Origin of the sequence: Nocardia arizonensis, from assembly GCF_001310275.1 — a bacterium.
Taxonomy (GTDB): domain Bacteria; phylum Actinomycetota; class Actinomycetes; order Mycobacteriales; family Mycobacteriaceae; genus Nocardia; species Nocardia arizonensis.
The window spans coordinates 1-57,671 of record NZ_LGYZ01000092.1 but is presented as its reverse complement, the minus strand read 5'-3'; the positions used below and the strand labels follow the sequence as shown (position 1 = coordinate 57,671).

The 57,671-nt window shown below is 67.3% G+C and carries 49 protein-coding genes (1 of these 49 running past the window's edge); 25 read left to right on the top strand and 24 right to left on the bottom strand.

The window, feature by feature from the left end:
- From APZ21_RS22310 to APZ21_RS22285, 6 genes are all read left to right on the top strand, one after another.
- A protein-coding gene (locus tag APZ21_RS22310) for a DUF445 domain-containing protein (protein ID WP_054815251.1) crosses the window boundary here: on the top strand, nt 1-1,112 show its 3' portion. The gene continues 244 nt to the left of window position 1, outside the view; only the last 1,112 of its 1,356 coding nucleotides appear in the window; the start codon falls outside the window, past its left edge; it ends in the stop codon at nt 1,110-1,112.
- A gap of 117 nt (nt 1,113-1,229) precedes the next feature.
- Nucleotides 1,230-2,021: a TIGR03084 family metal-binding protein gene (locus APZ21_RS22305; protein ID WP_054815250.1), complete on the top strand. Its 792-nt coding sequence runs from the start codon at nt 1,230-1,232 to the stop codon at nt 2,019-2,021.
- Nucleotides 2,022-2,321: 300 nt separating this feature from the next.
- Entirely contained in the window at nt 2,322-3,014 is a 693-nt protein-coding gene (locus APZ21_RS22300) for a hypothetical protein (RefSeq protein ID WP_156371259.1), read from the top strand.
- An 83-nt stretch (nt 3,015-3,097) separates the two neighbouring features.
- Nucleotides 3,098-4,276, top strand: coding sequence for an L-2-hydroxyglutarate oxidase (lhgO, locus tag APZ21_RS22295; protein ID WP_054815248.1), 1,179 nt, complete (start codon nt 3,098-3,100; stop codon nt 4,274-4,276).
- A 161-nt stretch (nt 4,277-4,437) separates the two neighbouring features.
- Nucleotides 4,438-4,908, top strand: a complete 471-nt coding sequence (locus tag APZ21_RS22290) for an SRPBCC family protein (protein ID WP_054815247.1) — start codon at nt 4,438-4,440, stop codon at nt 4,906-4,908.
- Between the two features lie 9 nt (nt 4,909-4,917).
- On the top strand, nt 4,918-5,493 hold the full coding sequence (locus APZ21_RS22285; protein WP_054815246.1) for a ribonuclease H family protein: 576 nt from the start codon (nt 4,918-4,920) through the stop codon (nt 5,491-5,493).
- 88 nt (nt 5,494-5,581) lie between these two features.
- Here the strand turns inward: APZ21_RS22285 and APZ21_RS22280 are convergent, their stop codons facing one another.
- The 9 genes from APZ21_RS22280 to APZ21_RS22240 all read right to left on the bottom strand — a co-directional run bounded on the left by APZ21_RS22280 (nt 5,582) and on the right by APZ21_RS22240 (nt 15,161).
- Nucleotides 5,582-6,382, bottom strand: coding sequence for a hypothetical protein (locus tag APZ21_RS22280; protein WP_054815245.1), 801 nt, complete (start codon nt 6,380-6,382; stop codon nt 5,582-5,584).
- A gap of 131 nt (nt 6,383-6,513) precedes the next feature.
- Complete coding sequence (locus APZ21_RS22275; protein WP_054815244.1) at nt 6,514-7,692, bottom strand: MlaD family protein; 1,179 nt, start codon at nt 7,690-7,692, stop codon at nt 6,514-6,516.
- A complete protein-coding gene (locus APZ21_RS22270; protein WP_054815243.1) occupies nt 7,689-8,789 on the bottom strand; it encodes an MCE family protein in 1,101 nt (366 codons plus the stop codon). Before APZ21_RS22270 ends, APZ21_RS22275 begins: the two co-directional genes overlap by 4 nt.
- Complete coding sequence (locus APZ21_RS22265; protein WP_054815355.1) at nt 8,786-9,895, bottom strand: MlaD family protein; 1,110 nt, start codon at nt 9,893-9,895, stop codon at nt 8,786-8,788. The genes APZ21_RS22270 and APZ21_RS22265 overlap by 4 nt, the downstream gene beginning before the upstream one ends.
- A gap of 35 nt (nt 9,896-9,930) precedes the next feature.
- The gene (locus tag APZ21_RS22260; protein WP_054815354.1) at nt 9,931-10,926 is read right to left on the bottom strand and encodes an MCE family protein; all 996 of its coding nucleotides are present in this window, start codon (nt 10,924-10,926) and stop codon (nt 9,931-9,933) included.
- Nucleotides 10,926-11,951 carry an MCE family protein gene (locus APZ21_RS22255; protein WP_054815242.1) on the bottom strand — a complete coding sequence of 342 codons (1,026 nt, stop codon included), beginning with the start codon at nt 11,949-11,951 and terminating at the stop codon, nt 10,926-10,928. The genes APZ21_RS22260 and APZ21_RS22255 overlap by 1 nt, the downstream gene beginning before the upstream one ends.
- Nucleotides 11,948-13,432, bottom strand: coding sequence for an MlaD family protein (locus tag APZ21_RS22250; RefSeq protein ID WP_054815241.1), 1,485 nt, complete (start codon nt 13,430-13,432; stop codon nt 11,948-11,950). The genes APZ21_RS22255 and APZ21_RS22250 overlap by 4 nt, the downstream gene beginning before the upstream one ends.
- Before the next feature lie 7 nt (nt 13,433-13,439).
- Nucleotides 13,440-14,303, bottom strand: a complete 864-nt coding sequence (locus APZ21_RS22245; RefSeq protein WP_054815240.1) for an ABC transporter permease — start codon at nt 14,301-14,303, stop codon at nt 13,440-13,442.
- Nucleotides 14,304-14,306: 3 nt separating this feature from the next.
- Complete coding sequence (locus APZ21_RS22240) at nt 14,307-15,161, bottom strand: MlaE family ABC transporter permease (protein WP_054815239.1); 855 nt, start codon at nt 15,159-15,161, stop codon at nt 14,307-14,309.
- Nucleotides 15,162-15,637: 476 nt separating this feature from the next.
- Here APZ21_RS22240 and APZ21_RS22235 point away from each other — a divergent pair, with 476 nt between their 5' ends.
- Nucleotides 15,638-16,303: a chymotrypsin family serine protease gene (locus APZ21_RS22235; RefSeq protein ID WP_054815238.1), complete on the top strand. Its 666-nt coding sequence runs from the start codon at nt 15,638-15,640 to the stop codon at nt 16,301-16,303.
- 113 nt (nt 16,304-16,416) lie between these two features.
- Here APZ21_RS22235 and APZ21_RS22230 read toward each other — a convergent pair whose 3' ends face one another.
- Both APZ21_RS22230 and lppU read right to left on the bottom strand, forming a co-directional pair.
- Complete coding sequence (locus tag APZ21_RS22230; RefSeq protein ID WP_054815237.1) at nt 16,417-17,934, bottom strand: MFS transporter; 1,518 nt, start codon at nt 17,932-17,934, stop codon at nt 16,417-16,419.
- A 49-nt stretch (nt 17,935-17,983) separates the two neighbouring features.
- Complete coding sequence (lppU, locus tag APZ21_RS22225; RefSeq protein WP_054815236.1) at nt 17,984-18,616, bottom strand: LppU family putative lipoprotein; 633 nt, start codon at nt 18,614-18,616, stop codon at nt 17,984-17,986.
- Between the two features lie 156 nt (nt 18,617-18,772).
- Between lppU and APZ21_RS22220 the strand changes: the two genes are divergently transcribed.
- The 6 genes from APZ21_RS22220 (at nt 18,773) to APZ21_RS22195 (ending at nt 25,781) form a co-directional block, all read left to right on the top strand.
- Nucleotides 18,773-20,122 (top strand): cytochrome P450, encoded by a 1,350-nt coding sequence (locus APZ21_RS22220; protein WP_054815235.1) that lies wholly within the window; start codon nt 18,773-18,775, stop codon nt 20,120-20,122.
- Between the two features lie 377 nt (nt 20,123-20,499).
- Nucleotides 20,500-21,396 carry a L,D-transpeptidase gene (locus tag APZ21_RS22215; RefSeq protein WP_054815353.1) on the top strand — a complete coding sequence of 299 codons (897 nt, stop codon included), beginning with the start codon at nt 20,500-20,502 and terminating at the stop codon, nt 21,394-21,396.
- A 136-nt stretch (nt 21,397-21,532) separates the two neighbouring features.
- Nucleotides 21,533-22,459: a carbohydrate ABC transporter permease gene (locus tag APZ21_RS22210; RefSeq protein ID WP_054815234.1), complete on the top strand. Its 927-nt coding sequence runs from the start codon at nt 21,533-21,535 to the stop codon at nt 22,457-22,459.
- Nucleotides 22,460-22,462: 3 nt separating this feature from the next.
- Nucleotides 22,463-23,320, top strand: a complete 858-nt coding sequence (locus tag APZ21_RS22205) for a carbohydrate ABC transporter permease (RefSeq protein ID WP_054815233.1) — start codon at nt 22,463-22,465, stop codon at nt 23,318-23,320.
- Nucleotides 23,321-23,339: 19 nt separating this feature from the next.
- Nucleotides 23,340-24,668, top strand: coding sequence for an ABC transporter substrate-binding protein (locus tag APZ21_RS22200; protein WP_082393362.1), 1,329 nt, complete (start codon nt 23,340-23,342; stop codon nt 24,666-24,668).
- A gap of 27 nt (nt 24,669-24,695) precedes the next feature.
- Nucleotides 24,696-25,781 carry an ABC transporter ATP-binding protein gene (locus APZ21_RS22195; protein ID WP_054815232.1) on the top strand — a complete coding sequence of 362 codons (1,086 nt, stop codon included), beginning with the start codon at nt 24,696-24,698 and terminating at the stop codon, nt 25,779-25,781.
- Between the two features lie 28 nt (nt 25,782-25,809).
- On the opposite strand, the gene APZ21_RS22190 is transcribed toward APZ21_RS22195, so the two are convergent.
- From APZ21_RS22190 to APZ21_RS22180, 3 genes are all read right to left on the bottom strand, one after another.
- Nucleotides 25,810-27,837 (bottom strand): M13 family metallopeptidase, encoded by a 2,028-nt coding sequence (locus APZ21_RS22190; RefSeq protein WP_371852330.1) that lies wholly within the window; start codon nt 27,835-27,837, stop codon nt 25,810-25,812.
- 81 nt (nt 27,838-27,918) lie between these two features.
- On the bottom strand, nt 27,919-28,296 hold the full coding sequence (locus APZ21_RS22185; protein ID WP_054815230.1) for a DUF397 domain-containing protein: 378 nt from the start codon (nt 28,294-28,296) through the stop codon (nt 27,919-27,921).
- Nucleotides 28,293-29,159 carry a helix-turn-helix domain-containing protein gene (locus APZ21_RS22180; RefSeq protein WP_054815229.1) on the bottom strand — a complete coding sequence of 289 codons (867 nt, stop codon included), beginning with the start codon at nt 29,157-29,159 and terminating at the stop codon, nt 28,293-28,295. The genes APZ21_RS22185 and APZ21_RS22180 overlap by 4 nt, the downstream gene beginning before the upstream one ends.
- A 121-nt stretch (nt 29,160-29,280) precedes the next feature.
- On the opposite strand from APZ21_RS22180, the gene APZ21_RS22175 reads away from it, so the two are divergent.
- Entirely contained in the window at nt 29,281-29,823 is a 543-nt protein-coding gene (locus APZ21_RS22175) for a hypothetical protein (RefSeq protein WP_054815228.1), read from the top strand.
- Here APZ21_RS22175 and APZ21_RS22170 read toward each other — a convergent pair.
- Both APZ21_RS22170 and APZ21_RS22165 read right to left on the bottom strand, forming a co-directional pair.
- A complete protein-coding gene (locus tag APZ21_RS22170) occupies nt 29,801-30,277 on the bottom strand; it encodes a DUF4190 domain-containing protein (protein ID WP_054815227.1) in 477 nt (158 codons plus the stop codon). The genes APZ21_RS22175 and APZ21_RS22170 overlap by 23 nt on opposite strands.
- 160 nt (nt 30,278-30,437) lie before the next feature.
- Nucleotides 30,438-31,214, bottom strand: a complete 777-nt coding sequence (locus APZ21_RS22165) for a pirin family protein (protein WP_054815226.1) — start codon at nt 31,212-31,214, stop codon at nt 30,438-30,440.
- A gap of 259 nt (nt 31,215-31,473) precedes the next feature.
- On the opposite strand from APZ21_RS22165, the gene APZ21_RS22160 reads away from it, so the two are divergent.
- Both APZ21_RS22160 and APZ21_RS22155 read left to right on the top strand, forming a co-directional pair.
- Complete coding sequence (locus APZ21_RS22160) at nt 31,474-31,953, top strand: NUDIX hydrolase (RefSeq protein WP_054815351.1); 480 nt, start codon at nt 31,474-31,476, stop codon at nt 31,951-31,953.
- A gap of 89 nt (nt 31,954-32,042) precedes the next feature.
- On the top strand, nt 32,043-33,347 hold the full coding sequence (locus tag APZ21_RS22155; protein ID WP_054815350.1) for an MFS transporter: 1,305 nt from the start codon (nt 32,043-32,045) through the stop codon (nt 33,345-33,347).
- Here the strand turns inward: APZ21_RS22155 and APZ21_RS22150 are convergent.
- A complete protein-coding gene (locus APZ21_RS22150; protein WP_054815225.1) occupies nt 33,335-33,832 on the bottom strand; it encodes a hypothetical protein in 498 nt (165 codons plus the stop codon). The genes APZ21_RS22155 and APZ21_RS22150 overlap by 13 nt on opposite strands.
- Before the next feature lie 675 nt (nt 33,833-34,507).
- Here APZ21_RS22150 and APZ21_RS22145 point away from each other — a divergent pair.
- Nucleotides 34,508-36,139 carry a DUF4185 domain-containing protein gene (locus tag APZ21_RS22145; RefSeq protein ID WP_054815224.1) on the top strand — a complete coding sequence of 544 codons (1,632 nt, stop codon included), beginning with the start codon at nt 34,508-34,510 and terminating at the stop codon, nt 36,137-36,139.
- A gap of 10 nt (nt 36,140-36,149) precedes the next feature.
- On the opposite strand, the gene APZ21_RS22140 is transcribed toward APZ21_RS22145, so the two are convergent.
- The 4 genes from APZ21_RS22140 to APZ21_RS22125 all read right to left on the bottom strand — a co-directional run bounded on the left by APZ21_RS22140 (nt 36,150) and on the right by APZ21_RS22125 (nt 40,038).
- Complete coding sequence (locus tag APZ21_RS22140; protein ID WP_054815223.1) at nt 36,150-37,007, bottom strand: 5-oxoprolinase subunit C family protein; 858 nt, start codon at nt 37,005-37,007, stop codon at nt 36,150-36,152.
- Nucleotides 37,004-37,654 carry a 5-oxoprolinase subunit B family protein gene (locus APZ21_RS22135; RefSeq protein ID WP_054815222.1) on the bottom strand — a complete coding sequence of 217 codons (651 nt, stop codon included), beginning with the start codon at nt 37,652-37,654 and terminating at the stop codon, nt 37,004-37,006. Before APZ21_RS22135 ends, APZ21_RS22140 begins: the two co-directional genes overlap by 4 nt.
- A 16-nt stretch (nt 37,655-37,670) precedes the next feature.
- Complete coding sequence (locus APZ21_RS22130; protein ID WP_054815221.1) at nt 37,671-38,423, bottom strand: LamB/YcsF family protein; 753 nt, start codon at nt 38,421-38,423, stop codon at nt 37,671-37,673.
- Nucleotides 38,424-38,574: 151 nt separating this feature from the next.
- Nucleotides 38,575-40,038 (bottom strand): CCA tRNA nucleotidyltransferase, encoded by a 1,464-nt coding sequence (locus APZ21_RS22125; protein WP_054815220.1) that lies wholly within the window; start codon nt 40,036-40,038, stop codon nt 38,575-38,577.
- 81 nt (nt 40,039-40,119) lie between these two features.
- On the opposite strand from APZ21_RS22125, the gene APZ21_RS22120 reads away from it, so the two are divergent.
- The 8 genes from APZ21_RS22120 (at nt 40,120) to APZ21_RS22085 (ending at nt 52,582) form a co-directional block, all read left to right on the top strand.
- On the top strand, nt 40,120-40,656 hold the full coding sequence (locus APZ21_RS22120) for an NUDIX hydrolase (protein ID WP_063125140.1): 537 nt from the start codon (nt 40,120-40,122) through the stop codon (nt 40,654-40,656).
- Nucleotides 40,653-43,217, top strand: a complete 2,565-nt coding sequence (locus tag APZ21_RS22115) for a DUF6049 family protein (RefSeq protein WP_054815218.1) — start codon at nt 40,653-40,655, stop codon at nt 43,215-43,217. The genes APZ21_RS22120 and APZ21_RS22115 overlap by 4 nt, the downstream gene beginning before the upstream one ends.
- A gap of 459 nt (nt 43,218-43,676) precedes the next feature.
- On the top strand, nt 43,677-47,855 hold the full coding sequence (locus tag APZ21_RS22110; protein WP_239476758.1) for a murein biosynthesis integral membrane protein MurJ: 4,179 nt from the start codon (nt 43,677-43,679) through the stop codon (nt 47,853-47,855).
- Between the two features lie 307 nt (nt 47,856-48,162).
- Complete coding sequence (gene sigM, locus APZ21_RS22105; RefSeq protein ID WP_054815348.1) at nt 48,163-48,723, top strand: RNA polymerase sigma factor SigM; 561 nt, start codon at nt 48,163-48,165, stop codon at nt 48,721-48,723.
- Nucleotides 48,724-48,846: 123 nt separating this feature from the next.
- The gene (locus APZ21_RS22100; RefSeq protein ID WP_054815217.1) at nt 48,847-49,611 is read left to right on the top strand and encodes a hypothetical protein; all 765 of its coding nucleotides are present in this window, start codon (nt 48,847-48,849) and stop codon (nt 49,609-49,611) included.
- Between the two features lie 138 nt (nt 49,612-49,749).
- Nucleotides 49,750-50,730 (top strand): thioredoxin-disulfide reductase, encoded by a 981-nt coding sequence (gene trxB, locus APZ21_RS22095; RefSeq protein WP_054815216.1) that lies wholly within the window; start codon nt 49,750-49,752, stop codon nt 50,728-50,730.
- A gap of 47 nt (nt 50,731-50,777) precedes the next feature.
- Nucleotides 50,778-51,110 (top strand): thioredoxin, encoded by a 333-nt coding sequence (trxA, locus tag APZ21_RS22090; RefSeq protein ID WP_054815215.1) that lies wholly within the window; start codon nt 50,778-50,780, stop codon nt 51,108-51,110.
- 275 nt (nt 51,111-51,385) lie between these two features.
- Entirely contained in the window at nt 51,386-52,582 is a 1,197-nt protein-coding gene (locus APZ21_RS22085; protein WP_054815214.1) for an N-acetylmuramoyl-L-alanine amidase, read from the top strand.
- A gap of 66 nt (nt 52,583-52,648) precedes the next feature.
- Here APZ21_RS22085 and APZ21_RS22080 read toward each other — a convergent pair whose 3' ends face one another.
- From APZ21_RS22080 to APZ21_RS22070, 3 genes are all read right to left on the bottom strand, one after another.
- Entirely contained in the window at nt 52,649-53,365 is a 717-nt protein-coding gene (locus tag APZ21_RS22080; RefSeq protein WP_054815213.1) for a hypothetical protein, read from the bottom strand.
- Nucleotides 53,366-53,581: 216 nt separating this feature from the next.
- Nucleotides 53,582-54,607 (bottom strand): ParB/RepB/Spo0J family partition protein, encoded by a 1,026-nt coding sequence (locus APZ21_RS22075; protein WP_054815212.1) that lies wholly within the window; start codon nt 54,605-54,607, stop codon nt 53,582-53,584.
- Between the two features lie 53 nt (nt 54,608-54,660).
- Nucleotides 54,661-55,608 carry a ParA family protein gene (locus APZ21_RS22070; protein ID WP_371852327.1) on the bottom strand — a complete coding sequence of 316 codons (948 nt, stop codon included), beginning with the start codon at nt 55,606-55,608 and terminating at the stop codon, nt 54,661-54,663.
- Nucleotides 55,609-57,671 lie beyond the last annotated feature (2,063 nt).

The following is a 57,671-nucleotide window of genomic DNA, read 5'->3' as shown; positions in this document are numbered from 1 at the left end:
GGCGGCGACTCGGGTTCCAGGGATTCATTCCGGCGCGCGCGGAGAAGATGGCCAGCATCTGCGTGGACAAGGCGCTGCTGCGGATCGGCAGCCCGCGCGACTTCATCAACGAACTCGACCTGGACGGCGTCGCCGACTACATCGCCGAACTCGCTCGCGCACAGGTCAAGCCGATCGTGGACGAGATCATGGACCGGGAGAACCCCGACCTGTGGCGTACCGTGCCGCGGCAGGTGAGGCAGGTCGTCTACCAGCGGGTGGACCGGGAACTGCCGGGGTTGACCGGCCGCGCGTTCGACACTCTCGGCGACAATATCGACCAGCTCATCGACATCAAGAGCTTCGTCATCCGCTACCTGCGGGAGAATCCGGACATCCTGAAGGATCTGACCACGACCATCGCGGAACCGGAATTGAAGTTCATGGTGCGGATCGGTCTGCTCGGCGCGCCCTTCGGCCTCTTGATGGCGCTGTATCTGCACGTGCACCGCGACATTCCGGTGATCGGCTTGATTCCGGCCTGGGCGATCGTGGGAGCCAGCGCCGCCGCGATCGGCGTGATCGTCAATGTGATCGCGGTCAAGATGGTGTTCGAACCCGGCGATCCGCAACCCTGGTACCGGTACCTGTGGAAGCAGGCACTGCTGGCCAAGCGGCAACCACAGGCGGCGACCGACCTCGCGCACATCCTCGCCTACCAGGTACTGACCCTGCCGAACCTCTCACACGAACTGCTGGACGGCCCGAACGGCGACAAGACCAGGCAGCTCATCGAGCGGCTGGTCTCCGACGAGATCCACCGTCAGCTCGGGCCGACCACATCGGTGGTGCGCGCGGCCTTCGGCAGACGGCACTTCGACAATCTGAAGGCGGGCGCGGCGGGCGCCGCGGTCGGCCTCGCGCCGAGCATGGTGCAGGACGAGGAATTCGCCCGGCAGCAGGCGCGCAAGATCGACGAGTTCGCCGCCCGCAAACTCCAGCTGTTGAGTCCGGGGGAGTTCATGGAGATGTTCTACGCCTCGGTCGAACAGGACGCCTGGCTGCTCTACCTGCACGGAGCCATCCTCGGTCTGGTGGTGGGCGCGGTGCATCTGGTGCTGTTCGGCTGGTGACACGCGGACCGATCAGAAACAAGCACGTGTGCTTGCATTTCTCCGGCGCGGGGTGCCATGCTGAGTCCGCGAGGACGCGCACGTGGTGATGCGCGCCACGAACGGTTGAGGAAGCGGATGGCTGATCTCGAAGCGCTGCTGGACGATTTCGCCCGCGAATGCGGGGATCTGGACGAGTTGGTCGCCCCGCTCGAGCCCGGGCGATGGCAGTTGCCCACACCCGCCGATGGCTGGGATATCGCCCATCAGATCGGTCATCTGACCTGGACCGACGAGGTCGCGACCCTCGCCGCGAGCGATGCCGACGGCTTCGCCGCGCTGCTCACCGAGGCCGCTCCCAAGGCGTCCACCTTCGTCGACGAGGCCGCCGCCGAAGCGGCCCGTATGCCCGCGCCGGAGCTGCTGACACGCTGGCGGCACGGGCGCGAGACCCTCACCGCGGCGCTGCGCGCGGTGCCCACGGGCGCGAAACTGCCCTGGTTCGGCCCGCCGATGAGCGCGGCGTCCATGATCACCGCGCGCATCATGGAGACCTGGGCGCACGGCCAGGACGTCGCCGACGCGCTTGGCGTGGTCCGCCGACCCACCGCGCGGCTGCGCAATATCGCCCATATCGGCGTTCGCACCAGGGATTTCGCGTACACGGTGCGGGGGCTCACCCCGCCCGCCGAGGAGTTCCGGGTCGAACTCGACGCGCCGGACGGCGGAATCTGGGCCTGGGGCGTGGAAGGGGCGGCCGCGCGGGTCACCGGACCGGCGCTGGATTTCTGCCTGCTGGTCACCCAGCGCCGCCACCTCGACGACCTCGCGATACGCGCGGTCGGGCCGGACGCCGAGCAGTGGCTGAAGATCGCACAGGCATTCGCGGGACCGACCGGACAGGGCCGAAAGGCGGGCCAGTTCGCCTGACCGATTCGGGAAGGGAGCGGGCGAGCGCCATACTTGGGTGCGCCGTACGTGTCGACGGCCGGACGCCGTTGGCCGGGTGTCTGGTTGGCAGTCGAGAATGACGCTCGCCAGCTATCGGAGTATTTACCCATTCGTCAGGCGCAGGAAACATCGCCCCGGCCAGGGCCTGTGATCCTGCTCCCACCGGGTGGGTGCCCGCTCGGCACGACCCGTAGCCTCGACAGGTGTACGGCTTTCAATGATGTGGGCCGCCTTTACGTCAGGGGAGAGGACAGAAGGCACAGGGGAAGGAAACGCATCATGATCGCAGACAGACCTGCCCAGATCGCAAGACACGTCACCATCGTTTTGGCCGGTGCGGCGAGTTTGACCCTCACGGTCGCGGCGGGCGCCTATATCGTCGACCAAATGGCGGGTACCCAGCGTTCGGTGCCCGCGATCGGCGAACCGGACACCGCACCCGCCGTATCGGCGCCCGCACCGCGCACCGAACAGACAGATCCGGTCGACGCCTCGTCCGCGCAGGCGATATTCCACGGGTACCGCATCGGTCGACTCGCACCACCGCCACCCGCGGAACCGGCCGCACCGCCGCCCGCGGCAGACCAGTCCTCGCAGGCCATCCCACCGGCTCCGACGCCAGCCGCGGGCAGCGGTGCGGCAGCGGCGGGTGTCGGCGGCATGGTCGGGATCGGAGACGCCTATGTCGGCGCGCGGATCGCCCCTGCCGTCGGCGACACGGTGACCGTGACCGTCGACACCAATCTGTTCGCCGGCCTGTCGGGCTCCGAGCGAGTCGACCCGCGCGCCACCGCAACCGCCCCGAGCCGGCTGCGCACCGATATCGACACCCGCCGCGGCGGCATGTCGATCGCGGTCTCCGATCCGGCCATCGGCGAACACGACCTGCGCCTCGGTCGCACCGAGGCGCCTGCCGCGGTCACCGACACGACCGCGCCGGTGGCCTCGGCCCCCGGTCCGGCGCTCGTCTGAGCGGCGTTCGGGCACACGGTTTTCCGAGGTCCGGGCGGTTCCCGGGGCCGGCCCCCTCCGAGGGCCGTCTACTGTGGTTGCGCGTGTACGACTTCTGTGTGATCGGCGGCGGGATCGTCGGCGTCGCGACGGCGCGCACGCTGTTGCGACGCCATCCCGGCGCGAGTCTGGTGCTGGTGGAGAAGGCCGCGGCGCTGGCGACCCATCAGACCGGGCACAACAGCGGTGTCATCCATTCGGGCATCTACTACGCGCCGGGCAGCCTCAAGGCGCGGCTGTGCGCGCGCGGCGCGCAGTGGACCAAGGATTTCGCCGCCGCACATGGCATTCCGTTCGAAGTATGCGGAAAGCTGCTGGTGGCGACGGACGCCGAGGAACATCGGCGGATGCTGGACCTGTACGAGCGCTCGGTCGCCAATGGGGTCGAGGTGGAGTTGCTCGACACGGCGCGATTGCGCCGCCGCGAGCCGCGGGTGGCCGGTGTCGGAGCGCTGTACGTGCCGGGGACGGGGATCATCGACTACGGCCGGGTGACGGCGACGCTGGCCGATCAGGTGCGCGCCGGCGGCGGGGAGATCGTGCTCGGCGCCGAGATCGCCGCGCTGCGCGAATCCACGGACGCGGTGACCGTTTCGGGTTCGGCGGGGAGTTGGACGGCGCGGACCCTGGTGGTGTGCGCGGGGTTGCAGGCCGATCGGCTGGCCGCGGCCGCGGGTCTGCGCACCGATTTCCGCATCGTGCCGTTCCGCGGCGAGTACTACCAGCTGCCGCCGGAGCGGGCCGACCTGGTGCGCACGCTGATCTATCCGGTGCCCGACCCGAGTCTGCCCTTTCTCGGCGTGCACCTGAGTCCGACCATCGACGGCGCGCTGACCGTGGGCCCCAACGCGGTGCTCGCCCTGTCCAGGGAGGGCTACCGCAAGGGCAGCGTGGACCTGCGCGACGCCCGCGACGCCCTCGGGTATCCCGGGGTGCGCCGGGTGGCGCGCGCCCACTTCCGAACGGGGGTGCGGGAACTGCGCAATTCCCTGTTCAAGCGGGGCTATCTGGCCGAATGCCGTCGCTACTGCCCGGAGCTGAGCGCGGCCGATCTGTTGCCGCGGCCCGCTGGTATCCGCGCCCAAGCGGTACTGCGCGACGGCACCCTTGTCCACGATTTCCTCATCGAACGCACCCCGCGGTCGGTTCATGTGCTCAATGCGCCGTCACCGGCGGCGACCTCGGCGATGCCGATCGCGGAATACATCGTCGACCAGCTCTGACCGGTATTCGGTTCCGACCGCGACCAAGCAACCGTCCGGTCGAAATGTGAAAGTCCATTCCGCCGAATTCGGACCGAGACCTCGAATAAAGAGGAGTGCTGTAGTACTTTTGTTCCCAGCCGTGGAACCCAGCGAAGGGCCCGAAGCAGCAGGGAGGGCCGATGGGCCACATCAAATACGCGAGTGACGTCGGAGCTCCGGTGGAAGTCGCCTTCAGCTACACCGACAATCACCGATTCGTCCCGGGCTGGATGTTCGGCGTCGCCGAATTCGAGCCCGCGGGCGATATCGACCGGGGTCTCGGGGCCGTCTACGCCACCACCGTGCGCCTCGCGCTGTGGCATTCCACCACCGCCTGCGAGATCACCCAGTACCGCCGCAACGTCGTGATCGGCTATACGCTGCGCGGACGGCTTTCGGGCACACTGACCCTGCGTTTCGACCCGCTCGGCTACGGGCGCTCGGTCCTCACCTCCGAGGCCGAGTACGACGCGCCGCGCGGATTTGTCGGCCGCCTGTGCGGCGGGATACTCGATTCGGCGGTCGGACAGGCACTACGGCGAACGGAGTCGCAATTGCGCAGGGAGATCGAGGAATTCCACGGTACCGACCTTGTCGGTCGGATTGCGTAAGGTGCACCCATGATCATCGTGAGCACCGACGGATCCTGCCTGCGCAACCCCGGTGGCGCCATCGGCTGGGCGTGGGTGGGCCACCAGGGGTCCTCCGGCAGCGGCGGAGCCGCTGCCGGAACGAATCAGATCGCCGAACTACGCGCGGTGTACGAGGCCATCGTCGCGCATCCCGGTTCGGAACCGCTGCTCATCGAGAGCGATTCCCTCTACGCGATCAAATGCGCGTCGGAGTGGATCTCGGGCTGGCGGATGAACGGCTGGCGCACCTCCACCGGCGCACCGGTCAAGAATGTCGAGATAATCCGGCTCATCGACCGCGCCATCGCCGGGCGTCCCGGCCCGGTCCGATTCCGTTGGGTGCGCGGACATGTCGGCAACTACTACAACGAGCGGGCCGACGCGCTGGCAGGACAGGCGGCACGCGAGGCGGCGGCCGCGGCCGCGCTGGGCGAGGTCGACACCGTCGAGATGCCCGCGGTCACCGCGGCGGATCCGGCGCGGGGGCAGGAAGAGACCACCGGGCCGCGGGCCTCGGGGAAGGCGGCCGCACCGACCACCTCTCAGAGCCTGACTCTGTTCTGAGAGACCGGCGCGACCGCGAGGTATACCCGCCCCAAGTCCTCCGGCGGTGGTGGAACGAACCCACCGCCGGAGGCGCTTCGGGAGTCGGTTACCGGGGCGCGGGCGCCTGGCTCGGCGCGGGCGCGCCGTTCGCGGTGGGCGCCTGACCCTCCGGCGCGGGCGTACCGCCGGGCAGGCCGCCGCCCGCCCCGCTGAGCATCGGCGAATCGAGCTTGCTCGCCTTCCAGGTGCCGCCCTCGTTCTTCATATCGGCGATCACGGCGACGTACTGCCGTTCCGGATTCGACTGCGTGAAGTTGGCGCGGAGCTGGGTCAACGTCACCAGAACCTTGGCCGACTCGGTGTCGCCGGACTGGAAACCGCACTGCGCATCGGCGACCCATGACTTGACCTGCGCCTTGACCATCGCTTCCTTCAGCGCGTCCGACGCGTCGGAGAACTGCTCGAGGAACTCGCCGGTCGCGCCGCCCTTCACGGTCGTGAAGTAGCCGTCGAGGTTGTTGTTGTAGTCGTAGGTCGAGACATTGCGCCCGAATACGCACGCGGCGTGGGTGGCGTCCTCTATCGCGTCGAGTTTGTCGCCGCGGCTGTCGGCCTCGAGATAGAACACGACTCCGGCGGTCACCGCCGCCACGAGCAGGATGCCCGTCACGAACAACGCGGCGATCAGCGGAGTCCGCTTGGGGGAGCCGTCGGCGTCGCCCGCCGATTCCGGCTCGGGAGCGGGCCTCTTCGCGGGCTCGTCCTTCTTCTTCTCCGCCTTCTTCTCCAAACTGGTGGCGGCGGTCTTGTCGTTGTCTGCTGCTACCGAATCCCCCGTATTCGCGGCATCGTCGTCGGCCTCGGTGTGCTCGGCGTTCTTGGCGTTACCGGCGTCGTCGGTGGACATCTATACAATCCTGCACTTTCCCGGCGCGCGAACGCACCGATTCGGCTGACCGGCCATGTGCGGCCGATCCTATGCGGTCTACCAGCGAGTATGCCTCGGTCGACGGACCAGCCGTCGGACCGGGGTGTCACTCAGCGCACCGGCGGAAGGGTCCGCTCGTTCGGATCCACCCCCGGTGGAATCTGCGCGCCGTTGTTGGGCACGTTCGGACGCGGTGCGTTCGCCGCGCCGCGGACCTGCGAACCGTTCGGCGGATTCACGCAGTAGTTCCACCTCGGCATGCTGCCGTCCTTGAGCGTCTCGGGACGCTCCGGCGCGGACTGGTAGATGCAGACCGGACGCGGCCAGATATCGGCGATCGTGTGGAATTCGTTGTCGTGGGCGGGAATGCCGACCGCCTTCAGGCCGAGCGCGAGCGAGGGGAACAGCAAGCTCAGCGCGGGGGTGCGCAACTGCGCGGCCTTGGTGATGGCGCTGAAGTTGGTGACCAGGCTCGTGATCGGATCAGCCGTCTTGTCCAGCACCGCACCGAGATTCGCGAGTTGTCCCGGCGACTGGTCCAGTACCGCCTGCAATTCGGCGTTGGCATTGTTGAACTGGTCGAACAGAACACCGGAGTTGCGGGTCAGGGTCGCCAGATCGGGCTGGGCGTGCGAGGTCGTGTCGGCGATGACGCGCAGGTTGGCGATCAGATTGGCCGTCTGCGGCAGCAGCGAATCCAATCCGGCCACCGCCAGGCTGATGCCGTTGACGAGACCGCGCAACTGGTCAGGACCCGCGCTCAGCGCGATGTCGAGTTCGTTCAGGATGACCTGGAACTTGTCGGGCTCGATTTGCGCGATCAGCGCGCTCGAGTTGTCGAGCACCGACCAGATCGGAGTCGGCGTCTTGATCTTGGCGGGATCGTACTCGATGACCGAGCCGTTCTTCAGGAACGGGCCGTCCTGATTCGCGGGCCGGAAGTCGATGTACTGCTCACCCGCGCCGGACAGCGCCTGCACCGAGATGGCGGTGTCGACCGGGATCGAGTACTTCGAGTCGATCTGCGCGGCGGCCGCGATGGACTGGCCGCGGTCGACCAGGGTGATCGAGGTGACCTTTCCGATGCGGTATCCGCGCAGGGTCACGTCGTTGCCCGGTTGCAGACCGCCGGAACGATCCAGGTTCACCGTGACCGTATAGCTGCCTTGCAGCGGATTCACCCGCATCACGTCGACCAGCAGATAGGCCGCGCCGATCACCAGCACCAGCACCAGGCCCGCGGTTGACCAGAACATCTTGCCGCGGAACAACTTCCCGACCCCACTCATCGGTGGCCTCCCTGCACGCGGCCCTGGATGACCTGGAGAACCTGGACGAAACTGCCGACGAAGTCGTTGAGGTCGCGCATGTCGTAGAACTTGCTGTTGGCCGGATCGGTGATGAGTCCGACGTCGAGGTTGGTCAGGATGACCGACAGCGCGAGGGTGCCGCCGCGGAAGCTCGCGTCCAGCTGCGGCCGCAGCGCGTGCGCGTTCTCCAGTGACTTGGCGAATCCGTCGCCGGTCGCGGCCAGCGCGTCCATCAGCTTGCGCAGGTTGTCCATCAGACCGGCGAGTTGATCGGAGGAGGTATCGGCGTAATCGCCGAGCGCCGCGCTGGTGACCGAGATTTTCGCGAGCAGATCGGCGATCGCGCGGTTGTTCTCCGCGATGACGCCGATCATGTGCGGCAGGGTGTCGGCGACCTGGCCGAGTTCGTTTCGCCGCGACTCGATGGTGGTCGCGAGCGCGCTGAAGTTGCCGAGCACACTGTCGATTCGGGCGGAGTTCTGGTTGAGGCTGCCGACCACGCCGGTCATCTCGGTGATCAGATGCGCCAGCTGCGGACCGCGCCCGCCGACGATCGAATCCAGTTCGGAAGTGAGCCTGCTGAGGCTGGCGATACCGCCGCCGTTGAACAGCATGGACACCGAGAGCAGCAGTTCCTCGACGGTCGCGCCCGCCGAGGTCTGGTCGAGAGTGAAGGTGTCGCCGTCCTTCAGCATCTGCGTGCCGGGTTCGGTCTTGGGTTTGGAGATCGCGACGAAGACGTCACCGAGCGGTGTCGCCTGCCGCAGTTCGGCGGTGCTGCCCTTGGGCAGTTCGATCTCGCTGCTGATCGACATGTCGACCACGGCCTGGAAATTCTTGGTCTTGATGTCGGTGACGACGCCGACATCGGAGCCGCCGATCTTGACCTTGGCCTGATCCGGCAGGTTCAGCGCGTTCTCGAACACCGCGTGCAGGGTGTAGGTGTCGCCGGACTGGCCCGGTTTGGGCAGCGGCAACGATTCCACGGTCAGCCCGCACCCGGTGGTGACCGCGATCGTCGCCACCGCGGCCACCGACAGAAGTCCCCTGCGCGCCTTCTTCATCCGTTCGGTCATTTCGTCAGTCCAAGCAGTGCGGCGGTCAGACCGTAGTCAGGACCGAAGTCCTGGGGGTTGCCGGTGCGGCAGCCATCGGCGCGCATCTGGATGCGCTCGCAGAACAGGCTGACGATCTCACCGCTGAGCACGGTGCCGATGACCGCGTGCAGACGCAGGAAGCGCTCCTCGTGGTTCATCGACCGGTCGATGCTCTGCAACAGCATCGGCGCCACGTCGACGACTTCGATCAGGCCCTGTGCGTTGGCGCGCAGCTGATTTGTGACATTGGTCAGTCCGGTGAGCGTGCCCGACAACTGGTCCTGGTACTCGACGAACACCGAACTGGTGTTGGCGAGGAAGTCGTTCATCTGTTGCAGGGTCGCCTGCAAACCGGGCGCCTGGTCGGCGAGCAGCCCGGTCATCTGGGTGATCCGGTTGCTGAAATCACGCACGGACTGGTCGTTCTCGGCCAGTATCGCGGTGAGCTCGTTCAGTTTGACGATGATGTTGGAGATGGCGTCCTTGTTGTCGATGCCGACCTCGAGCGCACCCGACAGCGCGTTGAGGGTGTCGCGAATCTTCTCGCCCTGACCGTCGAGCATCGGATAGAGCACCCGTCCCGACAGCGGACCGATGCCTTCCTGCCCCGGTTCGGGTTTGAGCGCCGCGGCGAACTGGTCGATGGTCTTGATCATCGTGTCGAGTTCGACCGGAGTCCTGGTGCGCCGCAACGGCAGATGCTCACCGTCGGCCAGGGTCGGGCCCTCGCTGTACACCGGGGTCAGTTCGATGTGGCGGTCGGTCACGATCGAGGGCGACACGATCGCGGCGACGGCGTCGGCCGGAATCTTCACGTCGCCGTCGATGGACATGTGCACCTCGATGAAGGTGCCCTTGGGGACGATCTTGTCGACCCTGCCCACATCGAGTCCGAGCACCGTGATCGGGTTCCCCTCGTACATGCCCGCGATGTTCTCGAAATCGGCGGTGATGTGGGTGGTCGCGCCGAGTGCGTCGTTCACCGAGCCGGGCAGCATCGAACAGCTCGCCACGGCCAGCGCGGTCACGCCGACCATCGCCGAACGGCGCAGCGTCCGCATCGCCGCCTGCGACGGTGCCTTCATGTTCACGATCCTCGGATTCAGTCGGTTCCACATGCTCATCCCTGGCACCCCTGCACCACCTGGGCGAAGCACAGCCAGTTGTCCGGGAAGATCCACGGCAGACCCGCCTCGGCGTAGTTGCCGTTACCCCAGGTATTGGCCAGGTAGCGGACCGCGGGCGGCATGATCGAGTACAGCCGGTCGAGGTTGTCCTTGTTCTTCTGCAAACCCTCGGCCATGGTGTTGAGCTGCTGGATCGTCGGGCCGAGCTTGGCGTCGTTCTGCGCGCCGATCTCCTGCAACTGCCGGGTCAGGGTCGCCACCCCGTCGAGCAGCTGCCGCAGCAGTTCCTGACGTTCCATGACCCGGTTGGCGATGGCCTCACCCTGGGTGATCACCAGCAGCACGCTGTTGCGGTTGTCGGCGAGCAGCTGGGTGACCTTGTTCATGTCCTCGAGCAGCGAGTCGACCTCGGTCCTGCGCGCGTCCATCACCTTGGCCAGCGCGCCGACACTGTCGAGCGCCTGTGCGACGAGCTGCGGGGAATCACCGAGCTGCTGATTCACCAGGTTCAGCGACTCGGCGAGCTTCTGGGTGTCGAGTCCCTCGAACTTCGGGGTGCCGATCTGCACCACGTCGGCGAGGTTGTACGGAACGGTGGTATTGGACACCGGAATCCGGTTGTCCCTCAGGCCCGATCCATTGCCCGGCTCCAGATCGACGTAGCGGGCGCCGAGCAGGGTCGCCATCTTGATGGACGCGTGCGCGTCGGGACCGAGTCTCACATCGCGATCGACGTTGAGGGTCAACAGCACGTGCGTGCCCTCGATCTTCGCGCCCGAGACCGTGCCGACCGGCACACCGGCCACGTCGACCTTGTCGCCGACCTTGATGCCCGCCGCCTGCACGAATTCGGCCTTCACGGTCTGGTCGCCGACGCCGATCAATCGGAACACGCTGGAGATCACCAGCATGATCACGATGAACACCGCGCCGATGACACCGAGCCAGAAGTACCTGTTGGCCTCGAACCGCCTCTTGAGTGTCGTCATCAGCGGCACACCGCCGAATGTGAGTTGCCGCCGATCTGGGTGAGGATGTTGCGGGGGAAGAGCACGCCGTAGAGCGAGATGTCCAGGCTGCACGCGTAGGCGGCGGCCCAACTGCCCTCGGAGGTGAACTGACCGCCCGCGGCGAGGATCGCGGGCAGGTCGACCGCGGCCTGGTCGAGTTGGGGTCCGGTCGCGATGAGCAGACTCAACGCCGCCGCCGTCGAATCCTGGGTGGTCTTCAGCTTGGGCTGGATCTTGCCGACCATATCGACCAAAGATGTGGTCGCGGTGGCGATCTGGACCGTCGACTGCTGCAAGGACTGCCCCTGCTCGTACAGTCCGCCGATCAACGCCCTGGTCTGGGTGACCAGCGTCTCCAATTCGTCACCTCGCTTCGCCAGCCCGGCCATCACACCGGACAGATTGGTGATCACATCGGTCAGGATCGCGTCGCGGCGCTGGAAGTCCGTGGCCAGCGTCGCGGCCTGGGTTATGAACGCGCTCAACGAGACTCCGTCACCCTGCAACGCCTGGATGAAGGTCTCCGACAGGCGGTTGACCTGATCGGGCTGGAGCACCTGGAACAGCGGCTGGAATCCGTTGAGCAGGGCCGACACGTCGAAGGACGGTTCGGTGCGCTCGAGCGGGATGGATGCGTTGTTCTTCAGCGGCGCGGGATTCGGCGCCTTACCGGGTGCGAGCGCGATATAGCGCTGGCCGATGAGGTTCTGGTAGCGGACCAGCGCCTTGGTGTCGTCGTACAGGGTCTGATCGCTCTGCACGATGAAGGTGACCCTGGCGTCGTTGCGGGCGTCGAGTTCGATCTTCTCGACCTTGCCGACGCGCACACCCGCCATGCGGACATCGTCGCCCGCACGCAGGCCGAGCACATCGCTGAAGGTCGCCGAATAGCTCTTGGTGTCCCCGGACACGATGCGCGCCAGGGTATTCCAGACCACGACGGTCACCAGGACGGAGACCAGCGCGAAGATGCCGAAGCCGATCAGCGGTTTGCGGATGCTCATCGGCCGCCTCCGGCATCGGTCACTCGCACGGTCCCATTCGCCATGATCGAGCTGAGCAACAGGTACTCGGCGGTGGTCGGTTTGCGGCCGAGCAGTTGCGCCATCGCGTCCTCACCACGGTAGGAGATCGGAGCCGCCGCGGGCTTGGTTTCCGGGGCGGGCGCACCGCCGGCGGGATGCTGGTCACCCGCGGGCTGTGCGCCGCCGAAGATCGGCGGCAGCTGCGGGAACAGACCTTCCAGCGGCGTGCCCGCGAACGGCTTGGGGGCCGCGGATTCGGCGGGCAGCGGAATCGCGGTCGTGGTCAGCCCCGGCAGCAGGGGCAGACCGGCCATCGGAACCAACGGCGGCAGGCCTTCGGCCGAGTTCAGCTTGCGCGGCCGCAGATTCTCCGGCAACGGCGGGAGCTCGACCTCGACCGGTGCGGTGAAGCAGCTCGGTCCGGCCAGATCGCCGTAGCGCGGGCAGTCCGCGACGGTGTTCGGCTTGTACGGGGTGAGGGTGATGCCAAGATTCCACACCATCTGCTTCTTCGGCCCCCAGGTGAATACCGTGTTCAGCTTCGCGGTCGTTTCGCCGAGATTGAGGATGGCCTGGGTGATCGAGGCCGGATCGGAGGCCATCGCGCCGATCGTGTCGCTGGTGCCCGCGGTGACCTGCTTGCCCGCGTCGGGGTTGCGGGCGAACAGATCGTTGACCGTATCCACGGTGCTACCCGCGCCGGTGAGCAACTGGACCAACTGCGCGCGCCGGTCGACGACCGTGTGCGCGGTCTGCACCGAACTGCCGACCACGTCGAGCAGTTCGGGCGCCGACTGGTTCAGCGCGTGCAGGGATGCGGCGAAGTCACCGAGCAGCACACCGAGATCGGGAATGGACTCGTCGACACCGAGCAGCCAGCGGTCGAACCGCTCGATGGTCGAACCGGGCAGACGGCCGCTGCCGTCCAGCGCCTGCGACAGGGTGCCGAGCACCCTGCCGAACTGAATCGGGTCGATCTTGTCGAACACCTTCTGCACCGCGGTCAGGGTGTCCTGCAACGCGATGGTGCCCTCGCTGCGATCCTCCTCGATCACCGAGCCCTCGTGCAGGTACTGATCGGCGGGGCCGTTGAAGACCAACTCGACCGAGGTGACGGCGAACACGTTGCTCGGCACCACCCGCGCGGTGACATTGGCCGGGATATCGCCCGCGAATTCGGGTTTCAGCTCGATCCCGATTTTCTGGAGTTCGCCCTTGGCCGCGACCTCGACCTGCTCGACGGTGCCGACCAGCACGCCGCGGAATTTGACGTCGGCGTTCGACGGCAGTCCGTCACCGGTGGTGGTGAGGTTGGCGGTCACCCTGACCTTCGGTACGAAGTAGCCCTGATAGCGCGCGTACAGCACGCCGAACACCAGGCTGAACACGACCAGTCCGCTCACGCCCGCGATCAGCAGCTGCCGCTGGGTGGGTCCGCGCCCACTCGGATCGAGAATCATCGTCGCCTCACCCGGAAATCCTGATGCCTGGGTCAACGCCCCAGATCGCCAACGTCATGAACAGATCCGCGAAGACGACCAGGATGATGCACATCTTGATCGCCCGCCCGGCCGCGACACCGACGCCCTCGGGGCCACCCGAGGCGAAGAACCCGTAGTAGCACTGGATGAACGTGGTGATCGCGACGAACAAGATCGCCTTGAGCAGCGAGTAGAGCACGTCGGTCGGTACGAGGAATTGGTAGAAGTAGTGCTGGTAGGTGCCCGAGGCGGTGCCGCCGATCAGCTGCACGGTGGCCGAGCAGGAGATATAGGCCAGCGCCAGACCCAGGCAGTAGAGCGGGACGATGGCAACGATCGCCGCGAAGATCCTGGTGCTGACCAGATAGGGCAGCGGCCGGATGGCGATCGATTCGAGCGCGTCGATCTCCTCGGAGATGCGCATGGCGCCGAGCTGGGCGGTGAACCGGCAGCCCGCCTGCGCCGCGAAGGCCAGCGACGCGAGCAGCGGACCGAGTTCGCGGGTGGTCGCGAATGCCGAGATCGCGCCGGTGATCGGACTCAGGCCGAGCAGGTTGAGCGAGGTGTGGCCCTGGATGCCGACGGTCATACCGCCGAAGGCGCTCAGGATCGCCACGACGCCGATGGTGCCGCCGCCGACGACCAGATTTCCGTTACCCCAGGTGACATCGGACAGCAGCCGCCACACCTCCTTGGGGTAGTGGCGCAGCGCCAGCGGAATCGAGCCGATCGAGCGCAGGAAGAAGAACACCTGGTGGCCCAGCCGGACCAGTATGTCCATCGGTGCGTTCGCCGTGCGTTTGAGCGCGTTGAGTGGCCGCAGCAGCGGCGGGACATAAGTCGATGACACGGCTCAGACCACCTGTGGGGGAAACAGTGCGTTGTAGACCTGGGTGATGATCAGGTTCACGCCGAACAACATGATGGCGGAGCTGACCACCGCCGAGTTCACCGAGTTGGCGACGCCGCCGGGTCCGCCGCGGGTGTTCAGACCGGTATCGCAGGCGATGATTGCGGCCAGCAGTCCGAAGATCAGTGACTTCACCAGCGCGACGAGCAGGTCGCGGGTCACCGCGAACGAGGAGAAGGTTCCGACGTAGGAGCCCGGGGTGCCGCCCTGGGCGAAGATGTTGAAGATGTAGCCGGTCAGGAAGCCGACGAAGACGACGAAACCGCAGAGCAGGACGCTGACCAGCATGGCCGCGCCCAGCCGCGGCGCCACCAGCCGACGCAGCGGGTCGACGCCCATGACCTTCATCGCGTCGATCTCCTCGCGGATGGTGCGCGAGCCGAGGTCGGCGCAAATGGCCGAGCCGACGGCGCCCGCGATCATGAGCGAGGTGACCAGCGGCGCGCCCTGCTGGATGATGCCGAGGCCGTTGGCCGCGCCGATGAAGGAGGTCGCGCCGACCTGTCCGGCGACGGCGCCGACCTGGATCGAGACGATGACGCCGATGGGGATGGCGACCAGCAGAGTGGGCGCGGCGGCGACGTTCGCCATGAACGCGCACTGCCGGACGAACTCCGCGAACGGAAAGCGCCTGCGGAAGATCGCGACGAAGAGTTCGGCGACGGCGGCGAAACCCATCGTGATCTGCCTACCGAAGGTCTCCAGCGACCGTTTGGGGTGATCCTCCCAATACGCCTTCGTCCAATCGACCGCATCACCTAACCGTGATCCCGCGGGTGGACTCTTGGTCGACTGCACTGGCTAACCCCTCTCGACGCCGGTTGGCTGCCCCGACGACTTGTTTGCTTGAGGCACCTTACTACGTAGTAAGCGAGAACACATCATCCCTGTGTGATTGCAGTCATAGATGGATGTCACTATGTCGTTATCACAAAGGCACAACGCGCTGACCTTGGGACAAGGCCCAAATTCGGGGTGTCGAATCCTGGCAGAACCTACAGGAAACCGGTTCCATCAGGGCATTCCAGGACTTTCTCCAGCCAATTACTCGGAATTCATTCATCCAAAACTTCTCATGTTTTCCGGCCACAATTATCGGGTAACGGCTTGTCTCCGAAACACAAACTGCGGCGCGTCCGCCGCCACTTTGATAGTGCCTTGCTATGCCACTTCGTGAGCGGCACCGCGTCGGACCGAGACGCGCCCGAGACCGAATACTGACACGATGGGTGCGACAGATTGATATCGTGCGGACTTCCGACATCTGGAGGGACATGTTCAGCAAACTCGCCAAGGCGGCCAATGCCGTCTTCGCCGTAGCCCTCGGCGCGGCACTGCTCGGTGCCGGCACCGCGGACGCCGCGGGTCCGCCGGTGATCGGCGGTGGTTCCGGCATCATCATCGACAACCAGTACGAATGCACGGTCACCACGGTCGGATACGACGGCGCGGGTCGGCTGATGGGACTCACCGCCGGCCATTGCGGCGATCCGGGCGCGCAGGTGTACGCCGAGGCCGATCGCGGCGCGGGGCAGATCGGGCGATTCGTCTACTCCAACCACGAACTCGACTACGCCGTCATCCAGTTCGACCCGGGTTCGATCGTCCCGGTCAACCGTGTCGGCAACGTGACCATCACCGGGATCGGCGGACCCGCCCAGTTCCCGGCGATCGTGTGCAAGGAAGGCCGGACCACCGGCAACACCTGCGGCCTCGCCTGGGGCGACGTCTTCGGGACCAATATGGAGACCTGGAGTCAGATGTGCGTGGTGGAGGGCGACTCCGGCGCACCGGTCGTGGTCGGCACCACACTGGTCGGCATGGTGAACGCCTATCTGGCGATCGCCTGCTTCGGCCCCGAGGTCGGCACCAATATGAGTTCGATCATCGGCGACCTGAACGCGCGCGGCGGCGTCGGCGCGGGCTTCCGACCCATCTAGCCGACGTATTCGATCGATAGCGATTTCCGTGGGAGCGGGCGCCGGGAGCGCCCGCTCCCGCTGTCTTCGGGAAAGTTGTCTTCGAAAAGCCCGTATTTCGTGCATGACCGTGTTCAGGGGGCTTGTTCAGGGGCCTCCGGGACCTCCGGTTCGGCGTGCGCGGCGGGGGACAGCGCCGGGCCGGTCATCCCGCACTGCGGCAGGCAGTCCGCACGGTCCGGTTCGGGCGCCCGGCGCGGAGTGCGCAGCAGTCCCGCCGCCAGGGCGGACCCGGTGACCAAGAGTCCGGCGCAGATACACATGGCCGTCTCGAATCCGGCGTCGAAGGCGACCGGATCGCTCAGCGCGCCCGCCAGTCCGGCCAGACCGGGCAGCGCCGCGACGGCGAGCAACTGCGCGGTCCTGGCGACGGCGTTGTTCACCCCGGAGGCGATACCGGCCTCGCTCGCGGGCACCGCGCCGAGCACCGCGCCGGTGAGCGGTGCGACCAGTACCGAGAGCCCGAGTCCGAAGACGAGGACGCCGGGCAGCACATCGACCGGATAGCGGCTGTCGGCGCCGATCCACGTCAGCAGTACGAGTCCGGCGGCGGCCAGCAGCGGGCCGACCGTCATCGGCAGCCGCGGCCCGTGCGCCTGCGCCCACCGGCCCGCGGGCGCGGACAGCGCCAGCATGATCAGCGTGATCGGCACCGTCGCCAGCCCTGACAGTAGCGGCGAATAGCCTGCCACCAGCTGCAATTCCAGCACCAGCAGGAAGAAAACCCCGCCGAGCGCCGCGTAGACCGCCAACGTGACCAGATTCGCGGCCGTGAACACCCGCCCGCCGGTTCCCGGTGCGGCGTGGAAGGTTCCCGCGAATAGCGAGGGCGGCACGAGGGGATGGTCGCTGCGCACCTCGATCACCACGAACAGCGCGAGCAGCACGACGCCGACGACGATCAGCGCCGCGATCGCGTCGATGAGCCCGAAGGTCAGCGCGCCGAGCGCGAGGGCGACCACGACCGCGCCGGGAACGTCCAGCCGCGCCGTCGCGTCGGGATCGCGGCTCTCCGGCACATGCCGCATCGCCACGGCCACCACGACGGACACCAGCGGCACATTGATGAAGAAGACCGACTGCCAGCCGCCGACATCGATCAGCCAGCCGCCGAGCATGGGGCCGAGCGCACCCGCGATCCCGCCGAACCCCGACCACAGCCCGATGGCCGCGCCCCGGTCACGGTCATCGATGGAGGAGGAGATCAGCGCGAGACTGCCGGGGGTGAGCAGCGCGCCCGCGACGCCCTGCGCGAGCCGGGCGAGTACGAGCATCTCGATATTCACCGCCGCGCCGCAGAGCACCGATGCCAGCGCGAATCCGACCGCGCCCAACACGAAGACCTTGCGCCTGCCCAGTTTGTCGCCGAGCGAACCGCCGAGCAGGATGAACGAGGCCAGCGTCAGGGTGTAGCCGTTGAGCGTCCATTGCAGACCCGCCACATCGGTGCCGAGCGATTCGCCGATCCGCGGGAGCGCGATATTGACCACGGTGGCGTCCAGGGAGGCCACCGACGATCCGAGGATCGTCGCCAGCAGTATCCAGCGCCCCCGCGCCGAACCGAGCCGAGGTAGCTGCGCGGTGCCGCTCACCGCTCCAAACTAGCGGCCCGGACCGGCCGGGGACACCGGAGCGAGGGACTCAGATCTCCTCGACGCACACCACGAACCTGCGCTCCTTGTAGGTGAAGCCGGTGCCGGTCGAGCACGCGCCCGGATCGGAGGAGTTCTGCTGGATATTGACCACCCTGATCGGCTGCACGCCGTGCTCGGAGCAGTCGATGCGCTTGGGGTCGTCGCCGCCGACGTCCATGCAGCCGCCGACCACCCAGTCGATGTCGAGGCACAGCGCGCCCTGTTCGACGCCGTTGAGCGTTTCGGCGTAGTAGTTGTCGCGGTCGCCGACGCAGGCCGAACTGGTCGGGGCCTTGGCGACGACCTTGTAGTTGGAGGCGCGACTGCCGCAGGACGCCTTGGTGATGGTGGCGTTGCTTGTGGTGCCGCCGAGGGTCACGCAGTCGCCGACATTGGCCTGGAAATCGGTGTTGCCACCGCGGGCGGTTGTGGTGGGACGGCCCGAGGTGGGCCGGGACGTGGACGAGCGCGGCACCGAGGTCTTCGGTGTGCTCGTGGTCACCGCGTCGATGGTGCCGTTGTCGATCGCGGGCTGCGCGGTGCCGTCGATGGTGGAACTGCATCCGACCACCAGGGCCGCCACCGCGGCGACGGCGCCGATACCCAGCGCGAACCTACCGATGAGCTTGTGACGAGACACGAAACAGTCCTCCCGAGCTGTAACGCTCCGAACTCAAACACCCCCGTGAGAATCCGAAGTTGACCTACCTTGCATGGAATATCCAGCAATGCATACACCATCGTTAACAGGGCCGTCGAGTCGAACCTCGCGGCGGCGCCGTTCGTAGATGGGGGTATGGATATCGTTGCTCCGCCGCCCCCGCGCCCGCCGCGTCTGGTCGCACTGCACGCGCTGGCCGCCGGTGTCGATTTCGACAGCTACTTCCGGTGGCGGCGGTCGAGGGAGGGCGATCCGTTCTACGTGCGGTTCCCCGGTCTCGGGGCGGCGCTGTTCACCGGCACGCCCGCCGGTGCGGCCGAAGTGTTCCGCGCACCGGTCGAGTTGCTGGAGCCGCCGCGGCCGAATCCGATCGAACCGTTGGTCGGCAGCGCCTCGCTCATCCTCTCCTCGGGTGAGCGGCACCGCGCCGACCGGGCGCTGCTCACCCCCGCCTTCCACCGGGCGCGGGTGCGCGAGCTCGGGCGCGTAATCCGGGATTCGGCCCTCGACGAGATCGGGCGCGCGGAGTCCTGGCGACCGGGCGCGCGCGTCGACTCGCGGGCGGCGGCGCGGGCGATCACCTTGCGCGTGATCCTCGGTGCGGTCTTCGGCGGCGACGACATCGCCCGCCGCGACGACTACGCCGCCGCCGTCACCGACTTCCTCGACGCATTCTCCGCCCCGCTCATGCTCGTGCCCGCGCTGCGTATGGGTGCCTTCGGCCAGACGCCGTGGGACCGCTTCCGCGCCGCCCGCGAACGGCTCGACCGGCTCATCCGCGCCGATATCGCGTACCGACGGGAGACAGCGCGGCCCGGGGACACCGACATACTCGCCACCCTGCTCGCGGCCCGCCGCGCGGACGGCGCCGCGATATCCGACGACGAGTTGTGCGATCAGGTGCGCACCCTGATCGTGGCCGGGCACGAGACGACCGCGACCAGCCTGGTGTGGGCGCTGTTGCATCTGCATCGCAATCCGTCGGCGCTCGCCCGGTTGCGCGCGGAGATCCGCGAACTCGGTACGGGTGCCGATCCGACGGAGATGGCGGCGCTGCCCTACCTGGACGCGGTCTGTCAGGAGACGCTGCGGCTGCATCCGCCCGTGCCGATCGTGCTGCGACAGCTCACCGGCCCGTTGGCGATCCGCGGGGTGGCGCTGTCGGCGGGTGACATCGTCGGGGTCACGGTGCCCTTGCTGCATTCGGATCGCGACGTGTGGTCGGACCCGCGGCGGTTCCGGCCGGAGCGCTTCCTCGAGCGCCGCTACGGCCCGTTCGAGTACGCGCCGTTCGGCGGCGGGCACCGCCGTTGCGTCGGCGCGACGCTGGCGGATTACGAGCTGCGGATCGTGCTCGCCACGATCCTCGGCCGGGTCCGACTCGCACTGACGCCACGGGACGCGCGGGGCAGACTGCCGCTCACGGTGCCGCACAACATCGCGACGGGTCCGCATCGTGGAATCCCATTCGACGTTGTCGCGTGATTTCGGTCACGAATCCGTTTGGGTACCAGCGAAACCGGACGGACCGCAGGTTTGCTCGCCGGACACCGAGTTGCCGACCCGACCGGGCACTTTCCCCAAAGTCCGCCCGGCTCAACGAGATATGTGCGACAGACCACAGACGATAGTCACCCTGCATCAATCCCGGCGGGCGCTGGCTTCCGGTCCGCACGGACGGTAGGAAAGACGAGGGTCGGGGCGATGTATCCGTGGGGCCGTGTTCTCGCGAGCCCCCGCGCCAGTACCCGTGAGCGCTTTCGCAGGCTCCACGCCGATGAAATATCCCCGTCGCGCGCCTCGAACGCGCGCGGGAGTAGGAAATGGACGAGAAACCTATGCATGTCGCTTTCCACAAGAGAATGCCGTCGACCGCCGCCCCCACGGGCGGACGCGCCACCCGTCGGATCGGTCGCGGCGTTCTATTGTCGGCGGCGATCGCGGCGGCAGGCGCCCTGATCGTCGCACCCGCGCAGGCCGAACCCGCACTGCCCGGCATCGGCTCGGGCTCCTCCTCATCCGGCGCGGGCGCCGCGACCGACCCGACCCCGCCGCGTGCCGACTTCGCCCCGCCGAACATCAATATCGCCGACGGTGAGACCGTCGGCGTGGCGCAGCCGATCATCATCAACTTCAAGGAACCGATCGCCGATCAGGCCGCCGCCGAGCGCGCCATCAAGATCACCTCCTCCAAGCCCGCCCCCGGTCATTTCACCTGGCGCGGCGACAAGCAGGTGCGCTGGCGGCCCAACGACTTCTGGCCGGACAACACCGATGTCAAGGTCGAGGCGGGCGGTACCACCAGTTCCTTCCGCATCGGCGACGCGCTGGTCAGCACCGCCGACGACAACACCCACACCATCACCATCACCCGTAACGGCGAGGTGGTGAAGGAGATGCCCACCTCGATGGGCAAGACCAAGCACGAGACCCCCAACGGCATCTACTACGTCGGCGAGCAGTTGCGCAAGATGGTGATGGACTCGTCCACCTACGGCGTGCCCGTCACCGATCCCGAGGGCTACAAGATCGACGTCGAGTACGCCACCCGCCTGTCCAACAGCGGCATCTTCGTGCACGCGGCCCCGTGGTCGGTGGCGCAGCAGGGCGTGTCCAACGCCAGCCACGGCTGCCTGAACGTGAGCACCGACAACGCCCGCTGGTTCATGGAGAACACCCGCAAGGGCGATCCGGTGATCGTGGTGAACACCTCCGGCGGCACCCTCAGCACCGCCGACGGCCAGGGCGACTGGAACTGATCCGTCCGGCCCGATCGACGAACCGGGAACCCGCGAGCCCCAAGGGCTTGCGGGTTCCCGGCTTTCGGGGGATATGTTCAGTGGGTCTTCGACACCCGTTAACCGATGAGTTGCTACACACCGTAAAACTTTCGCGGTGCGAACGAGTACGGAACGGGTTCTGCCCCGGCCCCACGGACGGGGGCCGCGCGGGCGACCGTGGCGGGACTATGCGCTGTTCTTCGTACTGGTCGGGCCGAATCTCGCGCTGCTCACACTCTTCGTCTACCGGCCGCTGATCGACAATATCCGACTGTCGTTCACCGACTGGAACATCTCCGATCCGTACGTCACCTATATCGGAGTCGACAACTACCGCGAGTGGTTCGGGCGCTCGGACTCCTGGCAGATCGTCACCAACACCGTGGTGTTCACCATCGCCGCGGTGGCGGGCAGCATGGTCATCGGACTCGCGCTGGCCCTGCTGCTTGACCGGAAACTGTTCGGCCGCAACGTGGTCCGCTCCGCGATCTTCGCGCCGTTCGTGATCTCCGGCGCCGCGATCGGCGTAGCCTTCCAGTTCATCTTCGATCCGAGTTTCGGTCTGGTGCGCGATGTCCTGCACCGTGTCGGCGTCGACTCGATTCCCGACTTCTACCAGGACCCGCACTGGGCGATGTTCATGGTGACCGTCACCTACATATGGAAGAACCTCGGCTACACCTTCGTCATCTATCTGGCCGCGCTGCAAGGGGTTCGGGCCGATCTGATGGAAGCCGCCGAGATCGACGGGGCGAGCCGCTCGACCACCTTCACCAGGGTGCTGCTGCCGCAACTGCGTCCGACGACCTTCTTCCTGTCGATCACGGTACTGCTCAATTCCCTCCAGGTCTTCGACATCATCAACGTCATGACCCGCGGCGGTCCGCTCGGCACCGGCACCACGACCATGGTCTACCAGGTGTACGAGGAATCGTTCCGCAATTTCCGCGCGGGCTACGGCGCGACGGTCGCGACCATCATGTTCCTGGTATTGCTCGTGGTCACCCTGTTCCAGGTGCGGATCATGGATCGAGGTGAGTGAGCGATGACCGCGACGACACAGGCCCATCGCCGCCGCATCCGCGCGGTGACCCTACTCGGCTACGCGGCCATGCTGTGCGTGCTGATCATCGTCGGCGTACCGCTGTTCTGGATCATCATCACCTCGTTCAAGGCGCGCCCGGACATCTACACCCAGCCGGCGGTGTACTGGCCGCACAGCTGGCATCCCGAGAACTACGCCGAGGCGACCACCGCGCTGCCGTTCCTGACCTTCCTGCGCAATTCGCTGATCGTCACCGGCATCGTGGCCGCGGTCAAATTCGCGCTCGGCATCTTCAGCGCCTACGGCCTTGTGTTCCTGCGCTTCCCGGGCAAGACGGCGATCTTCCTCGTCATCATCGCGGCGCTCATGGTGCCCAACCAGATCACCGTGATCTCCAACTACGCGCTGGTCGCGCAATGGGGTTGGCGCAACACGTTCCTCGGCATCATCGTTCCGCTGTGCGGGGTCGCCTTCGGCACCTTCCTCATGCGCAACCACTTCCTCTCGATACCGGTCGAGGTCATCGAGGCGGCCCGCATGGACGGCGCGGGCTGGTGGCGACTGCTGGTCCGGGTCGTATTGCCCATGTCAGGGCCGACGATGGTCGCCTTCGCCGTGGTCACCCTCGTCAACGAGTGGAACGAATACCTCTGGCCGTTCCTGATGGCCGACGACACCGGCGTGGCCACCCTGCCGGTCGGCCTGACCCTGTTGCAGAACACCGAGAATCCCAGCGTCACCAACTGGGGGCCGGTCATGGCGGGCACGCTGCTGACCATGCTCCCGATCCTGCTGGTGTTCCTGATCCTGCAACGCCACATGATCAAGGGCCTCACCTCCGGTGCGGTCAAAGGTTAACCCGATACAGGAGAAACCAGTGTCCACTTCACAATTCGGCGGACTGTCCCGCCGCGGATTCCTAGGTCTGGCGGGCGCGGTCACCGCGGGCGCCGCGCTGACCGCCTGTGCGGGCAGTGGTAGCGGGGGTGACAAGGGCGGCGACGAGAAGACCATCACCTTCTGGTCCAACCACCCCGGCACCTCCAAGGATTACGAAACCGAGCTGATCAATCGGTTCCAGGCGAAGTTCCCCGACCTGAAGGTGACCCTGGTCGACGCGGGCAAGAACTACGAGGAGGTGTCGCAGAAGTTCAACGCGGCACTGTCCGGCGGCGAACTGCCCGATGTCGTCGTCCTTTCGGACGTGTGGTGGTTCAACTACGCGCTCAACGGCACCATCGAACCGCTGGACGGCCATTTCGGCGACGCGGGCGTGAAACTCGACGACTACGTCGACTCCCTGGCCGCCGACTACAAGTTCAACGGCAAGCACTACGCGCTGCCCTACGCCCGCTCGACCCCGCTGTTCTACTACAACAAGGACGTGTGGGCGAAGGCAGGCCTGCCCGACCGCGGCCCGCAGAGCTGGCCGGAATTCGACGAGTGGGGTCCGCGCATCCAGGCCGTCGTCGGCGACGGCAAACTCGCCCACGGCTGGGGCGACGCCAAGAACTACCTGGCCTGGACCTTCCAAGGCCCGAACTGGACCTTCGGCGGCGCCTACTCCGACGGCTGGAAGCTGAAGTTCACCGAGCCGGGCACCATCGCGGCGGGTCAGTTCCTGCGCGACATGATCCACACCAAGAAGTACGCGGGCATCAAGCCGCAGATCGCGGTCGACTTCGGCACCGGCGTCATCGCCTCCACCATCGCCTCCACCGGCGACCTGCGCGGCATCCAGAAGAACGCCGAGGGCAAACTGGAATTCGGCACCGCCTTCCTGCCGCATCCCAACGGTCCCGGCGTCACCACCGGCGGTGCGGGCCTGGCGATTCCGGCGCGCATCTCCGACCAGCGGAAGGTGAACGCGCTCAAGTTCATCGAGTTCATCACCAATGCGTCGAGCACCGCGTACTTCTCGCAGAACACCGGATACATGCCGGTGCGCAAGTCGGCGGTGTCGGATCCGAGCGAACAGGAATTCCTGACCAAGAACCCGAAGTCCAAGGTCGCCATCGACCAGCTCGCGGTGACCAAGTCGCAGGACTACGCCCGGGTCTTCGTGCCCGGCGGCGATCAGATCATCGGCACCGGACTCGAGCAGATCGGTTTGCAGAACGCCGATCCCGCCACCACCTTCGCCAACGTCACGAGCCAGTTGCAGGCGATCATCGACCGCCAGATCACGCCAAAGCTGCCCAAGTAACAAATCGCCCGGAACAGGGAGAAGATCGTGGCCACAGTGCATTTCGACCGGGTGACCCACCGGTACCCCGGCGCACCGACACCGGCCGTCGACGCCCTCGACATCGAGATCGCCGACGGGGAATTCCTCGTCCTCGTCGGCCCGTCGGGGTGCGGCAAGTCGACCAGCCTGCGCATGCTGGCCGGACTGGAGTCGGTGGAACAGGGCCGCATCCGCATCGGTGACAGGGATGTCACCGCACTGCCGCCGCGGGCCCGCGACGTGGCGATGGTCTTCCAGAGCTATGCGCTCTATCCCAATATGACCGTGGCGCAGAACATGGGTTTCGCCCTGCGCAATGCCGGAATGAACAAGTCCGACACCATGATCCGGGTGCGCGAAGCGGCGAGAATGCTGGAACTCGAACCGCTGTTGGATCGCAAGCCCGCGAAACTGTCCGGCGGCCAGCGCCAGCGCGTGGCCATGGGCCGGGCCATCGTGCGCAGGCCGCAAGTGTTCTGCATGGACGAACCGCTGTCGAATCTGGACGCGCAACTGCGGGTCAGCACCCGGTCGCAGATCGCCGCGCTGCAACAGCGACTCGGTGTCACCACCGTCTACGTGACCCACGACCAGGTCGAGGCCATGACGATGGGGCACCGGGTCGCGGTGCTGCGGGAGGGCCGCCTCCAGCAGGTGGCCGCACCGCGGCAGCTCTACGACGACCCGGTCAACACCTTCGTCGCCGGATTCATCGGCTCGCCGGGCATGAACCTGCTCGACGCGCCCGTCGACGACGGTGCGGCGGTGCTGGGGTCGCTGCGGATTCCCTTGCCGCGCACCGCGACAAAGGGCGCGCGGGTCGTCGTCGGCATCCGACCCGAATCGTGGCGGGTCGAGACCGATGCCGAGAACAGCCTCGGCGTCGAAGCCGAACTGCTCGAGGAACTCGGCGCGGAATCGTTCGTCTATACCCACGGCATCGGCGACGAGGGCTGGACCAGCCGACACGGGCGCATCGTTGCCCGGGTGGACCGCAGGCTGCGGATACTGCCCGGTGACCGGCTGCACCTGCGCCCCGAACTCGGCGAGATCTATTTCTTCGACGCCGAATCCGGGGATCGCCTGCGCTGAACCGACCGCGCCCGCCGCGGGCGGAAGGTCACCAGATCTTCACGCGCTGATCGGGTTCCAGGTAGAGCTTGTCGCCGGGTCGCACATCGAATGCCTCGTGAAAGCTGTCGATATTGCGGACCACGGCATTGCAGCGGAATTCCGGCGGCGAGTGCGGGTCGACGGCAAGACGGCGGATGGCCTCCTCGTTCCTGGCCTTGGTGCGCCACACCTGGGCCCACCCGTAGAAGACCCGCTGCCACCCGGTGAGGCCGTCGATCACCGGCGGTTCGGCGCCGTCGAGCGAGATCCGGTACGCGGCAAGGGCGATGGAAAGTCCGCCCAGGTCGCCGATGTTCTCGCCGATGGTGAATTCGCCGTTGACGGTGTGCTCATCGGGCAGTTCCTGCGGCGACAGCACATCGTATTGATCGATCAAAGCCCTGGTGCGCTTGCCGAATTCGGCGCGGTCGTCATCGGTCCACCAGTCGACCATATTGCCGTCGCCGTCGTATTTGGCGCCCTGATCGTCGAATCCGTGACCGATCTCGTGGCCGATGACCGCGCCGATACCGCCGTAGTTGGCCGCGTCGTCGGCGTTCATGTCGAAGAACGGGGGTTGCAGGATCGCGGCCGGGAAGACGATCTCGTTCATCCCCGGGTTGTAGTAGGCGTTGACGGTCTGCGGGGTCATGAACCATTCGTCGCGATCCACGGGCCCGCCGAGTTTGGCCAGGTCACGATCGTGGTCGGCGGCATGACCGCTGCGGTAGCTGCCCAGCAGATCGGCCGGGTCGACGGCGACCGCGGAATAGTCGCGCCACCGGTGCGGATAGCCGATCTTCGGGGTGAACTTCTCCAACTTCGCCAGCGCGGCCTCGCGCGTCCGCGGACCCATCCAGTCGAGTTCGGCGATATTGCGCCGGTACGCCTCCTGGAGATTGGCGACCAACTCCACCATCCTGGCCTTGGCCTGCGGCGGGAAATGTTCGGCCACATAGAGTTTGCCGACCGCCTCGCCCAGCAGTTCCTGCACCAGGGAGACGCCGCGCTTCCAGCGCTCCCGGTTCTCCTGCGCGCCGGTCAGCGTGCGGCCGTAGAAGTCGAAACTCTCCTCGACCACGGCGTCGGTCAGATACGCCGCGCGCGAGCGCAGCACCCGCCACGCCGCCCACGCCTGCCAATCGACGAGCGACTCCTCCGCCCAGACCCGCGTGAAGGTGCGCACGTAGTCTGGTTGGCGCACGACGAGTTCGGCCAGCACATCCGCTCCCGTCGCGGCGATGCCCTCGGCCAGCGCGTCACCCCACGCCGCCCAGTCGAATTCGGGATAGTCGTCGGTCAGGGCGGCGAATGTGGTCAGGTTGTAGCTCTTCTCCGCATCCCGGCGACGCACCACATCCCAGTGACCCTCGGCGAGTTTGCGCTCGAGTTCGACGATGCGCTCGGCCGCGGTGTCCAGGTTCTCGGGCAGCAGCCCGGCCACTCGCTCGTCGGCGGCGGCCAGTTCGAACATACGCCCGATGTGCGCGAGGTACTTGGCGCGGACCTCGGCGAATTCGTCCTGCCGGTAGTACGACTCGTCGGGCAGCCCGATACCGGACTGGGTCGCGTGCAGCAGGTAGCGGCTGGAATTCTTGTCGTCGGTGTCGACGTAGAAGGCGAGCGCGCCGCCGATTCCGGTGCGCTGCATCCGGCCGAGCAGCGCGGCGAACGCGCCGCGATCGGCGACCGCGCGAATGGCGGCGAGCTCATCGGCGATGGGCGCGAGTCCGGCGGCGGCGATGGTTTCGGTGTCCATGAAGCCCGCGTACAGGTCGCCGATCTTGCGGGCATCGCTTCCGGGCTCGGCCTGCGCTCGGGCGGCCTGGCGAATGATCTCCTGCACATCCAGTTCGGCCTGGTCGTACAACGCGCGGAAGGCGCCGTCGATGGCGCGGTCGGCCGGGATCGCGTATTCCTTCAGCCATTTGCCGTTGACATGCGCGAACAGGTCGTCCTGAACCCGGACGGCGTCGTCGAGGTAGGACAGATCGATACCGGAGGGTCTGGTCAGCTCGGAAGTCACGATCTCCAGTATGCCGAGAACCGCGGATTCGGGGCGGTCGCCCGCGACCGTTGTCGGCCCCGGCCGCGGACGCGGCCGGGGGAATGCCGGTCAGGCGAACAGGGGATGCCGGTCGAATTCGCCGTCGCGCACGCCCGCGACGAAGGCGGCCCATTCCTCGACGGTGTAGGTGAGGGTGATGTCGCCGTGACGCAGTGTTGTCGTACCGTCGGCTCCGGTGCGGGCGACGAGCCGGTCACCCGATCGGCCGGCCGCCAGCAGGCCGAGGAACGAGGTCCATTCGTTCGCCGTCACGGTGATGATCGGCTCATCGGCCGGGCGGTTGGCCGGATCGCGGCGGTATTTGCTGTCACGAATCAGCACCGCGTCACCGACGAACCGAACTTCGACACATTGGTTGCCGTTGTTTGACCTGGTCGATGTGAACCAGCCGGTCGAAACAGACCGGTGGGTAGCGGTGGTGGTCATGGCGCGGATTTTACTCCCCCGGCATACGACCTGATCAGGGCCAGTGAATCGGCCCGACTCAGCGACTGCTCCAATGCCCGGAGATAGGCGAAACCCAGGTCACGGACCAGGTCGGGATCCTCGACCCCGCCGCCGAACACCGCGCTCTCGACCCAACCGAAGGTCGGTAGTTGCTCACCCGCGAAATCGATGAGATGGAAGCTGGAACCGCCGAGTATCGCCCCCGCCGTCGCCGCGAACGGGATGATCCTTACCTCGATATTGTCGAGTTCGTCGATGAGCGCGGCCAGATGTTCGAGCTGTCCACGCAACACCGCGGGTCCGCCGGTCTGCTGCAACAGGGTCGCCTCGCCGATCACCGCGGTCAGCTCCACCCGCTGCGGCCCGCGTAGCCGCTCCTGGCGGCGCAGCCGAATCGCGACGAGCTGTTCCACCTGCACCGGCCGGATCATGACATCGGCGCTGATCAGCGCTCGCGTATACGCCTCGGTCTGCAACAGACCCGGCACCAGCAGACTGTCGTAGCTGCGGATACTCTGCGCCCCGAACTCCATGCCGTAGAGCCGCTGGAGCTCGGGACCGATCAGCGCCGAGGACTTCGTCCACCATTCCCGCCGTTTGCTGGCGTCCAGGAGGGTTAGCAATTCGGCGCGTTCCTCTCCGTCGACCTCGAGAAGTTCCAGCACCGGACCGATGGTCGTGGTGGTGAGCACGCGGCGTCCCTTTTCCACGTGCGACCAGTTCGCCGGGGTGAACCCGACCTTCCTGGCGAACGTCGCGGAATCGAATCCGCGCTGTTCCCGTAGCTCACGTAGCCGGATCACCAGTTCCCAGCGGGCGACGGTCGGCGAGACGGGTGCCATGTGCAGGATGCTACGCCGCGCGGACTCACCCGGGCGTGACTATTGTCATCCGAGTTGCGCAGGTCTACGCTCCGAGTAGCCGCAGATTCACCCGTCACGTCGATTCGAGACGAGGTTGTTCATGATCGAGCGCAGCGAACGACTATCCGACACGGCTACACCCGCTCGTCCCGCACCGCGTACGCCCGCACAGGACTTCATCGCCATCCAGGACGCATTCGCGCGCTGTCGCGCGTACCGCAAGGACCACGGGCTCTACGCGGTGGTAGAACCCGGACTCGGTCGCATCATGCTCGAGATCGGGGCGGTCGGCGCGGTCGTCATGCCCGCCGCACTGGGCCTGCGAGTCTGCCACGCGCTCACCGCCGAGGGCCGCACCGCCGGGCCGATCATCACCCACCCCCGTTCGGACCGGTGGACCTTCCTCACCGGGCCGACCGACAACTCCTACCTGGACATGGCCCTATTCGCCGACCTGTTCCGCGTCTGCGCCTCGGTCGCCCTCCCGGGCAGCCGGATCGTGTTGCCCTCACCGGCGGACGAGCACAGCGGATACCGCGACTGGATCGCCGCGCCCGTCGGCGACTACCGACCGGATCTGCCCGACGTGGTCGCGGCCACGAGGGCGTGCGCGGCGCCGGCTAGGGGCTCGGCCGCGGGGTGAGCGTGATGCTGTACTTGTCCTCGATGTTCTGATTCCAGTCCCGCTCGCACTGATCGATCTTGGCCTGGTCGTTACCCGCTTTGCTGATGCAGTCGAGGAAGTCCTTGCCGCCGGAATCGACGAAGAAACTCCATCCGATGATGGAGATGACCGTCGCGGCGACGATCGCGATGATGCCGAGAACGAGGCCGGTGACGGCCATACCGCCGCCCGCGCCGGTGCCGCGGCGGGCCTTGACCAGGGCGATGATGCCGAAGATCACGGCGAAGACGCCGAACAGGAATCCGCCGAAGACGACGAGCAGACCGAGGATCGCGAGTATGCCAAGGACAAGAGCCGTGACGGCGAGGCCCTTACCCTTCGGCGACTCCTGCCAGTACTGTCCGCTGGACGGGGGCGGATACTGACCGGACGGAGGCGGCGGGTACTGACCGGGCGGCGGATATTGGGACATGGACTTCCTCTCAGTCGGTACCGCGGTGCGCGCGATCGCGAAGCCACGCGCGCTGTGTGCTGCCTACTGATCGCATTCCCGCCCGCGCGACGTTAATGCGATCGATCCCACATCCGGCCGCCTCGCCCTGCTCGCGATATCGCCGCGCGTGAGCGCCGACTCAGGAACCGCCCAGCCGCGCGTGCATCTCCCACACCAGGATCTCGGCCGGTCCGTGCGCGGTGATCCGCTGGCCACCGGTCCTGGTCAGACGCACCGCATCGCCCTCGTACAACGTGCCGACGCCTTCCATCTCGACCTCGCCCGCGGCCATGAACACATGGGTGTACGGCGCGTCGGGCAACTCGATGGCGTATTGAGGATCACCGGTCAGGCGGGCCACGTGCAGCGCCGAATGGCTGCTGTTGATGCTTATGGCGGTGCGGTCGCGGTAGCGCGGCAGACCCGAGGCCACCGTCACCAGACGGCCCGAGGCCAGTTCGTCGTCGATCTCGAGCTGCTGGTACCCGGGTTCGACTCCGGGTTCGTCCGGGACGACCCACATCTGGACGAAATGCACCGGATCGTCGTGCGCCGGCGAACCGTCCAGCCGCCAGGAGTCGTTCTTCTCCGAATGCAGGATGCCGGTGCCCGCGCTCATGCGCTGCGCGAGTCCGGGATAGATGACACCGCTGTGACCGAGCGAATCCTGATGCACCAGACTGCCGGAGAGGACCCAGGTGACGATCTCCATATCCCGGTGCGGGTGGGTGTCGAATCCCTGTCCGGGCGAGACGACGTCCTCGTTGTTCACCAGCAGCAGACCGTGATGGGTGTTCTCGGGATCGTAGTGTTCGCCGAAGGAGAACGAGTGCTTGGAATCCAACCAGGAGACGCGAGTCTTCATGCGGTCACCACCGCGATGGACATCGATGTGAGGTGTCGTGAGTGTGGACATCGTGGTCCTCCTCTCGGGACCGTGCACCGATCACCTTTCAGGGTAGGAGTACGTACGAGGCAGTACTCCGAATTCCTAGTAAATTGTCCTGCACTCGGCATTTTACGCGAGCGACCAGCGGGTGAACGGCAGGCGAGCAGTACCAACCGGTACGTCGAACCGGGGGCGCGGCGAAGTAGGGTACCGCGACGAGGACTCCGGCTTCCCAGTCCGGAATCGTAACGTGATGCGGCACAACGTAACCGGAGGTGACAGCCAGATGCGATCCGAGCAACTCGACGGCATCGAGCAAGAACTCCGCGCCGCCGCGCGCGCCGACGGCATCTGCCATTTCGTGGTCGGCGTCGCGGTATTCCGTCACGGCAAACTTCTGGTAGTCCGCCGGGTACCGGACGACTATTACGGCGGCATGTACGAACTGCCGGGCGGCGGCGTGGAATCGGGTGAGAGTTTCGCCGAATGCGTGGCGCGTGAACTGTTCGAGGAGACCGGACTGCGTGTGCGCGATATCACCGAATTCCTCGGCGCCATCGACTACGCCACCAGAACCAAGGCCAAAGTGCGCAAATTCAGCTTCGTCGTCGACGCCGACGGGGGCGAGGTGTCGCTCGCCCCGGGCGAACACGACGCCTTCGCCTGGATAGACGCCGCCGCCTTCGAACACCTCCCGATGGCGCCGGACACCCGGCAAATCATCGGCGCGCTCATCGCAACCCTCGACCCGACCCATCCCGGGTGAACGAGCCGGTGACCGGACACGGCACAATCGGCGAGGTGTTCCCTGGTCGCCCCGAGGGCCCGCTACCGACCGGCGAGCCGCCGTCGCGGTTGAACACGTGGTTGTCGGCGCTGCGCGCGCATCCCGCCGCCGCGCGGCTGTCGAGCGTGCGCTTCGCCGGGCAGTTCGGCGACGGCATGTTCCAGGCCGCGCTGTCGGGCGCCATCCTGTTCAACCCGGAACGCCAGACCGACCCGCTCGCCATCGCCGCCGGGTTCGCGGTCCTGCTGCTGCCGTACTCGATAGTCGGGCCGTACGCGGGCGCGCTGCTCGATCGCTGGGATCGCCGCAACGTCCTGCTCGCGGCCAATGTGCTGCGTGCCGCGCTGATCGCGCTCGCGGCGATCGGACTGCTCGCCGGGATCGGCGAGACACCGCTGCTACTGCTCGCGCTCGCGGTGGTCGGTGTCAGCCGATTCGTGCTGGCAGGCGTCTCGGCCGCACTGCCGCGGGTACTGGCCCCCGACCTACTGGTCCCGATGAACTCGCTGCTGGCCACCGTCGCCTCGGGATGCGCGGGTGTCGGCGCGGCCACGGCCGTCGCGATCATCGGACTCGTCGGCGCGGGCGATTTCGGCTCCGCGGTCGCGGTGGCCGCCAGTGCCGCGGGATCACTGGTCAGCGTCCTGGTCGCGGCCCGCTTCGGCGCGCACGTCCTCGGCCCCGAACCCGGTGCGGCCGCGGCCGGAAGCACCGTCAAGGCCATCGCCACCGGACTGCGCACCGGCGCGGGCGCGGTGCGGCAATCGGCTCAGGTCACCACCGCGATGGCGGGGATCGGCACGCACCGCATCGTCTTCGGCACCAATACGCTCGTCATGGTGCTCGTGCTGCGTCAGGGCGCGGCCACGGGCGGCGGGCTCATCGGCTTCGGCGTCGCCATCGCCGCCACGGCGGCGGGCATGCTGGTCGCGGCCGTGGTCGCACCGCTGCTCATTCCGCGCCTCGGCCGCCCGCGCTCGGTGATCACCGGACTCGCCCTCGCCACGATCGTGCAGCTGACCCTCGTCACCCCCATCGCCCTCGCCGATCCCGGACCCGCGGCGCACCGAGCACACCAACTGCTCCTCGTCGGCGCGTTCCTGTTCGGGTTGGCCGGGCAGACGATCAAGCTCACAGGTGACGCGACCATGCAACTCGACATCGACGACGCCAGACGCGGACAGGTCTTCGCGCTCCAGGACACGGTTTTCAACGTCGCGTTCGTACTGGCGATCGTCGTGGCGGCCGCGGTGATTCCGGACGACGGGCGGTCACTGCCGCTGGTCCTCTCGGGCGCCGCGGTCTATCTCTGGGGAATCGCGGTGATCCTGCTCGTCCTGCGGCGTCCGGCCAACCGAGATCAGCCGCTGTGATCGCCCGATTCGGCACAACTGTCCAGCAGCCGTCCGCGCTGGTCAGGGCGTGGACCGAACTGGTTCATCAGCTCGTCGGGGCGCCACCGCGCCGGATCGGACGGCCCCTCGGACGGCCCGGATTCGATCGGGTTGTTCGTTTCCGAACTCGTGTCCGGTAATGGATCGGTGCGCACTATCCAACCGAGAGGTTCCTGATCGGCATCGGCGGAGGAACCGGTGATCCGGTGATCCCAAGTGCCCGCGCCGGTCGGGTCGGTATAGAAATGATCGAGCAGGCCATCGTCGTCCAAGTCGAGCGCGGCGATATCGGCGGTACCCGAACCGGTTGTGTCCCAGAGAGCGTCGTCGGCCAGACCGTCACCGTCGAAATCCAATTGGACGGCGTCGAGAGCGCCGGTACGGGCCAAGTCCAGGTCCGCTTGCGAAGTCCAGGTGTGGGTGGTGCCGTCGCCGGTACCGAAGACGTACTCGATCTCGTTCATATGTGATTTGACGCACGCCACAGCGGGTCGGTTCCTGTGTCTATGGCTGTGTCTCTGGCCGCGACTCCGTCGCGGCGGGTTCGCGGCCCCTTATGTCTCGCGTCCGAGCGGTCGATACTTGCTCCTTCGTCGCTTTGTCTCGACCACTCGGACGCGAGACGGCCGCGAACTGTATCTCTGGCCGCGCCTCCGGCACGGCGAAGTTCGCGGCCCCTCGAGTCTCGCGTCCGAGCGGCCGATACTTGCTCCTTCGTCGCTTTATCTCGACCACTCGGACGCGAGACGGCCGCGAACGGTCGCTCGTAAGACTCGCTCCGGGCGGGCTGGGTGTGTGGGGGGATGGGGCTTGTCTCGGTTGAGCCGAGGGGGTTGGGTAGCGACACGATCGACCACGCCCCACCGAACACGACCAGATCGAGTGACCATCACGCTCATCGAGACCGAACCCAAACGGTAGGTAGCGACACGATCGACCCCACACACCCGCACCGAGCACAACCACATCGAGGGGATGACTTCTATCGACGTGAGCCGGGGGAGCGGGCGGATTGGGGAGTTGCTCGGTTTGATCTGCCGAGCGGGGTTCGGGGTCTGGCGTCGTTTACCGGGGTGTGCTGCGCATATGGGGTATGTTGATCTCCGGCGTGGTCGGAATCGACAGGGAGTCAACAGGTAATGGGTCTGCCGCGGAGGCTCGAATCTTCCGCCCTCGTCGGAGTCGCGCTGCTCGGCGCCCTGAGTTTGCCCGGACCTGTCGCGCGCGCGGTGCCCGCGCCGTGGGCGCCGCCGCCGGTGAACGCCTGCGGTGAGGTCGGATTCGATCCGCGACTGCGGGAGCCGGATCCCAACGCGCCCGCGCCGCCGCCGATCCGTATTCCGCCGCAGATCGACATTCCGGTGCCCTGGCCCGAGATCACACCGGTGCCGGTACCGGACCCGCCGCAGGACAACACGCGGATCGTGGCCGAACCCTTGCCGTCGGACCCGTGCCGCAATCCGTGCCCGGATGTGCGGAACACCCAGCAACCCGAGCCCGAGCCTGGGACGCCGGAGACGAATTCCGGGTCGGGTTCCGGTTCCGGGTCGGGTTCCGGTTCCGGGTCGGGCACCGGGTCGAGTTCGGGATCGGATTCAGGGTCGACAACCGGGTCCGCCACCGGATCGGCGAAGTTCTCGTTGCCGCGCATCACCATCCGCCCGGAGATCGAACCCATCCCCATTCCGGTGCCGGGAGAGGGCGGCGAGGAGCCGCAGCCCGCGCCTCCGCAGGTCGTTCACCCCGCTGAACCCGGACCCGTGGCGGAACCGCTGTCGCTGCCGCGACTCGAATCGACCGAACTCGTGGGTCAGGTGACCGGCCCGGGATCGCACAATCGCACCGATATGCGCTGGCAGATCGACGGCACCGACCTCGGACTCATGTGGGAGACCGAACCGGGCAAGGTCGCGGTCGTCTTCGGCGACACCTTCGGCCAGGGCTGGCAGACCGGCGGTGCGGGCGGCCCCGACTGGCGCAGCAATGTGCTCGCGTACAGCGGTGACACCGACCTCTCCGACGGCCTGACCATCGACACCGTGGTCCAGGACAGCCGCTGCCACGCCGCCGAGTTCCTGGCCAGCCGCAAGATCAAGAACTGGGAGACCACGGTCATCCCGACCTCGGGTTTCGCCATCGGCAAACGCCAGTACCTGAGCTATATGTCGGTCAACCACTGGAGCCGCATCCCGGGCATGTGGTCGACGAACTACGGCGGCATCGCCTACTCCGACGACGGCGGCAGCACCTGGACCAAGGATCAGCACGCCAAGTGGGACAACATCTTCGGGCTCGGCCGGTTCCAGGTCGCCGCGATGGTCCCGCAGGGCGACTACGTCTACATGTTCGGCACACCCAACGGCCGCGTCGGCGTGACCGCGCTGGCGCGGGTGCCCAAGAGCGAGGTTTTGAACAAGTCCGCCTACCAGTACTGGGTCGACGGGACCTGGGCGCCCGCCGCCGAGAATCGGGCGACGCCGCTGTTCATGGGGGTCGCGAGCGAGCTGTCGGTCCGCTACGAGGCGAAGTCGAAGCGCTGGCAGATGATGTACCTGGACTCGGCGCAGGGCGCGATCGTGCTGCGGGAATCGCCTACGCCGCAGGGCATTTGGAGCGATAGCGTCGCCGTGGCCAGTACCGCGGACTATCCGAAGGCGTACGGCGGCTTCATCCACCCGTGGTCCACCGCGACCGACCTGTACTTCACGATGTCGGCGTGGGACACCTACAACGTGTACCTCATGCACGCGAAACTCGACGCGAAGCACTGACTTCCGTCGGTCAGCGCACGCGGACGAATCGAATTCGCGTGCCCGGCCGGGCCTGCGCCACCGCGTCGATATCGATGTCGGCGACCACGGCGATCACCGGATAGCCGCCGGTGATCGGATGGTCGGCGAGCAGGACCACCGGCTGTCCGCTCGGCGGCACCTGGATCGAGCCCGATGCCATGCCCTCGGTGGGCAATTCGTCGGTGATGCGACGCCGCAAGGGTGGTCCGCCGCGGCGGTCGAGACGGGCCCCGACACGGTCGGTATCCGTCGACACCACCCATTCGCCCCGGTAGAGGGTCACGGGGTCGGTGAACCAGTCCTCGCGCGGGCCGAGCATGGCGCGCACCGCAAGCGGTTCGCGCGGCGGCGGGGCGACCGGCGCCAGATCCACGATCGGAAGAGTGGGCGGCGGGGGACCGATCGGCAGTAGATCGCCCGCGCGCAGGGGTTCGGGGCCGAGTCCCGCGAGGGTGTCACGGCTGCGGGAGCCGAGTACCGGCGGCACATCGATACCGCCGCGCACCGCTATGTAGCTGCGCAAACCCGTTCGCGCCCGACCCACTCGCAGCACCTGACCCGCTTCGAGTTCCAGCACCGCCGCGGAGCCGACGGGCGTGCCGTCCACGGTAACCTGCGCCTGCGCACCGGTCACCGCCAGCGTGTGCCGATCGACCATCCGCAGCGCGATCCCGCCGAGCAATGCCTCGATCACCGCCGCGCCCTCGGGATTGCCGACCAGCCGATTGGCCAGCACGCAGGACCCCCGATCGGCCGCGCCCGCCGAACCGACACCGGAGTGGAACCAGCCGGGGCGGCCCAGATCCTGAATGGTCGCCAGCGGCCCGACCGCCTCGACCAGGATCACGACACCACCGTGAACCGGACCGCGGTGCCCGCCCTGATCAGCGCGGGCAGGTCGCGATCGGTATCCCACATCGCCAAATCGGTGTGACCGATGAGCTGCCAGCCGCCCGGGGTCGCGCGCGGGTACACCGCCGAATATCCGCCCGCCAACGCGACCGCGCCCGGCGGGATGGATGTGCGCGACTGCTCGCGTCGGGGCACGCTCAGGCGTCCGTCGGGTGATTCCAGATAGCCGAAACCCGGTGCGAATCCCACGAATCCGCAACGCCAGACCGTTCCGGTGTGCGCGGCGACCACCGCCGCGGTGTCCATGTCGAGCAATCGCGCGACCTCGGGCAGATCGGCGCCGTCGTAGTGCACGGGGATCTCGACCGGCGGCTCGGGGGTGGACCACGGGTCGAGAGCGGCGGTGGTCTCCATATCGGCCATGATGTCCGCGAGCGCACGGCGCACCGATTCGGCCGCACGCGCCGAATCAAGCGTGACCAACACCGTTTCCGCCGCGGGCAATACATCCGATACTCCCGGGAGACGGCGCTCGCGCAAGGCGGCGAGGAAGGCCGGGACAGGCGCGGTGATCAGCAGCGCCCGATCACCCGCGCGGCGGATGGACGGTTCCCCCGTGCCTCTCGCCCGTGCGCCTGTCACCGAATCACACCGCCGATCACGCGAACGATTCGACCGGAACGCCGACGTCGTCGAGCGAAACCCGAATCCGCCGCGCCATCTCCACCGCCGCGGGGGTGTCGCCGTGTACGCAGATACTCTGCGCCGCCAACGACAGCTCCCGGCCTTCCACGGTGCGCACGCGACCCGACAGCGCGATCGACACCGCCTGCGCCACCGCCTCCTCGGTCCGCAATACCGCGCCCTCGGCCCCGCGCGCGGCCAGTGTGCCCGCGTGGGTATAGGCGCGATCGGCGAAACCCTCGCCGATGAAGCGGGCTCCGACTTCGGCCGCGGCCTCCTCCAACCGGCTGCCCGCGGGTCCGAGCAGAATCAGCCGAGGATCGAATTCGGCCATCGCCGACACAACGGCGTCGGCGAAGCGGCGGTCCTGCGCGGCCGAATGGTACAGCGCGCCATGCGGTTTCACGTACCGAACCCGATCACCCGCGGCGCGCGCGAATGCATCGAGTCCGCCGACCTGGTACAGCACCTCATCGCGCAGGTCGGCCGGGTCCATCGCGATCGCCCGCCTGCCGAATCCGGCCGGATCGCGATAGCCGATATGGGCGCCGATACGAACACCCTTCGCCACCGCCACCGCGCACACCCGTCGCATGATCGACGGATCGCCCGCGTGGAAGCCACAGGCGATATTGGCGCTGGTGACGATGTCGAGCATGGCGTCGTCGTCGCCCATGGTCCACGCGCCGAACCCCTCGCCGAGATCGCTGTTCAGATCCAGCGGCATCCGCGCCTCCGTGCGATCTGTGAGTCAGAACATCTATCCACTGTGCCATGTCCACGACCACGGCGGCGGGAATGGTCGGCACCGGTTTCGACCTGATCCGGATCCGGTCCGCGCTCGTCACCGCGACGGCGCTGATCAGCTTCCGAACCGCTCAGGACCTGGCCTTCCACCACTCCATGAGCGCCGCCTCGGCTTCTTCCCTCGTCATCGGGCCGCGATCGAGCCGCAATTCCTTCAGATAGTTCCATGCCTTGCCGACCTCGGGCCCCGGCGCGAGTCCGAGCAACTCCATGATGGCGTTGCCGTCGAGATCGGGCCGCACCCGAGCCAGATCCTCCTGTTCGCGCAGCTGCTCGATGCGCTGTTCCAGCTCGTCGTAGGTGGCGCGCAGGGCCGCGGCGCGGCGCTTGTTGCGAGTCGTGCAGTCCGCGCGGACCAGTTTGTGCAGCCGCGGCAGCAAGTCGTCGGCATCGGTGACATACCGACGCACCGCCGAATCCGTCCACTGCCCCTTGCCGTAGCCGTGGAAACGCAGATGCAGGAACACCAGCCGCGCCACGTCCTCGGTGAACTGCTTCGGATATTTCAGCGCGCGCATCCGCCTGCGCACCATCTTCGCCCCGACCACCTCGTGGTGGTGGAAGCTCACGCCGCCGCCCGGCTCGTTGCGCTTGGTGTCGGGCTTGCCGATATCGTGCAGCAGCGCGGCCCAGCGCAGCACCAGGTCGGGGTCGCCGTCCTCGAGGTCGATGGCCTGCCGCAGCACGGTCAGCGAATGCCAGTACACGTCCTTGTGCTGATGGTGTTCATCGATCTCGAGTTTCATGGCGGGCACCTCGGGCAGTACCCGCTGCGCCAATCCGGTCTCGCACATCACGTCGATGCCGTCGATGGGATGCGCGCCGCCGATCAACTTGTCGAGTTCGGTGCGGACCCGCTCGGCGGTGATCCTGTCGATCTGCGGCGCCATCGCCACGATGGCCGAGCGCACCCGCGGTGCGAGCTCGAAACCGAGCTGGGAGACGAACCGCGCCGCGCGCAACATCCGCAGCGGATCGTCGCCGAAGGAATCCTCCGGCGCGGCGGGCGTGTCGAGCACACCCTCGAGCAGCGCGTCCATACCGCCGAGCGGATCGATGAATTCCAGCGCGCCGTCCGCGCCGATGCGCACCGCCATCGCGTTGACGGTGAAATCGCGGCGCACCAGGTCGCCTTCGAGGGTGTCGCCGAAGGTCACCTCGGGATGGCGTGACACGCGGTCGTAGCTCTCGCTGCGGAAGGTGGTGAGCTCGAGTTGCTGATCGACCTTCGAGGCGCTGACCGTGCCGAAGGCCAGGCCGCCGGTATCCCACACGTGATCGGCCCAGCCGCGCATCATCTCCACCACCGCCTCGGGGCGCGCGTCGGTGGTGAAATCCAGATCGGTGCCGAGCCGGCCGAGTACCGCGTCACGCACACTGCCACCGACCAGGTACAACTCGTATCCACGGCCCGCGAACAACTCCCCGAGCGGGGTCAGTACATCCGACAGTCCCCCCAGCGTGATCGCGGCCGCCGCCAGCAATCGGGTACGTCGATCCGACGCTGCATCATCCTTGGACTTGGGCGAAACCACGAAAAGGCAGCTTACCGAGCGCACACAACCGCGGACACGGCGCGCCGAAGCAGCGTGAGGCCAGCACAGTAGGATTGCTAGGTGTCTCCGGCCGATCGCGCGAACAGTCGACGCCGCCAGCCCCGGCGCCGCGGTTCGGCGGCAAACGCGGCGAAACCGCGCATGCGCACCGTGCGCGAAACCTCCGCGGGCGGCTTGGTCGTCGACGGACTCGACGGTCCGGGCGGACAGCGCAGCGCCGCACTCATCGGCCGTACCGACCGGCGGGGGCGATTGCTGTGGTCGCTGCCGAAGGGGCATATAGAAGAGGGCGAGACACCGGAGCAGACGGCGATACGGGAAGTGGCCGAGGAAACCGGCATCAACGGCATCGTCGTGGCCGAACTTGGCAGTATCGATTACTGGTTCGTGACCGAGGGGCGCCGGGTACACAAGACCGTGCATCATTACCTATTGCGTTCGGTCGGCGGTGAGCTGTCCGACGCCGATGTCGAGGTCACGCAGGTCGCGTGGGTTCCGTTGAGTGAATTGGATTCCCGCTTGGCGTACGCCGACGAACGCCGGCTGGCCGAGATGGCGAATCGGCTGATCGACCGGATGGAGACCGGCAAGCGATGACGCGTGGACTGTTCCGGATCACCGTGGCGGTCCTGATCCTGCTCGGCTCGGTGACGATGGCGCCCGGAGTGCTCGATGGCGCCGCGACGGCACAGCCGAGCGGGTCGAGCAATCCGTCCACACCGAAGTTCCTGAAGCTGTCGCTGGATTCGGTGAACCCGTCCGCGGTCACCACCACCAGCGACGCACAGCTGACGGTTGCGGGCACGGTCACCAATATCGGCGACCGCGTGGTCGATGACGTGAGCATCCGCATCCAGCGCGCGGCCGCGGTCACCGATCCCGCCGACCTGCGCTACGCCCTGCGCCTGGATCAGGTGAACTACGACCTGACCGGACCGTTCGAGGATGTCGCCGAACGCCTCACCCCGGGTCAGCGCAAACAGTTCTCACTGACCATCCCGCTGCGTCCCGACGGCACCGGCGCACCGTCGCTGGATATCAGCGGGCCCGGCGTCTATCCGCTGCTGCTCAATGTCAACGGCGAACCTGCATACGGCACCCAGGCCAGACTCGACGACGCCCGATTCCTGCTGCCGGTGCTCGGACTGCCCCCCGCGACCCGGGGCGGCGACGCGGTGCGGGCGGCCGTCGACACCCCGGTCGCCACGACGATGATCTGGCCGCTCGCGGACCGGCCGCGGCTCATCGCGGGCGTACCCGGATCGGTGAACGGCAAGGCCGAACTCACCGACGACGACCTCGCGGCCGCACTCTCCAAGGGTGGCCGACTCGACCAACTACTCGGCGCGCTCGAGACCGCGCTCACGCCCACCGGCGGGGCGAAGGAGAAGGGCCTCGCCTCGGCGCTGTGTATCGCCGTCGACCCGGATCTGCTGCTCACCGCACAGGCCATGACCAACGGTTACCGGGTGCTGGCAAGTCCCTCCGATCCGGGCGGGCCGACCAGGGCGGGTTCCGGCGCGAACGCGGCACAGGCGTGGCTGGATCGGCTGCGCGCGGTCGCGGGGTCGCTGTGCACGGTGGCGCTGCCGTTCGCGCAGGTCGACATTCCGGCGCTGGCGGCGGTGAACGATCCGACGATATCGGCGCGGGCATTGACCGCACCCGCCGATATCGTCGACTCGATCCTGTCGACGAGGTCGGTGCGCGGCGTGAGCCTGCCCGACGCGGGCAGCATCGACGCGAGCGCGGGCACCCTGCTGCGCGCGCAGGGTTTCCACACCGCGGTGCTCGTCGATTCGGCCGCGGTCCCGGCGGGCGCGCCGCACGATTCCGACTCGACCCAGGTCAGCTCCGGCACCGGCTTCGGTATGTCCAGCGCGCCGTCGGCCACCGAGACCCCCGCGCCGCCGATGATCCGCATCCCGGATATCACCGCGCCGCAGGCGCGCACCGATCCCACCGCGCCGCAGGCGGGCCCCGCACCGGAATCCACGCCGCAGAACGGCGCGTCGACAACGTCCGCCACCGACCCGGCGCTGCACGTCGCCACGTTCGACCTGTGGTCGGCCACCGCGCTGGCCGCGGTCGGTTCCAATCCGCCGACCCCCTCGTTCACCCCGTCGCGGGTCCGCTACGAAGTGACCAACGATTCCCGTACCGCGCGATTGCAGGACGCCCTCGGCGCGATCTCATGGACCGCGCTCGACTCCGGTTCGGCGCGTCCCCGGGCACAACTGTTGATGCCGCCCCAGCAGTGGGGGGCCAACCGCGACGAGGCCGGTGCGCTGCTGCGCCAGATCGATCTCATGATGCGCGGCAATCTGGCGACCCCGCGGCCGTTCACCGACCTGCTGAACGAACAGCCCGACGGCGAGCCCTACGAACTGAACTATCTGTCCCGCACCGCCGAGGACGCGGTGTCCGGTCGGTTCGTCCTGCCCGTGCGCGATCAGGGGACCCGCATCGGCGAACTCGGTCACGCCCTGGTCGAGGTGCCCGAATCCGAACCGACGCCACGGCAGTACCTTTCGCCCTTCCACGACGATCTGATCCGAGTGCTGTCGCTGTCGGACCGCCGGTCCGGCAACAGCGCCCAGCCCGACACCGCCGCGCAGCGCCGCCTCGACCAGACCACGGCGACCCTGGACCGGCTCTTCAACTCGGTGACGGTGCTGCCGCCCGGCGGCGTCTACACCCTTGCCTCGGAACAGAGTCCACTGCTTCTGGTCGCCCGCAATGATCTGCCGGTCGCGATCCGGGTCCGCTTCCTGATCGGGGCGCCCGCCGAGACGAAGATCACCGATATCGGCGAGCAGCTACTACCGCCCAACGGCATCCGCTCCTTCCAGATCCCGACCGAGGTTAGCGACAGCCGGAATCTGGTGATCCCGATCTCGATGACCACCCCGGAGGGTGTCGCGCTCGGCAACTCCACGGTGGTCTCGGTGCGTTCCAACGCCTACGGTCAGGCGCTCGCGATCATCACTGCCTGCGCGGCACTGCTGCTGGTGGTGCTGGCGGGCCGTCGACTGTGGCGACGTTTCCGCGGCAAACCCGATCCGGCCGACGAAGGCGTCGATTCCGGCATCCAACGGCGGGTCATCCGCTATGGACGCGCGCGGAGGAAGGCCATGCGTGCGTCGCGGGAGGGGTGAACACGAACCCGGAACCGGACAGCGATACGGTTCGGGACAGATGTTCGGCAACGTCATGTATGTGGCGCGGGCCGAATGGCCCCACAATGGGGGAAGGTCGACCGGTGGCGCCAAGCGAAACGCCGGACCGCGAGCGAGCCGGATGCAGAGGTCCAGCGCGATACAGGAGGCATGATGGGCGACGATGACTTGTCCGCTCATCGGTTCCGACCTGATGAACGACCCGACGGGCCACCCGCCCGCCGGGCGCCCGCCGCACCCTGGGAGCGGGGCGCCCCGCAGCCGCAACCCCCGGAGGATCCCGCTGTGACGCCGCGCGATCCGCAGGGCGGCCCACCGCCGAACACCCCGCGCGTGAGCCGTCCCGGCCCACCGCCGCAGGGTCGTCGCGTACCGCCGCCGCCACCCCGGCGCGGTATGCCGCCCGCCTCGGGTCCGATGCCACACCAGTCAGGAGGCATGCCGCAGTCGGGTCCCATGCCGCAGTCGGGTCCCATGCCCGCGCAATCGGGACCCATACCCCGGCAGCAGCCCGGACCGCGCCCGGGACAGCGACCCGGTCCCGCCCAGTACCCGGGTGCGGGTCAACCGCCGGGTGCGGGGCGGCCCGCCCATCCCGGTCAGCGGCAGTACCCGCCCGGCCCGCCGCCGGGTCAGGGTCGTCCGCGTCCGGCCCAGCCCGGACCCGCCCAACCGGGTCAGGGTCGTCCGGGTCCGGGCGGCCAACCGCCCGCGGCGCACCGCAGTCCCGCGCCGCCCAACAACATGCAGCCGCCGCGTTTCGCGCCGCCGCCCAACTATCCGCCGCCGCAGCCGAATCCCGCGCCGCGGCGGCAGCGACCCGTACCGGTCGAGGGCGCCGAACCCGTGCAGGCCCAGCGGGCGCGCCCCGCCGCGCCCGTCGCGGTCAAACCGCCGAAGACGGCGGCACAGCCCGCGGTCGAGGCCGAGCCGAAGGAGAGCGCGAACGCGCGACTGCTGCGGGATTCGGGATCGATCGCCATCGCGACCCTGATCAGCCGCATCACCGGATTCGGCAAACAGCTGCTGCTACTCACCGCGCTCGGCCCCGCCATCGCCAGTGCCTACACCTCGGCCAGCCTGATCCCGAACATGATCGCCGAGCTCGTGCTCGGCGCGGTGCTGACCGCGATCGTGGTGCCCACCCTGGTCCGCGCCGAACAGGAGGACGAGGACGGCGGCGCGGCCTTCGTGCGCCGACTGGTCACCGCCGCGTTCACGGTGCTGCTGATTTCGACCCTGCTCGCCATGGCCGCCGCGCCGATACTGGCGACCCACATCTTCGTGTCCGCCGACGGCAAGGTCGACACGACTCTGACCACCGCGCTGACCTACCTGCTGCTGCCCGCGATCATCTTCTACGGCATGTCGGCGCTGCTCACGGCGATCCTGAATACCAGACAGGCGTTCAAACCGGGCGCCTGGGCGCCGGTGCTGAACAATGTCGTGGTCTTGGTCGTGCTCGCGCTCTACGCGTTCACCCCGGGTGAGATCACTCTCGACCCGGTGCGCATGAGCGATCCGAAACTGCTTGTCCTCGGCGGCGGCATCACTCTCGGCGTGGTCACCCAGGCGATCAGCCTGCTGCCCGCCATCCGCCGTCACGGCATCGACCTGCGCCCGCTGTGGGGCATCGACGCCCGCCTCAAGCAGTTCGGCCGCATGGGCGCGGCGATCATGCTCTACGTCTTCATCAGCCAGGCGGGCGCGATCTTCGCCAACCACATCTCCTCGACCGCGGACGAGGCGGGTCCGGCGATCTACCAGAACGCCTGGCTGCTGTTGCAGTTGCCCTATGGCGTACTCGGCGTCACGCTGCTCACCGCGATCATGCCGCGGCTGAGCCGCAATGCCGCCGCCGACGACACGCCCGCGGTGGTCGACGACCTCTCGGTCGCCACGCGGTTGACCATGATCGCCCTTGTCCCGGTGGTCACCTTCCTTACCCTGGCCGGACCGCAGGTCGGTCAGGCGCTGTTCGGCTACGCGCGCTTCGCCGGCGACGCCCATCGGCTCGGCATGGCGGTCAGCTGGTCGGCCTTCGCACTGATCCCGTACGCCCTGGTCCTGATCCATCTGCGCGTGTTCTACGCCAGGGAACAGGCGTGGACGCCGACGTGGATCATCCTCGGCATCACCGCGGTCAAGGTGCTGTTCTCGGCGCTGGCTCCGGTACTGGCGAACAATAGTGATCAAGTCGTGATCCTCCTCGGTGTGGCCACCGGACTCGGTTTCACCGCGGGCGCGGTCATCGGCGGATTCCTGTTGCACCGCAGCCTCGGCGACCTGCGCATGGCCAATGTCGGCCGCACCGTGACCAGGGTCGTCCTGGCCTGTTTGGCGGGCGGGGCGGTGATGCTCATCGTGAACGCGGTACTCGGCCTCGACCGGCTCGGCGGCGGCGCGGGGTCGCTGATCCGCGTCGTCATCTCCGCGATCGTGATGTTCAGCGTGGCCTTCGGTCTCATGCGCCTGGCGGGCGTGCCCGAGGTCGTCGCCCTCACGGTGGCCGTGTCGCGCCGTCTCGGATTCACTCCGCCCGCACCGGATCTGGAGCTCGAGACGCCGGCCGAGGACGTTTACGCGACGCAGGTTCTGCGTAGGCCGGACCTGTACGGATACCCGTCCTTCGACCCGTATATGGACACCCAGACCATGGTGTTGCCCGTGATCAGAGCCGAAGCCGTTGACAGCGCCGGCAAGGGCGAGTTCCCGTACCCTGTTCGGCAGAGAAGCACAAGTGGCGAATTCGCCGGAACATCGAATCATCAGGGCGAAGGAGGACCAAGGGTGAGCGACGACGCGGCGGTGGGCGGCGTCCCAGCCGCCGATTCTTCTGCGACCGCGGCAGGCGGCCTCTCGACCGATGTTCCGCACGCCGCATACCGGCAGCCGCCGAGCCCTGACAGCGCGGATCGGTCGGCCGAAGCAGGCCCGGCCGCGCCCGACCAGGGCTCGCACGAGAATCGACCGCACGAGGGTCAAGGTCCCGCACCACGAGATCCGATGTACGACACCGGCATGATCCCGATCCCGCCGCCGCAGATGGCCCCGCCGCCGGATACCACCGTTAGACGGGTGCCGCGCGGGCCCAAACTGATCCCGGGCGCGTCGGTGGCGGGTGGCCGCTACCGTCTGCTCGCCGGTCACGGCGGTTCGCGCGGCCTCCACTTCTGGCAGGCGCTGGACATCAAACTCGATCGCGAGGTCGCGCTCACCTTCGTCGACGCCGATCAGAAGGCCACCGAGAACTCCGGTCAGGACGGTCCGCAGGCGATCCTGTCGCGGACGCTGCGGCTCGGCCGCATCAACTCCCCGGGTCTGGCCCGCGTACTCGACGTGGTACGCGGCAGTTCGGGTGGCATCGTTGTGGCCGAATGGACCCCGGGTCGCTCGCTGCGCGAGATGGCCGAGATGGTGCCGTCCCCGATCGGCGCCGCACGCGCGATCCGCGCGCTCGCCTCGGCCGCCGAACTGACCCACCGCGGCGGCGGTTCGCTCTCGATCGACCACCCCGACCGCATCAGGATCAGCGCCTCCGGCGACGCGGTCCTTGCCTTCCCTGGCACGCTCTCGGATTCGGACGCCCAGTCCGACGTGCGCGGACTCGGCGCGATGCTCTACGCCCTCATCACCGCCCGCTGGCCCATCCGCTCCGGCGGCGTGTCCGGCACCGCCGCCACGGTCGGCGGGCTGCACCTGGCCGATTTCGGCGCCGACGGCACACCGGTGGAACCGCGCCAGATCCGCCCCGAGGTGCCCTTCGAGATCTCCGCGGTGGCGGTGCGGTCGCTGGAGTCGAACAAGGGCGTGCGCACCGCCGCCACCGTGCAGCACGTGCTCGAGCAGGCATCGGTGGTCGACCAGAAGACCGATTTCATTCCGGTGCTGCGGCTGGGACAGCGCCAGCAGGCCGCGAACTCCATCGACGAGTCGCTGGCCGACCCGGAATTACTGGCCGCCGAACGTGAACGGTCCCAGCGGATGATGTGGATCATGGTCGGCCTCGGCATTCTGGCCGCGCTGGTGGTCGGCATCGTGATCTGGTGGATGGTCAGCGTATTCGCGCCGGGCGCATCGGACGCGCCGCTGGACGAACAGCGCATCATCGGCCTGACCACCGAGAGCACTCCCGCGTCCGCGCCCGGCGTGGTGTCCACCGGCGCCCCCACCGGCGGCATTCCCGTTCCGGTGACCGGTGTTTCGGTGTTCTCGCCGGAGGGCACCCCCGACGGCGCGAACAATGTGCAGGCGGTGCTCGACCACGACGCCAACACCGTGTGGCGCACCGATCAGTACTTCCAGCAGTTCCCGGCCCTCAAGAAGGGGATCGGGCTGCTGGCGACGCTGCCGAGTCCGGCGAAGCTGAGCAGTGTCGCGATCACGTCGCCGAGTCCGGGGACCGCCGTCGAGATTCGCACGTCCCCGACCGATTCGCCGACTCTGGACCAGACCCAGCTGATCGGTTCGGCCAAACTCACCGAAGGCACCACCGAAATCCCTGTTCGCGCCGACGCTTCCGCCCGCTATGTCCTGGTCTGGATCACCGGACTCGGCAACTCGGGCAACCAGTTCCAGTCGGCCATCGCCGACATCCGCTTCGACGCCGCGTCGTAAAAGACAGCGCCGCACCCTCTTCCGTCCGCATTCCCCGACCTTGCGCTCGCGCGTGTCGCTCCCGCGCCCATCCGAGCAGGTTGCTGCGGATTCCAGCCCTCGATATGATGCCATCGCGCTCTCACAGCAGGGGAGCTTCCCGGGATCTGGGGTCGCGATCCCGGATGCTGCGAAATATTGGGTGACGGTCCGGCCAGGGCCGTTTACTGTGTGAGCGCTGTCCGAGGGGTTTGGCTTGTCGTCCGAATTGAACGAGGATTCCCGCGGGGGGAAGACGCGGCCGGTCACCCACCGGGCACGCTCGTTCATACCCGACGAACTCAGTGATATCGAGTTGTTGCGTGCCCATGTCGGCGGTCAGCGCCACGCCTTCGCCGAGTTGTTGCGCAGGCACAACGACCATCTGTGGCAGACGGCGCTGCGTACCTCCTATACCCGAGAGGACGCCGCCGATTCCCTTCAGGACGCATTGCTGTCGGCGCATCGCACAGCCGCGTCGTTCCGCGCCGAGGCCGAGGTGCGCAGTTGGCTGCACGCCATCGTCGTCAACGCCTGCCTGGACCGCATCCGGCGCAACAAGACCCGGCGGGCGGTCTCGCTGTCGCCGGAGACCATGCCCGAACCCGCCGACGACCGCGACGAATTCGCCGAGTTGGAGATGTCGCTCGTGGTCGACCGCGCCCTGTTCGCGCTGCCGCCCGACCAGCGCACCGCGCTGGTCGCCATCGACCTCGAGGGCTACAGCGTGGCGGATGCCGCGGCGATGCTGGGGGTGGCCGAGGGGACCATCAAGAGCCGGTGCGCCCGGGCCAGGCAGCGACTACAGGACCGCCTGGAATTTCTGCGCGATCCCGGGAACCGGAAGTAGTCGAGGTGCGTCATTAATAGTGACGAGCCACCGAACGATGTAAAAGCCGTGGCACCCTTGGGCGGGGTGCACTCGCGGCGCCGATCCCGAGCGACGACAGCGGATGAGAACAATGGAGGTGCGATGGCGATCCGGTCCGTACCGCAGCCTCCGTTCTCGACGGAGTTGCTGGCCGATCTGCACGCCGGAAACGTCGAGCCCGAACTGAGCGATCGGCTGTGGTCGGCGGCCCGCGGGGACGCCGAGGCCCACCGGTATCTGTGCGCGCTCGACGATGTGAGCGACCGGGTACGCGCGCTGGGTCGTGAGGAGCTGATCCTGCACGCCATGCCGGGCGACGTGGCCGCACGCATGGAACGGTTCCTGGACGAACTGGAACCCCTGCGACCCTCCGACGACATCCTGCCCTTCCCTTCGCATAACGGCTCCGCCCCGTCCGATGTGGCCACTCCCGCCCCGGTAGACCTGCGAGAACACCGGGGTACACGGCGATGGCTCGCGGCGGCCGCCGCGGCCGTGGCGGTGGTGGGAAGCGTGGGCGTGGCCGTCACCCTGTCTCGTGACGACGAGGCCGTCGCTCCGACAGCGCAGCCCCCGTCCAGCGCGGGTCAGGCGGGCGACGAGTTGACCGCGACGGCCGCCCTGGCCGCACTCGGCCGCAACGATGTCAGCGGACCCCTGGGCAACCGGGCCGCGCTCACCCGCTGCGTCGAGGCCGCCGGTCTGCAACGGGCCATTCTCGGGTCGACCGATATGACCTATCAGGGCAAGAACGCGGTGTTGGTCCTGCTGTCGGGTCCCAATCCGCCCAAGATCACCGCGCTCGTGGTCGGCCCCGGATGCACCACGGGCGATCCGCAGGTGCGCAACGTCACCGATATCGGCTGAAGTGCCCGCCCACCCCACCGGTCGGCCCGAAAGTGATCCACGTCGCCGGACCCACCGGTGCGGTCCGCCGGGGGAACAAGGCCGTTTACGCTGTTGTTGTCCCCCATGTTCCCCAGCTCTCGTCCTCGGAAGGGTCTCATGAGCACGCCAGTTCGCGACCTCATCATCGTCGGCTCCGGACCCGCCGGTTATACGGCGGCCGTCTACGCCGCCCGCGCCGAACTCCAGCCGCTGCTGTTCGAGGGCACCCAATTCGGCGGCGCGCTGATGACCACCACCGAGGTCGAGAACTTCCCCGGCTTCCGCGACGGCATCATGGGTCCCGACCTCATGGAGGAAATGCGCGAGCAGGCCAAGCGATTCGGCACCGACATCCGCACCGAGGACGTCGACGTGATCGACCTGAGCGGCCCCGTGAAGACGGTCACCGTCGGCGGCGAGACGCACCGGGCCTACGCGGTCATCCTCGCGATGGGCTCGGCGGCGCGCTATCTGGGTGTACCGGGGGAGCAGGAGCTGCTCGGCCGCGGCGTAAGCGCCTGCGCCACCTGTGACGGCTTCTTCTTCAAGAACCAGAACATCGTCGTCGTCGGCGGCGGCGACTCGGCCATGGAGGAGGCGACCTTCCTCACCAAGTTCGCCTCGAAGGTCACCATCGTGCACCGCCGCGAGGAATTCCGCGCGTCGCGCATCATGCTGGAACGCGCCAAGTCCAACGAGAAGATCGAGTTCGTACTCAATACCGAGGTCGTCAAGGTGAACGGCGAGAGCAGCGTGACCAGTCTCACCCTGCGCGACACCCGCACCGGCGAGGAATCGGAACTGGACGCGACCGGCCTGTTCGTCGCCATCGGCCACGATCCGCGCAGCGAACTGGTCGCCGACCAGGTCGAACTGGACGACGAGGGCTATGTCCAGGTGCTGCACCCCTCCACCGCCACCCGGGTGCCCGGCGTCTTCGCCGCGGGCGACCTGGTCGACCACACCTATCGTCAGGCCATCACCGCCGCGGGCACCGGCTGCCGCGCCGCGATCGACGCCGAACGCTGGCTCGCCGAACAGGGCGATATCACCAGCAACACCCTCGACCACGCCGGAGCGCCCGTCGCCCAGGTCTGAGCGGCGATCGTTCGTCGCGAAAGCTCTACCACCGCAAGGAGATATACATGTCCGACAGCGCCAACACGGTCACCGTGACCGACGCGACCTTCGCCGACGAAGTGCTGATGAGCGAGAAGCCGGTACTCGTCGACTTCTGGGCCGACTGGTGCGGTCCCTGCAAGATGGTCGCTCCGGTGCTCGAGGAGATCGCGGGCACGCACGCGGACAAGCTGACGGTAGCCAAGGTGGACGTCGACGCCAACCCGGACACCGCCCGCGATTACAAGATCCTCTCGCTGCCCACTATGATGCTGTTTTCCGGCGGAAAGCCGGTGAAACAGATCGTCGGAGCGAAGGGCAAAGCCGCCCTGTTACGCGAACTCGAGGATGTCATCTGACACGACGACGCGAATGTCGTTGTGAAATCGAGTCTCCAAAGAACACCGTCGCTTCCACGACGCGCCGTACGATGCCTGCACCCCGGTTAATTGTCGGAATCCGGGGCAGGTCTGAGAGAATCGACCACGCGCCGTGAACGACGGGCCGGAGGTGGTGGCCTGCGTACCACGCAGGCCACCACGACGGCGCAGTTCGAACACAGCTCCGGTCGTGTGCAGGTGTATCCCAACGCATGAGTGGGTACCCCGGTTGACGGAAGGGAAGGCTCTCACGCATGCACCGACTTCGTCACGGCGATTCCGGTCCAGCCGTCGCAGAGGTTCGGAGCACCCTGGCAAGTCTCGGGTTCCTCCACGCGCACGCGGTCAGCGGTGATCAGGCCGACGCGCGCGAGTACTGGAAAGACACCGAAGCCTCCTTCGACCACCATCTGGATTCGGCAGTCCGCGCGTTCCAGCAACATCGCGGCCTTCTCGTCGACGGTGTGGTCGGCCCGGCGACCTACCGGGCACTGAAGGAGGCGTCGTATCGCCTCGGCGCACGGACGCTGATCTACCAACTCTCCGCGCCTCTCTACGGCGACGATGTGGCCACCCTGCAACGCCGTTTGCAGGATCTCGGCTTCTACGTCCACCGAGTGGACGGCTACTTCGGCCCGCACACCCACGAGGGCCTCACCGCCTTCCAGCGCGAGATCGGGCTGGCCGCCGACGGCATCTGCGGTCCTGACACCCTGCGGTCGCTGGAACTACTCGGCGCGCGGGTCACCGGCGGCAATCCGCATCGGATCGCCGAGGAAGAGGTCGTACACCGGGCCGGGCCGCAGCTCACGGGCAAGCGGATCGTCATCGATCCAGGTCTCGGCGGTCCCGACAAGGGGTTCGCGGTGCCCACCGAATACGGCGATGTGTACGAGTCGGAGATCCTGTGGGATCTCGCGAGCCGGCTGGAGGGCCGCATGGCCGCCACCGGTATGGAGACCTTCCTGTCACGGCCCTGGGGCGCCAATCCCACCGATGCCGAGCGCGCGGAGACCTCCAACGCATTCGACGCCGACCTCATGATCTCGTTGCGCTGCGCGACCAATCCGAGTCCGCTAGCCAATGGCGTGGCGGGTTTCCACTTCGGCAATTCACACGGGTCGGTGTCGATGATCGGCCAAGTGCTCGCGGGCTTCATCCAGCGCGAGGTGGTCGCACGAACCTCGTTGCAGGACTGCCGCACCCATTCGCGGACGTGGGATCTGCTGCGGCTGACCAAGATGCCGACGGTCCAGGTCGATATCGGCTACCTGACCAACGACTACGACGCCTCCGTACTCACCAACCCGCGGATGCGCGATGTCATCGCCGAAGCCATCCTGATCTCGGTCAAACGGCTCTACCTGCTCGGCCAGGACGATCAACCCACCGGCACCTACACCTTCGCGGAGCTGCTCGCCGAAGAACTCGCGGCGGCCGACCGCATCTGAGACCTCTCGAATAGGGTGCGCCCCTGCCGACCAAGTGTCGACAGGGGCGCATCGATTTTCTGGGGATCAGACGCCGATACGGGTCGGTGCGGTGAGCGCGGCCGCCGCCAACAGCTGATCCAGGGCGCGTTCGACGTCTTCCTTCCACCCGTGATCGGAGTTCAGCTCCAATCGCAGCCGGGGGAAGCGGTGGTGCGCCGCGACGACTTCGAATCCGACATCCTCGAGAAAGTCGGCCTCGATCATGCAGGTCTCGGGCGCGCATCCGGCGGAACGCGCTTCGCGCGTGGGCGCGCCGATCCGTTCCATGAGGCGCATGGAACCGGCCGTTCGATCGGACATGGCCTTGGCGGGCGGATCGGTGCGGATGCCGAACGCCTCCAGTGCGCGCACCCCGCGGCGCACCAGGTCGGCCACGACGGCCTGGATGAGGCGGTAGGCCACGTCATCATCCCGATACGGGTATTCGGACCGCAGCGTGGTCAACAGCACCGCGTCCGGACTCACGGGGGAGGTAGGGAACAATGCCGCGCGGGGGACCGAACTGGGTGGCGAATACAGCGCACATCCGGCGACATTGCCGTCCACGGTCGCCACCTGACCGCAGGATCCCCACTGGAGCATGACGGTCGACAGCCATGCTTCCTTCTCGAACACCGGATCGCTGAACGCCCGGGAATCCTCGGCGACGGCCGGGTCGATTTCCCAGAAGACACAGCGCCGCGCGTGCGCCGGGAGCTGATCCAGTCCGCCGAGGGTAAGTGCTGTGACGCTGGTCGACACCGCTCTGCTCAGCCTCCAGCTATCCGATTCTTCGATCACGTCGCATCACTGTGTTCTCGCCAGCAAGAATAAGCGATCAACGAAACCTGCCTCATTCCACGTCGCTTTGCTATTGGTCAAGAGCCGTCATCCGCTACCCGGGCGCGATTCACAACGCCGTCACAGTGACGTTTCGGTGCCACACTCTGGGCATCTCGGGCGCACGGGGGATTTCGGTCACATGCCGAGCTTCTGCTGCTCCATCAAACCGACAATGCGTTCCAGATCCTCCACCGAGCCGAACTCGACGACGATCTTGCCCTTCCGCTTGCCGAGGCTGACCGTCACCTTCGTATCGAAGGACTCCGACAGCCGCTCGGCGACATCCTGCAATCCGGGCATATGGATGGGCTTGCGACGCGGCGCCGGGGGAGCGGCGGCATCAGGATCGCGGTTCGCAAGGGTTACCGCCTCTTCGGTCGCACGGACCGACAATCCCTCGGCGACGATCCGTGCGGCCAACACCTCCTGCGCATCTGCGCCCGCCTCCAGGCCGAGCAGTGCGCGCGCGTGTCCAGCGGACAACACCCCCGCCGCGACCCGGCGCTGCACCGGAATCGGCAGCTTGAGCAGCCGGATCATATTCGTGACCACCGGACGCGATCGGCCGATCCTCGTGGCCAGCTCCTCATGGGTGACGTCGAACTCCTCCAGCAACTGCTGATAGGCCGCCGCCTCCTCCAACGGGTTCAACTGCACCCGGTGGATATTCTCCAGCAGCGCGTCCCGCAGCATGGAGCCGTCGGCCGTCTCCCGGACAATCGCGGGAATGGCCTCGAGTCCGGCCTCCTGGCAAGCCCGCCACCGGCGCTCGCCCATGACCAACTGATAGCGATCCACACCGGGTTCCAGACGGCGCACCACGATCGGCTGCATCAAACCGAATTCGCGGATGGAGTGCACCAGCTCCGCCAGCGCCTCCTCCTCGAAAACCTGACGCGGCTGCTTCGGATTCGGCTCGATCTGGTCCGGGGGGATCTCGCGGTAGACCGCGCCGCCCTCGGCCAGCCCGCCCTCGGCATCCGTGCCCTCGACCGGATCGGGAACCCGATGCAGATAGGCCGAAGCCGGTTGCGGACCAATGGGATCCAGCCCGATCACGGCATTCGCCGCCGCGCTGCCGAGCCCCTGGTTGGTCGCGGGTCCCGTCGGGATCAACGCCGCCAGACCGCGCCCCAGTCCGCCCTTCTTCGCCTGACTCATCGGCCTACCGATCCCTTCTCTATCCGCCACCTGTTACCACAACCGGATGGGTACTACGCGCCGTCGGCGGCCTGCTGGACCATCGCCCGCTGAGCCATCTCCCGGCCGGCATCCAGGTAGCTCATCGCACCCCGGGAGCCTGGATCATAATCGAGGACCGTCATTCCGTACCCCGGAGCCTCACTGACCTTCACACTGCGGGGGATCACCGAGCGCAGGACGACATCGCCGAAGTGGCCGCGGACCTCCTCGGCGACCTGATCCGCGAGTTTGGTCCGACCGTCGTACATCGTGAGGATCACCGTCGAGACATGCAGCTCCGGATTGAGGTGCGCCTGCACCAGACCGATATTGCGGAGCAGCTGACCCACACCCTCCAGCGCGTAGTACTCGCACTGGATCGGGATCAGTACCTCCTTGGCCGCGACCATCGCATTGACCGTCAGCAGCCCCAGCGAGGGCGGGCAGTCGATCATTACGTAGTCGATGTCATAGCCGGCGATATTGGCCTCCTGGATGGCGGCCTTGAGGCGCCCCTCGCGGGCCACCATCGACACCAACTCGATTTCCGCGCCGGCCAGGTCGATGGTGGCCGGAATGCAGAGCAGGCGCTCACTGTGCGGGCTCTGCTGAATAGCTTCCTTGACCGAGACCTCGCCGATGAGCAACTCGTAGCTGGAAGGGATGCCGGAGTGGTGATCGATGCCGAGGGCGGTGCTGGCGTTGCCCTGCGGATCGAGATCGATCACGAGCACCGTCATCCCTTGATGCGCCAGGGCGGCCGCCAGATTCACCGCGGTCGTCGTCTTGCCGACGCCACCCTTTTGGTTCGCAATGGTGATGATGCGCTGCTCGTGAGGTTTCGGCACTGTCGCCTTTCCTGGATGCAATATCTGGCTGGCGCGATGAGCTTCGGCCGCGATCGGGGTCTCACTCGGAGAGATGTGCCCGAACGGTGTAGTGCCGAATGCCTCCGTATCGAGATTGCTGGCGTCCAGCATCCCCGGTACGCGCGACATAGTTTCCCGTGAAACATTCGCCGGACCGCTCGACATTGACTGCTCCTAACGCGAGAACCAAGACCACGTGCGGCCGCTCAACGACGCCGTGTCTTCAACAGCTGTGTCGGATCAAACACGATGTTCGATCGGGGACCTCGGAGCCGACCGACCGAGCGGAACCCGCGCCGCCGTGACCAACCCACATCCTCCGTGGCACCTACGCACACGCCCGACGCTCACTAGCTTGCCAGCACCGAGCGCGATTAGAAAGCTGAATCGCGGTGCGGCGCAAAGGACACGCCAAATGTTGCACCGAATACACGCCCACCACCCATGTTTCACATGAAACACAGACTCAAAAGACGGTTTCCATCACTCCCATCCCCATCCCTGCCGCACTCTGCCGAACCGATCAAAGCGCATCCCATCCACATTTTTTCATCACTGTGACGTAATTCGCCCGGGTATCGACACATACCCCTGAAACACTGCCATCCGACGACGCCTGACAGGGGAGCATCGCAGAGCCGCCGACTAGCCGATTCGCGTAGCCGTCACTGATTCACGTGAAACATCGTTGGGGACGCCCATATAGATCACCATCCCCTCCAAGCCGACGCCTGGAACCATCCCCCGCGCCGCTGCTGCCGCCGACCGCATCGGTACAGGTGCGTCAACGAATACGGCAAGTCCGACTGGCTCGCTCCTTCTGTCGTTAAGCCCACTGCACGGAGACGAATGCCTGCCATCCAATAGCCGCCACGCCGCAGCCAAGTTCGAACATCGTCGCTGACGTACCAGAGTCGGTTCAGGTTCCTCGATCAGCGAGGACGCGCGAGGCCCCTCCGCACTGCGCCATCGTGCATCAAGTTTCACGTGGAACACGACAGGAAGCGACCGGCGTAGATCCAGCTCTGGTGCCGTACAAGTCAGCGAGCGATTCTGCTAGAGCCATAGGCCAACGTGGCAGCGATCTCCGAATGCGTTCTTTGGCACGGCCACGGTTCACGCTGCGGCGACATCACACCCCACCGCCAGCGGCAGTTGATCGCCAGCGACAGATGCCATCAAGACGCCTCAATCCGGTGACAGACGGCGCAATGGAGTTCAGCCGGTCCACCTCCGCTACGAACACCTCAGCCCGACACGTCCACCAACTCAATTCGTCGACGAGCGCCAACCGCATCCGCGATCCATCCCTTGATTCACGTGGAACGTCGATGCGAAGCAACTTCCGGTCGACCGTCAGGTCGAGCGATCCGGCCCCACCCGACGGCCATAATCGACGGCCCCACCCGACGGCCCCCGGCAGCGTCTCGCCGACGGTCTCAGCCGACGGCCCCCGCCCGACGGCCCCTGACAGGGTCTCGCCTACGGTCCTCACCAGCGGTCTTGGCCAACGGTCCCAGCCGGTGGTCCCAACCGGCGGCCGCAGCTGGCGACCCCAGCCGGCGGTCCCGGGCAGCATCTCGCCTACGGTCCTCACCTACGGTCCTCACCTACGGTCCTCACCAGCGGTCCCAGCCGGTGGTCCCAGCCGGTGGTCCCAGCCGGTGGTCCCAGCCGGTGGCCCCAGCCGGTGGCCCCAGCCGGTGGCCCCAGCCGGTGGTCCCAGCCGGTGGTCCCAGCCGGTGGTCCCGTGCAGCGTCTCGCCGACGGTCTCGGCCGACGGTCCCGGGCAGCATCTCGCCTACGGTCCTCACCAGCGGTCTTAGCTAGCGGTCTCGGCCAACAGTCTCGCCCAACGGTCTCGAGCAGCGGCCCCAGCCAGCGGTCCCGGGCAGCGTCTCGCAAGCGGTCTCGACTGGCGGCCAGCCAGGCGGGCCCAGCCAGGCGGGCCCGGGCAGCGCCCTGTCGTACAGTCCCGTCGAACAGTCCCTGGCGGCGTCCTGACCAGCGGGGCGAGTGGTCTCGGCCAGCCATCCGGTGGAACGGCCGTCGAGCAGCCTGATCCAGCGGTCCGGTAGATCGGCCGGGTGCCCAGGCGAACACGCCGCAGGACGGTTGGCCGATCATTGGAGCGTGGGACATCCTGTCGGGGCTTGCCTACGATGCAGCAAGTT

What these genes read in the sequence shown, in the direction of transcription:
- APZ21_RS22305 (WP_054815250.1), top strand. Translation starts at nt 1,230, where the DNA reads ATGGCTGATCTCGAAGCGCTGCTGGACGATTTCGCCCGCGAATGCGGG.
- APZ21_RS22300 (WP_156371259.1), top strand. Translation starts at nt 2,322, where the DNA reads ATGATCGCAGACAGACCTGCCCAGATCGCAAGACACGTCACCATCGTT.
- APZ21_RS22290 (WP_054815247.1), top strand. Translation starts at nt 4,438, where the DNA reads ATGGGCCACATCAAATACGCGAGTGACGTCGGAGCTCCGGTGGAAGTC.
- APZ21_RS22285 (WP_054815246.1), top strand. Translation starts at nt 4,918, where the DNA reads ATGATCATCGTGAGCACCGACGGATCCTGCCTGCGCAACCCCGGTGGC.
- APZ21_RS22280 (WP_054815245.1), bottom strand. Translation starts at nt 6,382, where the DNA reads ATGTCCACCGACGACGCCGGTAACGCCAAGAACGCCGAGCACACCGAG.
- APZ21_RS22275 (WP_054815244.1), bottom strand. Translation starts at nt 7,692, where the DNA reads ATGAGTGGGGTCGGGAAGTTGTTCCGCGGCAAGATGTTCTGGTCAACC.
- APZ21_RS22270 (WP_054815243.1), bottom strand. Translation starts at nt 8,789, where the DNA reads ATGACCGAACGGATGAAGAAGGCGCGCAGGGGACTTCTGTCGGTGGCC.
- APZ21_RS22265 (WP_054815355.1), bottom strand. Translation starts at nt 9,895, where the DNA reads ATGAAGGCACCGTCGCAGGCGGCGATGCGGACGCTGCGCCGTTCGGCG.
- APZ21_RS22260 (WP_054815354.1), bottom strand. Translation starts at nt 10,926, where the DNA reads ATGACGACACTCAAGAGGCGGTTCGAGGCCAACAGGTACTTCTGGCTC.
- APZ21_RS22255 (WP_054815242.1), bottom strand. Translation starts at nt 11,951, where the DNA reads ATGAGCATCCGCAAACCGCTGATCGGCTTCGGCATCTTCGCGCTGGTC.
- APZ21_RS22250 (WP_054815241.1), bottom strand. Translation starts at nt 13,432, where the DNA reads ATGATTCTCGATCCGAGTGGGCGCGGACCCACCCAGCGGCAGCTGCTG.
- APZ21_RS22235 (WP_054815238.1), top strand. Translation starts at nt 15,638, where the DNA reads ATGTTCAGCAAACTCGCCAAGGCGGCCAATGCCGTCTTCGCCGTAGCC.
- APZ21_RS22220 (WP_054815235.1), top strand. Translation starts at nt 18,773, where the DNA reads ATGGATATCGTTGCTCCGCCGCCCCCGCGCCCGCCGCGTCTGGTCGCA.
- APZ21_RS22215 (WP_054815353.1), top strand. Translation starts at nt 20,500, where the DNA reads ATGCCGTCGACCGCCGCCCCCACGGGCGGACGCGCCACCCGTCGGATC.
- APZ21_RS22205 (WP_054815233.1), top strand. Translation starts at nt 22,463, where the DNA reads ATGACCGCGACGACACAGGCCCATCGCCGCCGCATCCGCGCGGTGACC.
- APZ21_RS22185 (WP_054815230.1), bottom strand. Translation starts at nt 28,296, where the DNA reads ATGACCACCACCGCTACCCACCGGTCTGTTTCGACCGGCTGGTTCACA.
- APZ21_RS22180 (WP_054815229.1), bottom strand. Translation starts at nt 29,159, where the DNA reads ATGGCACCCGTCTCGCCGACCGTCGCCCGCTGGGAACTGGTGATCCGG.
- APZ21_RS22175 (WP_054815228.1), top strand. Translation starts at nt 29,281, where the DNA reads ATGATCGAGCGCAGCGAACGACTATCCGACACGGCTACACCCGCTCGT.
- APZ21_RS22170 (WP_054815227.1), bottom strand. Translation starts at nt 30,277, where the DNA reads ATGTCCCAATATCCGCCGCCCGGTCAGTACCCGCCGCCTCCGTCCGGT.
- APZ21_RS22165 (WP_054815226.1), bottom strand. Translation starts at nt 31,214, where the DNA reads ATGTCCACACTCACGACACCTCACATCGATGTCCATCGCGGTGGTGAC.
- APZ21_RS22160 (WP_054815351.1), top strand. Translation starts at nt 31,474, where the DNA reads ATGCGATCCGAGCAACTCGACGGCATCGAGCAAGAACTCCGCGCCGCC.
- APZ21_RS22150 (WP_054815225.1), bottom strand. Translation starts at nt 33,832, where the DNA reads ATGAACGAGATCGAGTACGTCTTCGGTACCGGCGACGGCACCACCCAC.
- APZ21_RS22145 (WP_054815224.1), top strand. Translation starts at nt 34,508, where the DNA reads ATGGGTCTGCCGCGGAGGCTCGAATCTTCCGCCCTCGTCGGAGTCGCG.
- APZ21_RS22130 (WP_054815221.1), bottom strand. Translation starts at nt 38,423, where the DNA reads ATGCCGCTGGATCTGAACAGCGATCTCGGCGAGGGGTTCGGCGCGTGG.
- APZ21_RS22115 (WP_054815218.1), top strand. Translation starts at nt 40,653, where the DNA reads ATGACGCGTGGACTGTTCCGGATCACCGTGGCGGTCCTGATCCTGCTC.
- APZ21_RS22110 (WP_239476758.1), top strand. Translation starts at nt 43,677, where the DNA reads ATGCCGCAGTCGGGTCCCATGCCGCAGTCGGGTCCCATGCCCGCGCAA.
- APZ21_RS22100 (WP_054815217.1), top strand. Translation starts at nt 48,847, where the DNA reads ATGGCGATCCGGTCCGTACCGCAGCCTCCGTTCTCGACGGAGTTGCTG.
- trxB (WP_054815216.1), top strand. Translation starts at nt 49,750, where the DNA reads ATGAGCACGCCAGTTCGCGACCTCATCATCGTCGGCTCCGGACCCGCC.
- trxA (WP_054815215.1), top strand. Translation starts at nt 50,778, where the DNA reads ATGTCCGACAGCGCCAACACGGTCACCGTGACCGACGCGACCTTCGCC.
- APZ21_RS22085 (WP_054815214.1), top strand. Translation starts at nt 51,386, where the DNA reads ATGCACCGACTTCGTCACGGCGATTCCGGTCCAGCCGTCGCAGAGGTT.
- APZ21_RS22075 (WP_054815212.1), bottom strand. Translation starts at nt 54,607, where the DNA reads ATGAGTCAGGCGAAGAAGGGCGGACTGGGGCGCGGTCTGGCGGCGTTG.
- APZ21_RS22070 (WP_371852327.1), bottom strand. Translation starts at nt 55,608, where the DNA reads ATGCTGGACGCCAGCAATCTCGATACGGAGGCATTCGGCACTACACCG.